Here is a 57,671-nt window from a genome sequence, read left to right as displayed (position 1 = left end):
TATGCGGAGGGCAATCCAGCCATTCCTTTTGTGGTTTTTAAGCCGACAGGATTTGGGCGTTTAGATTTGTATGCAGATGTGCAAGCGGGCAAGGCACTCAATGCCTCAGAGCAAGCCGAATGGGAGCGTATTGTTAAGCGTTTTGAAGAAGTGGGGCAGTTGGCTTATCAGAAAAATGTGGTGGTTATGGTAGATGCAGAAGAATCTTGGATACAAACCGCTGTAGACCAGGTGGTTAATGAATTGAAATCCAGATATAATAAGGAAAAAGCCATCATTTGGAACACCATACAAATGTACCGCACGGGTAGGATAGAATACCTCCAAGAAGACCTTAAAAGAGCCGAAGAGAAAAATTATTTCTTAGGCTACAAATTCGTGCGGGGTGCCTATATGGAAAAAGAACGCCAAAGAGCCGAGGAAATGGGCTATCCATCGCCAATCCAACCGAATAAACAAGCTTCTGATGATAATTATAACGCTGCAATAGTCTTTGTAATGCAGCATTTGGATAGAATATCTGCGTTTTTCGGTACCCATAACGAGGCTTCTACAGCATTGGTAATGGAGAAAATGAAGGAACTCAACCTCGCTCATGATGACCATAGAATTTACTTTGGGCAACTTTATGGAATGAGTGATAATATCACCTATTTTTTAGGAAATCAAAAATACAATGCCAGCAAATATCTGCCATATGGTCCCGTGAAAGATGTGGTACCTTATCTGACAAGAAGAGCACAAGAAAACACCTCGGTTGCAGGGCAAACAGGCAGGGAACTCTCTTTAATAGAGAAGGAGCTCAAGCGCAGAAAAAGCCAGCCTTAATCGCTAAAAATAGAAAAAACGAAAAGCTTGCCCACAAGGTAGGCTTTTTTTATTGCGTGTAATCTCGTATTTTTGTCAGTCTAATGCAGTACGCACAGATTATATTACCGCTCAATTTAAAAGGCGATTTCACTTATCAAATCCCTGCCGAACTACAGTCCCAGCTGGCTGTAGGAATGCGGGTATTGGTACCATTTAGAGGCAAGAAAATATACACAGGCATCGTGGCATCGCTCCATAACGAAGCGCCAGAAGGCTTTTCGCCGAAGGACATCATCAGTATTTTAGATGAGTCGCCAATTTTACCGCAGTCGCAACTTCAGTTTTGGCAATGGTTGTCGGATTATTATTTGATGAATTTAGGCGAAATTTACCGCTTTGCTTTTCCTTCATCATTAAAACTGGAGAGCGAAACCTATCTCAAACTAAAGTCCAATATCACCATCGCTTACGATTTATTAGACCTCAATGAGATCCACCTGATTCAAGCTTTAGAGGTGCAGCAACTGGTCAGCCTTTCCGAAATGGAGGCTTTTATTCCGAAAAAAGAACTCATCAAAACGGTGAACAGCTTGATTGATATGCGCTACATAGAAATTGATGAAAAGGTGTTTGAAAAATACCAAGCCAAGGCGGTTGCTTATGTGAAAATCAAGGAAGAGATTATTTCAGAAAATCGTTTGCCAGAGGTGCTTTCCAGCTTACAAAGGGCTAAAAAACAAAAGGAGCTTTTTTTACTCATTTTAGCCAAGCAAACCGAAAATCCAGATCTTCCGATTAAAAAATCCACTATTTTTGATGAAGGCTCTTTGGCATACCCTCAGCTTAAAGCTTTGGTAGACAAAGGCTTGGTGGAAGAGTATTACCTCGCCGAAGACCGTTTAGAAACTTATGAAGGTGCTCTGGAAGCGGTGGAAGAGCTCACACCAGCGCAACGAACAGCAGCGGAAGCGATAGATGAAGCGTTTGAGAAAAATCAAAATGTTCTCTTGCACGGCGTAACGGCATCGGGGAAAACGCATCTTTACATTCATCAAATAGAACAGGCGATCAGCCAAGGCAAAAATACGCTGTTGCTCTTGCCAGAGATCGCTTTAACAAAACAGATTATCAGTAGGTTAGAGAAAAAATATGGTAGTACCATTGGTTATTATCATCAGAAATTAACCGACTTTGAGCGGGTAGAAGTCTGGCGAAAAATCCGCAATAACGAAATTAAAATTTTAATAGGAACGCGGGCGGCTTTGTTCTTGCCTTTTGTGCATTTGGATTTAATCATCGTTGATGAGGAGCACGATACGGCTTACAAACCGAGGGAAGCCACGCCTTATTTTAATGCCAAAGATGCGGCTCAAATATTGGCTCAATATTATAATGCCCGCGTGATATTGGGTTCTGCCACGCCATCGTTAGAGACTTATTATGCGGCTCAAAAAGGGAAATTGACGTATGTGCCTTTAGTTGAACGCTTTGGCGGTGTGGCATTGCCCACTTTTAGCATCGTTAATCTTAAAGAGGAGCAACAGAATAAAACCCTCCAAGGCTTGTTTTCGCCTCAGTTGATTGAGAAAATTCATCAAAATAAAGCCAATGAAAAACAAGCCATCATCTTGCACAATCGGCGGGGTTATGCTAATGTAATAGAGTGTGAATCATGTGGTTATGTGCAGTATTGTACCAATTGTGATGTGGTGATGACTTACCACAAAACAGCCCACGAGATGAAATGCCACTACTGTGGACAGACTGCCGCGAAGCCGATACAATGCCCAAAATGCCAATCGCAGCAACTTAATACCAAAGGCATCGGCGTGGAGCAAATGTATGAAGAGGTCAAAAAACAGTTTCCAGAAGCCGAAGTGGAGCGTATGGATGTGGACACGATGCGGAAAAAATTCGCGTACGAAAAGCTGTACGAGAAAATAGAAAACCACGAAACGGACATCGTTGTGGGGACCCAAATGGTGGCGAAAGGTTTAGACTTTGGCGATATAGATTTGGTCGCCATTCCTAAGGCTGATGCCTTGCTGTATGTGCAAGATTTCAGGGCAGAAGAGCGGGCTTACCAGTTGATTACCCAAGTGGCAGGGCGTGCGGGGCGAACTTCTGGTGCTGGGCGGGTGTTGATACAAACTTATCAGCCTATGCACCCTGTTTTTAGCTTGATTAAGGAAGAAAATACCGCACAGATTTATCATTATCTGTTGCAAGAGCGCAAGAAATTTTTGTATCCGCCATTCACCAAGTTGATTTTAATAGAGATAAAACACGCCAAGGAGGGCAAAGCGGATAGGGCGTCTCAATTTTTGGGTTCCATTTTGCGGAAATATTTACCAGAAATTTGTGTTTTAGGACCCGAAAAAGCACCAATAGCACGGCTTAAGAATAAGTATCAATTTCAGATTTTGCTCAAATTTCCGAGGAATGAAAAATATGCACTTTTCAAAAAAATGTTGGTGCAATCTATGGCAGAGTTTAGAGAGGTAACCGCCTATCAATCAGTTAAAATAGACCTCTATGTTGATTTTTAACATTTTTTAACAAACTTTAATTTTATTTACTATATACAATCGGCGGTGTGCTGGGTAATAATGTTTAACTTTGTTTCGTTTTAATAGAGCGCAAAAGAGCCGTCCTCTATGCTTAAAAAATAAACCTATGAATTTGATTAGAAAAAGCTTACTTGCCCTTCATTTATCGCTATTTGCTTTTACCTATACTCAGACCACCCAATATCCTACCTATGCGGAATCTCGTACAGAGTCTGTGCAGAGTAGCGCCAAGCAGCAGGTGGATTATACCATAGAACGCTTGTTAGATGATCCTATGCTCCGCAATGCCCAGTGGGGTTTCGTGATTTATGACCCGAAGAAAAAGCAGGTGATCAGCGCTTATAATGAAGATACGCCTTTGGTGCCTGCCTCTACCACTAAGCTCCTAACCACTAACGCAGCGATGAGCATTATGGGGACTAAATTTAGATACAACACCCAGTTGGAATATTCGGGTAACATTAACAATGGGGTTCTGGAAGGCAACCTTTACCTTGTGGGCAGCGGCGATCCGACCATTGGCACAGGATTGGGGGGTTCTTCTAAATATACGCCCATTATTATGGATTACATTTATGCCATTAGAGATGCAGGAATTACCAAAATTACAGGCGATATCTATGTGCAAACGGCAGTTTTTAAAGAAAATAAAATAGACCTACCAGCCAATATCGTATGGTTGGAGCATAACAATTATTACCTTCCAGTAGGCTCTACACAAGGCATCAATCCGAGGAATGAGAAGAGCATCATCAAACAGAAAAATCCGTTCAACCAAGAAAAACGCTTTTTCTACATCTCGCCATATACGAAAAAAACGGTTTATACGGATACTTTTTTAAGTAACGAAATTCAAGGTAAAGTGCCAGATGCGCCGTATTATTTAGCCAATACATTAAGGGCTTCTTTACTTAAAAATGGGATTTCAGTATTAGGAACCGTGCAAGGCAAAAGTATGGATATCAACCCTGAGGAACGCTTTATTTTAACCACTTATAAATCGCCAAAGATGGAGGAAATTGTCTATTTTACCAACCAAACGAGTAACAATAGATTTGCAGAAGCGCTACTCCGCAGTGCTGGATTTTACAAAAATGGCGATGAGTCTTTGGATACGGGCAGATACACTGTGGAGCAGGTGCTCAGAGAGGGCGGTTATGATTTTTATGGACTTAATTTGATGGATGGTAGTGGGCTGTCCAGAAGCAATTTGGTCACGCCGATTTCTCAGGTTAAATTTTTAGCAGGCGTGATGAATGCCGATTATTTCCCAGCTTATTTTGACTCCCTACCGATTGCAGGACAGACGGGAACTCTAAAATCAATGTTTAAATACAATGATGGTTATGGGCAGATTTTCGCCAAAACAGGAACTCTCCGAGCTGTAAAATGCTTAGCAGGCTACATCAAAACCAATACAGGAAAAACGCTGACTTTCTCCTTGTTAATCAATAACTATAGCGGCTCTGTAGCGCAGATTAAATCCAAAATGGAGTATTTACTGCAGCCTGCATTGGGGTTGTAGCCGCAGAAAAAATCCAAAGTCTCTCTTTTAGTAGAGACTTTTTTTATTAAATTAGCCACATTAATTAAAAACCAAACGATATGATTTCTACGCAATATTTAGAAACTTTACAAAACGAACTTCAAAACATTAAAAACGAAGGACTTTACAAAAACGAACGCATTATCACCTCGCAGCAGTCGGCGGAGATTGTTGCCAATGGTAAAAAATTACTGAACTTTTGTGCCAATAATTATTTGGGACTTTCCAACCATCCAGAAGTGATGAAAGCCTCTCAAGAAGCCATTGCTTCGCACGGATATGGGATGTCTTCGGTACGGTTTATTTGCGGCACACAGGACATTCACAAGCAGTTGGAAGCCAAGATTTCCGAGTTTTTAGGGATGGAAGATACCATTCTCTATGCCGCTTGTTTTGATGCCAATGGTGGCGTTTTTGAACCACTTTTTACCGACCAAGATGCCATTATTTCCGATGAACTGAACCACGCTTCTATCATTGATGGGGTAAGGCTTTGCAAGGCGGCAAGATACCGCTACAAAAATAATGATATGGCAGATTTGGAAGCACAACTCCAAGCTGCCAGCGAAAAAAATCACCGTTTTAAAATCATCGTAACCGATGGCGTGTTCTCTATGGACGGCATCGTGGCAGATTTAAAAGGCGTTTGTGATTTAGCCGAAAAATACAACGCTTTGGTAATGGTGGACGACTCCCACGCCACAGGTTTCATCGGGAAAACGGGTAGAGGCACCCACGAAGCCAACGAAGTGATGGGGCGTGTAGACATTATCACTTCCACTTTGGGCAAAGCTTTGGGCGGTGCTTTGGGTGGATTTACTTCCGGGAAAAAGGAAATTATCGATATGCTCAGACAGCGCTCACGCCCTTATTTATTCTCTAATTCTTTGGCACCTGGGATTGTGGGCGCGGCTTTAAAAGTCTTAGAAATGATTTCCGAAAATACCAGCCTTAGGGACAAAGTGATGGACAATGCACAATATTTCCGCACGGAGATGAAAGCCCGCGGTTTTGACATTCCAGATGGAGATGCCGCCATTGTCCCTGTGATGTTATACGATGCGCCACTTTCCCAAAAAATGGCAGAAAAACTGATGGATGAAGGCATTTATGTCATTGGATTTTTCTACCCTGTAGTACCGAAGGGCAAGGCAAGAATTAGAGTACAGCTGTCTGCTGCCCATACGCGAGAGCATTTGGATAAAGCCATTGCCGCTTTTGAGAAGGTAGGCAAGGAGTTAGGCGTAATTTAAATATCCAAGTTTTAAAAATTTAAAAATCAAGTTGATTTTATGTCAAATATTCAATTGATATTAGAGGAGAAAGCCGCCGATATTGGCAATTTTTTAGTCGGGCGGCTTTTGCCCTTTCGCCAGAAGCGAAGCGTGGGACCTTTTGTGTTTATAGACCATATGGGACCTGCGGCACTTAAGGATTATCAGAATTTAGATGTGCCACCACATCCGCATATTGGGCTTTCTACACTGACTTATTTGATAGAAGGTTCCATTTTTCATCGGGATAGTTTGGGTACAGCGGTGGAGATTACCCCAGGGGCAGTCAATTGGATGACGGCAGGGCGTGGGGTGGTCCACTCGGAGCGGACACCTGAATATTTGCGCACCACAGATAAAAAATTGCACGGATTGCAAATTTGGGTGGCTTTGCCCAAAGATTTGGAGCAGATGGCACCAGAGTTTCACCATACCGAAGCCCAAGATTTACCCGTGTGGCAAGACCAAAATGCGACTTTTAAACTGATCGCAGGGGAGGCGTTTGGAAAGGCTTCGCCAGTGCCCGTTTATAGCCCGCTTTATTTCATTGAAATTAAAACCACGCAAGCCCAAGATTTAAATATCGGACACGAACTCTATGGTGAAGTGGCTATGTATATTCTGGAAGGCACGGTAGAGATAGAAGGGCAGAAGTATAGCAACAAGCAGCTTCTCATCGCAAAAAATGCCGAACTATGCACCTTTAAAATGGAAGAAAATACCACGGTTTACCTTTTTGGAGGAACGCCTTTTCCTGAGGAGCGTTTTATATTTTGGAATTTTGTGAGTTCGGATAAAACTGTGCTGGAGCAGGCTAAAGAAAATTGGAAGCTGCAGAACCACGCGGCTTTCCCAAAAGTACCTGGCGAAGGCGATGCCTATGTGCCACTACCAGAAAGGCGATTAGGAACGCAAGCCCAGCAGGCGCGAGATTTATAAAGGGCGACTTCTTATCTTACATCAATGCATAGGGCGGCGGTTATGGGCTATCTTTGCTTCATTAAAAACAATGACTTTAATAGAGTCGCTCAGTGTATTAAATAAGAATAACCCAATTTAAATTAAAATCAAATGAAAACCATTTATCACGCAGCAGAAAGCAGAGGACACGCTAACCACGGTTGGCTCAACTCTTACCATACTTTTAGTTTTGCTAATTATTATAACCCAGAAAGAATACATTTTGGCACGCTCAGAGTGCTTAATGATGATACTGTAGATGGCAATATGGGCTTCGGAAAACACCCGCACAGCAATATGGAAATCATCAGTATTCCATTGGAAGGTGATCTAAAACACGCCGATAGTATGGGCAACCAAGGCATCATCAGCGAAGGAGAAATCCAAGTGATGAGCGCAGGAACAGGCATTATGCACAGTGAAATGAACGCCAATGCAGGAAAACCAGTGAAATTTCTTCAAATTTGGGTTTTTCCAAATCAAGAGAATGTAACGCCTCGCTATGAGCAAAAACGGATAGATGAAGCGATTAAAACCAATGATTTTCAGCAGATTTTATCACCAAATCCAGATGATGAAGGCGTGTGGATACACCAAGATGCTTGGTTCAATATGGCTAACTTCACCGCTGGAAATCAGAAGGAATACCGTCTCCATAAAGAAGGTAACGGCGTTTATATCTTCGTGATTAAAGGTAAAGCCAAGGTAGGAGATCAGATGCTGAATCAGCGCGATGGCTTAGGAATATCGGAAACCGACCACTTCACTTTAGAAGCTTTGGAGGATAGCCAAATCTTATTGATGGAAGTGCCAATGGCGCTGCCAGAATAGAAAATTAACAACAACCAAAAGTCTGAGGTTTTATGTTTCAGGCTTTTGGTTTTTATTTAAAATACAACTTTATGAAACCAGAATTTGAACCTCTTGCGTTAATAAAAAATGATGATGCCCACCGCTTTGAACTCCATATAGAGGGCGCTCAAGCTTTCATCGATTTTGAAGAAACCCCAACGCAAATAGCTTTGGTGCACACCGAGGTAGAACCCGCTTTGGAGGGAAAAGGTGCTGCCACAGCCGTGATAGAGAAAACTTTGCAGTACATTGGGGCGAGCCAAAAAACACTATTGCCTTATTGTCCGCTGGTTTTTGCGTATGTAAAGAAGCACCCAGAGTGGCTTCGCATTGTAGATGAGCATTTTAAATCCAGATTTTAACAAAAAAATAAAAATATAATGAAAATTTTAGCATTCGCAGGAAGTTCTTCCTCGCAGTCCATCAATAAAGCCTTGGTGAAGCAAGTGCTTAAATCTTTCCCAGAGGCGGAAATCAACCTCTTAGACCTTAACGATTTTGAAATGCCGATATTCTCTGTGGATAGAGAGAAGCAAGGTTTTCCGCCGCAGGCACAGCAATTTTTAGATGCTATAGCGGAGGCAGATGCCATTATTTGTTCTATGGCGGAGCACAACCGCAACCTGACCGCAGCGTTTAAAAATATTTTTGATTGGTGTTCCAGAATCAATGTTAAAGTCTTCCAAGATAAGAAAATGTTGCTGATGAGCACCTCACCAGGGGGCTTTGGCGGAGGTAATTCTATGAATATTGCTAAAAATATGTTCCCCGCTTTTGGTGCCGAAATTATTGAAACTTTTTCGCTCCCTAAATTCTACGAAAACTTTGATATGGAAAACGGCATCATCCAACAGGATTTAGCCACAGAACTTCAAGAAAAAATCAAAAAATTCAAATTAGAAATTACACTTTAATGATGAACAAAAGCAGGGCATATGGTTCCTGTTTTTATAATTTATGATGCTTAAAAATGTGGTTTTTATTTAATGAAAATTAGACAGTTAACACCTCCACAAAAAAAAACGGATAGGGTTTAAGGCGCTATCCGTTTTTCTTTATCTATACCCAAAATTTTTGAGGTCGCGTTCATTTTTTCGCCAATCTTTCTTCACTTTTACAAAGAGATTGAGGTGGATTTTCTTATCAAAAAATTTCTCCAAATCTAAGCGGGCTTCTGTGCCTACTTTTTTTATGGCTTCTCCTTTGTGCCCAATGAGGATGCCTTTTTGGCTGTCGCGCTCCACATAGATGATAGAATCAATGAAGATGATGCCTTCTTTTTCCTTAAACAATTCCGTTACCACCTCTACGGAATATGGAATTTCTTTTTCGTAGTTGAGAAGAATTTTCTCGCGGATGGTTTCGTTTACGAAAAAACGCTCAGATTTATCTGTAAACTGGTCTTTGTCATAATACGGTGGATTTTCTGGCAATAGAGATTTAAGTTTTGGCAAGATAATATCCGTGTTAAAGCCCTCTAATGCTGAGATGGGAAGGATTTCTGCCTTCGGAATTTGCTCGTGCCAAAACTGAATGCACGCCTCTAAGCGTTCTTGGTTGGTGCGGTCTATTTTGTTGACTAAAATGAGTACAGGAACAGGGATTTTATTGAGTTTCTCAATCAAAAATTCAGATGGCGGCTCTTGGTCGGTTACATCTACGATGAAGAGGAAGACATCAGCATCTTGTAGCGAGTCTTTCACGAAATCCATCATTTTCTCTTGTAGCCCATATTTAGGGTCTAAAACCCCAGGTGTATCAGAGAATACAATTTGCAAATCGGGTTCGTTATAGATTCCGAAGATGCGGTGTCTGGTGGTTTGGGCTTTTTGAGTCACAATGGCTAATTTCTCGCCCATCAGTTGGTTGAGTAGGGTAGATTTACCAGCGTTGGGTTTCCCCACGATATTGACAAATCCTGCTTTGTGCGTTATCATATTTTACTAATATTTTGACAAATTTACTAAAAGGCTTATAAATAAAAAAATCCCTTTTGGAGCAAAGGGATTTTTGTGTTGAGATAACCAATACTATTTATTAGCAGTGTATGGTTTATCTTTAATTCTTGCTTTCTTACCTCTAAGGTTACGGAAGTAGTAGATTCTTGCTCTTCTTACGCTACCTCTTCTGTCTACGGTAATTTTCTGTAGCGCTGGCATATTGATTGGGAAAACCCTTTCTACACCTACATCGCCACTCATTTTTCTAATGGTAAAGGTCTTAGTAGCGCCTGTACCTCTTAGTTGGATCACCACTCCTTTAAAGAACTGTGTTCTGGTTTTCTGTCCCTCCTTAATTTCGTAGTAAACAGTAATGGTGTCTCCTGCTTTGAATTCTGGGAATTCTTTTTTTGTAATGTACTTGTCTTGTACGTACTTAATTAAATCCATTGTTTTTAATCGATTAAATAAATAAGTTGATGAGCTAAACAACATACACGGCTCTCGTCAGAGGTTGATTAACAGGGTGCAAAAGTATTATTTTTTTTTGGTTCCACCTAATACTTTTTAAAATAATTACAGGTTGAAGCGTATTTTTTTATATAAAGCGAGGAAATGAGAGGGCTAAATCTGTGTTGAAGGAACGTCAAAAACCTCAAAAAGGATAGACGGTCTAAAAAATAATCCGTAATTTTACCCGCTTAAAATTTTAAGTGATATGGATAAAAAAATGCTGAATAATGCAGGGCTGATGTTTGCCATTATTATTCTCTTATTCTTAGCGGTGTACTATTTTTTTATGGATGAGCGCTATTTTACCATCACGATGATGATGAACGCCTTTGTGCTCCCGCTTATTTTCGCTGTGGGCGCCTTTGTTTCGGTGCAATCTTATAAAAAGCAAAAGGGCAGAATAACTTTTAAGGAAGCCTTTCGCAGAGCTTTTGTACCTACATTTAGCGCAGGATTATTGTCCTTAGGCTCTATTTTTTTATTCCTCAATTTTGTAAATCCAGAGACCAAGCAAGTGCTCAATGCCCAGTATATCCAGAGTTTTGAAAATTCTTTAGAAGAAGAATACGCCAAAGCCAAGCAAATGATAAAACCCAACACAGAGGAAGCGCAGGAGCTGGAGCAAAAATACCAAGAAGGCAAGACGCGTATCGCCCATAAAAAGGCAGCGAAAGAAGATATGTTTTCAGCGTATTATTTTTCGTTGGTTTTTGCTGGATATTCCGCATTTTTTATTATCTTGGCAGTGCTTTTTGGCAGCTTTTTCAGAAGCAAAACACATCACTAAATTTTAATTTGTTATCATTATTATATGAATCTTTCCATCGTTATTCCATTGCTCAATGAGGCACCATCTTTAAGAGAGCTCTACCAGCGCATAGACCACACTTGTAAGGAGATAGAGGTCAGCTATGAAATTTGGTTCGTAGATGATGGCAGCACAGATGAGTCTTGGGAAATCATTAACGAGCTAAAGGCGCAAAACCCCAATGTGCACGGCATTCGGTTTTCTAAAAATTATGGTAAATCCCAAGCGCTGCACGCCGCATTCCAAAGAACCAAGGGCGATGTGGTCATCACGATGGATGCTGATTTACAGGACTTTCCTGAAGAAATTCCAGACTTATATTATAAGGTTTTAATTGAAAATTATGATATCGTGAGCGGTTGGAAGAAAAAACGCTTTGATAATGTGATGACTAAAAACCTGCCTTCCAAACTCTTTAATGCTGCAGCACGAAAAGTCTCTGGCGTGAGCCTCCACGATTTTAATTGCGGACTGAAAGCCTACCGAAAGCAAGTGGTCAAATCCATAGATGTCTATGGCGATATGCACCGCTATATTCCTGTGCTGGCGGCCAATGCTGGCTTTAGAAGAATTACCGAAAAACCGGTGCAGCACCAAGCGCGCCCCTATGGTAGCTCTAAGTTCGGTACTGAGCGGTTTATCCGTGGCTTTTTAGACCTGATTACTTTGTGGTTCATCAGCCGTTTTGGCAGCCGTCCGATGCACTTTTTTGGCGCTGGCGGCACGCTGATGTTTATCATCGGTTTTCTATCGGCGGTGGGCATTGGCATTTCTAAGTTGGTTAAAATATCACAAGGTATCTATGGCAATCTCATCACAGATAATCCGTGGTTTTACATTGCCCTTACGATGATGCTGATGGGCACTTTACTCTTTATAGCGGGCTTTTTAGGCGAAATCGTGATCCGCTCTAACCGAGAACATAAGAATTATCATATTGAAGAAATCATATAAAATGGTATAAATTACCGAAATTTGCTGACCTAATGAAGACACCCAAAAGATACCTTATATTATTATCGTGGCTCGCCATCGTTTCTTGTGGTAAAATAGAACCTCAGGGCGATATTAAATCTCAAGACCGAGAGGTGGCGCCATTTTCAGAGCTCCATTTAAAGGGGAAATATAGGCTCTTTTTTGTGCCCAGCCAGAAGAATTTTATCAATATAGAAACCTATGATAACTTAGCCAATAATCTGGAAATCAAAGTAAAAGGTAACGCCTTAAACATCACCGAAAATAGACCTACTGGCGCGGTGGACTTCTACACGGTAACAGTTTATTCTAAAACACCGTTGCAAAAAACCACCATTGCAGATTCTGTGGAGGTGAATGTTTCAGGGAAGATCAAAACTCCAGAATTCAAGTTGAGCCTTCAGGATTACGGCAAATTTATCGGTGCGGTAGATACGCCCAATGCCACGGTGGAAATGCACCAAAAATCTAAGGCTAATTTTTTAGGAAAAACCAAAGAAGCCCATTTAAAAATAGCCGATACAGCGAGCATTGTTGCCCCTTATTGGGCGGTGGATTATCTCAATTTAGAAGCCCAAAACGGAAGCTATACCGAGGTAACGGCTCAAGAGGAAATTTCAGGGAAAATACAAAATACCGCCCAGTTGCTCTATTACGGCAATCCACGGCGAAACCTTAAAATAGAAGACAAAACACAAGTAGAAAATAAACCAAAACCATAAAAAAATAAGTTATGACAACAATAGATAAAGCCAAACTTTGGCTATCAGAAGCTTTTGATGAAGAAACGAGAGAAACCGTAAAAATGATGATAGATTCTAATTCTCCAGAGTTAGAAGATGCTTTTTACAAAAACTTAGAATTCGGTACTGGCGGTATGCGCGGCATTATGGGCGTGGGTACTAATAGATTGAACCGCTACACCTTAGGACAAGCCACACAAGGCTTAGCCAATTATTTGCATCAACAGTTTCCAAATCAAAAAATTAAAGTCGCGATAGCTTATGATGTTAGACACAACTCTAAAGAATTCGGTAAAATGGTGGCTGATGTTTTGACCGCCAATGGCATTAAGGTGTTGTTATTCAAAGAACACCGCCCTACGCCAGAATTATCGTTTATGGTAAGAGATAAAAAATGTAACGCAGGTATCGTGCTCACCGCCTCTCACAACCCACCAGAATACAACGGCTACAAAGTCTATTGGAATGATGGCGCCCAAGTGGTGACGCCTAATGATACCGCCATTATTGAAGAAGTGCTTAAAACCCAATACGAAGACATCAAATTCAACGGAAATGATGATTTAATAGAATGGATTGGCGAGGCACAAGATGAAGTTTATATCCGTGCGTGTATGGATAACTCGCTGTACCAGAAGGACAAAATAGGTTATGACCAGCTCAATATCGTGTTTACTTCTATCCACGGCACCACTTATACCACCATTCCTAAAGCCTTAAAAATGGCAGGCTTCCAAAAAATAGATTTGGTACAAGAACAAATGGTTCCGAGTGGCAATTTCCCAACGGTGGAGAGTCCCAATCCTGAAGAGCCAGCGGCGCTAACGATGGCATTAGATTTGGCAGAAGTAACCCTCGCAGACATTGTGATTGGCACTGATCCAGACGGCGATAGATTAGGAATTGCCGTGAGAAATTTAGAAGGCAAAATGCAGTTACTCAATGGTAACCAAACCAATATGATTCTCACGGATTATATCCTCAGCCAGTGGCAGAAGTTAGGCAAGATTACAGGCAAAGAGTTCATTGGATCTACCATTGTAACCTCCGATGTTTTCTTTGATTTAGCGAAGAAATACGGCGTAGAGTGCAAGGCAGGTTTAACAGGATTCAAGTGGATAGGCAAGATGATTAGAGAAGCCGAAGGCAAGCAAAAATTCATCTGCGGCGGCGAGGAGAGCTTCGGATTTATGACAGGAGATTTCGTCCGAGATAAAGACTCTTGCGGTTCCATTCTTTTAGCCTGCGAAATTGCGGCGTGGTGCAAGGCTCAAGGCAAAACGATGTACCAATATATGATAGAAATTTATCAAAAACTGGGCTTGTATCAGGAAGGATTGGTTAATATCGTGAGAAAAGGCAAAGAAGGGGCAGAGCAAATTAAAAAGATGATGACAGACTTCCGCAACAGCCCAGTGCAAACTTTGGCAGGCTCTCGTGTGGTATTGGTGAAGGATTATCAGGAGCAAACCGCTTGGGATATTTTAAAAAATGAAAAAACCACAATGGACAGCATTCCACAGTCTAATGTGCTGATTTACTACACCGAAGATGGCACCAAAGTCGCGATAAGACCTTCTGGAACAGAGCCGAAAATCAAGTTTTACTTTAGCCTTAAAGACACTTTGGATAGCGAGAAAGATTACGAAGCCAAGGTTGCGGCACTCAATGAAAAAATAGAAGTTATAAAAAAAGATTTAGGCTTATCTTAGCCAGAATTTAACCACCATATAAAAAATAAAAAAATGAAATTATCAGCTTTAGCCGAAAGCCTTGTGGGTTCGGAAATCGTGAAAATAGGCAACGAAGTTAATGATAGAAAAGCCAAAGGCGAAGATATTGCCAACCTGACCATCGGCGATTTAAACGCTCAGATTTATCCCATCCCAGAGGCATTAAAAGATGAAATTAAAATTGCTTATGATGAGCATATGACCAACTATCCGCCTGCCAATGGGCTTTTAGGGCTGAGAGAAAGCATTGCTAAGGATATTAAAAACAGATACCATTTAGATTACAGCACAGATGAAATCTTGGTGGCTGGGGGCTCACGACCGCTCATTTATACCGCTTATATGAGCATTGTGGATCAAGGTGATAAAGTGATTTACCCTATTCCATCGTGGAATAATAACCACTATTCTTACCTTACTTCCGCACAAAAAGTGGAGGTAGAAACCAAGTTAGAGAATAATTTTTTGCCAACAGCAGAAGACATCAAGCCGCATTTAGAAGGCGCTGTGCTATTGGCATTATGCTCGCCATCTAACCCCACAGGGACTATGTTTTCTGCCGACCAATTGAAAGAAATTTGCGAGTTGGTGGTAGCGGAGAATAAAAGGAGAAAAGAAGGAGAGAAGCCGCTTTACATCATTTACGATCAAATTTATGCCTTGCTCAACTTCGGCGAAACCCATGTGAACCCTGTGAGTTTGGTACCAGAGGTTAGAGATTATACCATTTTTATCGATGGCGCTTCTAAATGCTTTGCGGCAACGGGTATTCGTGTGGGTTGGGGCTTTGCACCAACGCTGATTATCAATAAGATGAAGGCTTTTGCAATGCATATGGGCGCGTGGTCGCCTAAGCCAGAGCAACAAGCGATGTCTAAATTTTTGGTAGATACGCCAGCGGTGGAGGCTTTTATTCAAGATTTTAAAGGCAAAATACAGCACAGTCTCAACACCCTTCACGAAGGAATTCAGAATTTGAAAGTTAATGGTTTTCAGGTAGATAGCATTAAGCCGATGGGGGCGCTTTATCTGACCATTCAGTTGGATTATATCGGAAAAACCACGCCTGAGGGCAAAAAAATAGAAGACAGTTCAGATTTGGTGTTCTACCTTATCGACAAGGCGGGGATGGCGTTGGTGCCGTTTTCAGCGTTTGGTAATTCCAGAACGATGCCGTGGTTTAGAGCTTCGGTGGGCGGTTGCTCGTTAGAAGATATTCAAAAAATGTTGCCGAAATTAGAGAAAGCTTTAACGGCTTTACAATAAATAAAATGGTGGACTAAAAATAGAGCCGAGAAATAAAAGGCTCTATTTTTTTAATTGAAAAAAGCAAAGGCAATGAAGAAACTGAAAATCATAGCGGTGATTCCTGCACGCTACGAAGCCAGCCGATTTCCAGGGAAATTGATGCAGATTTTGGGCGATCAAACCGTCATTGCGACCACTTATCAGAATGTGGTGGCTACGCAGTTGTTTGATGAGGTTTTTGTGGCGACAGATTCGGTTTTGATTTTTGATGAAATCATCCGTATAGGCGGCAAAGCCGTTCGCACAGGGCAACACGAAACGGGGAGCGACAGAATAGCGGAAGCCGTTCGGGATATAGATTGCGACATTGTGGTGAATGTGCAAGGCGATGAACCTTTTCTAAAAAAAGAACCGCTTCAAGATTTGACTTCGGTGTTTCATAACGATCCAGAACAGGAAATTTCCTTGGCATCGCTTAAGATAAAAATCACTGAGCCCACCGAGATTGAAAACCCTAATAATGTGAAAGTCATCACGGATTTGAACGGATTTGCCCTTTATTTTAGCCGTTCGGTAATTCCTTTTCAGCGGGAAATGAATGCCGAAGCAAAATATTTTAGGCACATTGGCGTTTATGCATTTAGAAAACAGGCGTTGCTCACTTTTGCGAGCTTAGAAATGTCGCCATTGGAAACATTGGAAAAGATAGAATGCATCCGTTATTTAGAGAACGGAATGAAAATCAAGATGATAGAAACTGATTTCGTGGGTGTGGGCATTGATGTTCCAGAGGATTTAGAGAAAGCCAAGCGCCTTCTTCATCTAAAATAAGTACAGAAAAAATGAAAAAAATATTGGTTATTACCACAATGGTTGTCGGTTCGCTTTGGTCGGCACAAACGGCTAAAGAGGTGATTGATAAGAATATAGAAGCCACCGGCGGACTTTCTAAATGGAAATTGCTGAACTCTATTGTTCTACAAGGTCAAGTGATTTTAGGGCTGAAAGAAGAGTATCCCATTAAAATTTATCAACAGCGTCCTAATTTGACCAAAACGACCATCATCATTGATAAAAAGGAAAATGTGATAGAGGCTTATGATGGCAAAAAAGGCTATGCGATGAACTATGCGAACAATAAATTGCAGGAGTTTAGCGATTATCAACCTCAGAGTTTTGACACCGATTTTATCGATTTTGAAGCCAAAGGTTTCACGGCGACTATCCTTGGTAAGGACAAAATAGATGACCGTTTATGCTACAAGGTAGAGCTGACTAAAAATGTAAATAAAATCATCTATTACTTTGATACAGAGACTTATATGTTGCTCAAAGAAACTAAAAAAGATGAAACTTTAATCTATTCTGATTTCAAAAAAGTAGGAGCGCTGGTTATGCCGTTTAGAATAGATTTTTCCACGCCAAAAAAAGAAGGCGATTATACGATGATTTTCAATAAAATAGAAACCAACAAGGTGTTCCCAGAGAATACTTTTAAAATTAAATAAGATGAAAAAAATATTCATTTTTCTACTTTCCGTAGTGGCGCTATTGCAATGCACAAGCCATAAAAAAGCAACCCAACAAGATGAAAAGCCTTTGCCAAAGAGCATTTACGACTACAAGGTGGAAAGCTTAGATGGCGGCGAAATCAACTTTGCGGATTTTAAAGGAAAGAAAATTTTAATTGTCAATACCGCATCAGAATGTGGCTTTACACCGCAGTATGAAGATTTAGAAAAACTATACCAAAAGTATCAAAATCAATTGGTTATCGTTGGTTTTCCAGCGAATAATTTTGGAGGGCAAGAGCCTGGAACCAATGCAGAAATCAAAAATTTTTGCCAGTTGAACTATGGCGTTACCTTTCCTATGGCTGCCAAAGTTTCTGTAAAAGGGGAAGATTCGACACCTATTTTTAGATTTTTGACCGAAAAAGAACTTAATGGGGTTAAAAATACCACGATTCTTTGGAATTTCACAAAATTCCTCATCGATGAAGATGGAAAATTGATAGACAGCTTTTTGAGCACAACCAAACCCGACAGTGAAAAAATCACTCAATATTTAAAATAAGAATTTAAATCAACAGCCTTTAGAAAGGCTGTTTTTTTGTGGCTATCTTCAAATTTAAAAAATGAATATCGTTTTTTTATGAAGATTGCTTATCTTTGTAAAAAACAAAATAATGCTTGTAATCGGTATTGCTGGTGGTACAGGTTCTGGAAAAACCACCGTGGTGAATAAAATTCTTAAAAATCTGAATGTAGAAGGGGTTAATGTGTTATCACAAGATAACTATTATCATGATAATCAGAATCTTACAATGGCAGAGAGGGAAGGCCTCAACTATGATCACCCCAAATCCATAGATTTTGAATTGTTGCGAAAGCATGTGCGTGCGCTTAAAAATAACGAAAGCATAGAACAGCCCATTTACTCATTTGTAACCCATTCAAGAACAGGGGATTTCGTAACGGTAGAGCCTAAAAGAGTGCTTATTGTGGAGGGGATTTTGGTGCTTACAGATAAGGAATTATTAAAGGAATTTGATGTTAAGTTATTCGTACATGCCGATTCTGATGAGCGTCTGATTCGCAGAATAAAAAGAGACACCCAAGAGCGTGGGCGAGATTTGGAGGAGGTACTATACCGCTACCAAACTACACTGAAACCTATGCATCAGGAATTTATAGAACCTTCTAAAAATCAGGCAGATATCATTATTCCTAATATGAAGCAGAACCCTGTAGCGATAGATTTCCTTACCACTGTTATCAATAACTCTTTGAAAAAACACAAAGATTAAGCCATTTGTTTATGAAAAATCTAATTAAAGATATAGAGAAAAAACAACCCAAATTCAAGTGGCTTAGGACTTATGTACTGAACCGCTATGTGGTTACGATATTGTGTTTTTTTGTGTGGATGATCTTTTTTGATAACAATTCCTTTTTGGTGATTAACGAACTTAATCAGGAAATCAGTCAGTATGAGGAGCAATTGGAATATTATAAACAAGAGTACAAAAAAAACGATGCTTTCTACAAAAAACTGATGTATGACAGAGGCGAAAAAGAAAAATTTGCTCGAGAAAACTACTTTATGAAAAGACCAAACGAAGAAATTTTTATCTTAGTGGTGGATAGTACCAACGCTAAAAAATAAAAACGCTATGAAGGGGAACACCACAATGGCAGACTGGGAGGCGCTGGTTAAACAGCAACTGAAAACCGAAGATATTGACACCATTCTCCGCAGAGAGAATTTGGAAGATATTGAGGTGAAGCCTTATTATCACGCGTCTCATCGGGATTTTAACCTTTTACCCAAAGTAGAAGAAAGCCCGCATTTGGTGGCGCTATATCAAGAAAATTTGGAAGAAGATGCTTATGCTTTTCTCATTAAAGGTCCCATTGTTACGGCAGATAAAACCCTATTTTTTGAGGATTATAGCACCTTTGAAGCGATGTCGGCGACAACGGAAAATAAGCTGATGTCTTTGGTTGATATTTTTGATGAAAAAGGCAATATGAATCTCAATTGGGGCGAAAATTTATTGAAATCTCCAATACCGAGAGCTTTGGGAGTTGATGTGGCCCTTTACCAGAATGCAGGTGCCAGCATCATCCAACAGTTGGCAATAGCTTTAGCCAAGGCGAAAGATTTAATAGAAATTTTTGGTGCCTCGGTGCTGGAACGGCTGATTTTTAAAGTAGCGGTAGGACGGCAGTACTTTTTTGAAATTGCTAAAATAAGAGCGCTTAAATTGTTATTTAATCAATTGTCAAGGGCGTATCAACAGAACAACATTCCTTATATTTTTGCAGAAACTTCCTTGCGAAATAAAACAAAAGCCGACCCAGAAAACAACCTTATTCGCTCTACATTGGAGCTTTCCGCTGGGATGATTGGCGGTGCTGATGCTGTTTTTGCAAGAGATTTTAAAGTTGAAAATTCCACGCCTTGGTCACAAGAAATAGCCTTTAAACAAAGCATCGTTTTGGCTTATGAAAGCATCATCAATGTGTTTGAAGACGCAGCATATGGCAGTTATTTCGTGGAAGATATGACCCAACAATTGGCGACTAAAGCTTGGCAATTGTTTATCGAGATAGAAGAAAAAGGCAGTTATCAAGCGATGTACCGAGCGGGAGAAATCCAGAAAATGGTTTATCAGCACGCTGTAAAAGAGCAATCTTGGATAGAGCAAGGAAAAATTAAATTGGTGGGCGCCAACCTTTATCCGAGTTTAGACATCACCAAAGATAAAGCGCATTTATACCGAGAAGACCGCTTAGTGCCAGTGAGATTATCAGAAATTTACGAGTGATTTATGGAAGTTTTTAAAGGGCTAATTACCAAATCTACAGGGAGTTGGTATCAAGTAAAAGAGGCGGTCACAGGAGAAATTTATGAGGCGCGCATCCGTGGCAAGTTTAAATTACAGAAAAACCGACTGACCAATCCTTTGGCGGTGGGAGATTGGGTAGAATTTCAGCTGGAAGCCGACCAAGTGGCGTGGATTACCAAAATAGAACCACGCAAAAATTACCTGATCAGAAAATCGGTGAACCTTTCCAAAGAGGCGCACATCATAGCTTCTAACATAGATTTGGCTTGTTTTCTCTATACGCTTAAAAATCCAGAAACTTCACTGGGGTTTTTAGATCGCTTTTTGGCTTGCTGCGAGGCATACAACATCCAACCTCTTATTTTATTTAACAAAACCGATTTGCTCACAGATGAAGAGCTCACTTATATAGAGGCTTTATCCGAAATTTATCAAAATATAGGCTACAAAACGATGATGATTTCTGCCTATTCAGGGTTAAACTTAGAGGATTTAAAACTAGAACTTCAAGACAAAATTTCGGTATTTTTTGGACATTCAGGAAGCGGAAAATCCACTTTGGTTAATGCCTTGCAACCAGGGCTAAACCTCCGCACTGGCAAAGTTTCCGAAGTTCACCTTAAAGGAAAGCATACCACCACTTTTGCTCAAATGCATTTTTGGAATTTTGGCGGTAGTGTAATAGATACCCCTGGTGTGCGAGAATTCGCGATGATAGACATTCAGAAAGAAGAGGTGCAACATTATTTCCCAGAGATTTTTCAGATAGGGCAACATTGTAAATTCCATAACTGTCTGCACCTCAATGAGCCTAAATGCGCGGTAATCAAGGCAATAGAGGAAGATGATATTTTAGAAAGCCGCTACGCCACCTACCTAAAACTAATGGAGGAAACGGAGGGGTAATAATTGGATTTAATCCTCTATTTGATGATGTATTTTAAGCCTAAAAAGGTTCTAATGCCTGTCATTGGGGCATAGCCATAGGCAGTATCAAAAGTATAACCCATCGGATTGTTAACAGGATCATTTATATTTTGATCAAAAGGATCATCGGGACGCATCAACGGATTTTTAGGAGTAAAGTTGAAAATGTTTTTCACCCCAGCATAAAGCTCTAAACCTATATCCGAAAACTCTTTTTTCAATTGTAAATTGGCTAAAGTGTACCACGGCGAATATTCAGGTCTAAAATCGTTGGGAAGGATAGGAAGCCGCATAGGACCATAGAAAATCCCCGTAAAATCTAAAGTCCATTTTTTAGGAAAATGATAAGTAAGGGCATAAGTGCCAGACCATTTGGGCGCGAATAACTGAGGTATTTTAGTTTTTACACCATTTTTATCATCTTCCTTATAAACTTCCATATAGGTCAGCCCCAATTGTAAACTTAGAGGAATTTCAAATTTAAACTCTGTATTGAGAGAAGCCCCAGCGCTGATGGATTTTCCAGTTAAGTTGTAGTATAAAATTTGGTTGGGATTGGTATCAAAATCGCCAATGATTTTATTGGTAAAATAGGAATAAAAACCTAATAAATCAAGGTTGATGTATCCTGAATTTAAATAAGTACGGTGGGTGAGGTTTAGGTTGGCATTATAAGACCTTTCAGGATTGAGTTGTTCGCTAATGACCACTTGTCGAGATCCCGTAAGGGCAGCGTGCTCTTCTGTGAAGAGGTTGACCACTCTAAATCCAGTACCAAAACTCGTTCTAAGTTGAGTGCTTGGAGTTAGATTTCGTTTATAGGCTATCCTCGGCGAGTGGATCCAACCGTGGATTTTGGATAAATCTAAACGGTAGCCCAATAGCAAAATTTGTTGGTCGTTAATCTGCCACTGATTTTGTATAAAAGCGCCAGGGATCCAGTCATTCTGCGGGCGATTGGTGATGCCATCTGCCTCCAATGTTCCCAGAGTGTTATCATCGTAATAGGTATTTTTAACCGCAATACCTAATAGTAAATTAGAAGCGCCCAAAGTTTTATCCCAAAACATTTGTCCGAAAAATGTGGATTGCTTAGCAAGGAAGGGCGTATCCCCATAGAATGAATCTTGATGATGATAATTATACGACCATTGCGTTATTATTTTTTCCTCAATGGGAAGTTCATAAGCGGCAATAGCCTCCACTCTGTTGGTAAAAATACTTTCGCCATAGACTTGGTTGCTGCCACGGTCCTTGTATTTATCCCAATCCATTACGCCACCAGCACGGTCTTCGTAGAGGTATCTTAGTGCAAAACTGGCAACTTTATCCTGAGGACGATTAAAATTCCATTTATTAAATATTGAAATTCGATCTTGGAGCGCGGCATCCATAAAATGGTCTCTATTCAGGTCCATTCTTTGCTGAAAATTATAATAATTGAGGCTTAACAAAGAGCCAATACGATCTCCGAGTTTAAAAGCTGTCCCCAAGTCCGTATTATATTCTCCCCAAGATGAAGCCGTTGTATGGGCATTTAGTTTTGGGGCTTTCAGCGCATTTTTAGTAATAACATTGATGATTCCGCCCATCGCTTCAGAACCGTAGATAGAGGAGGCAGGACCTTTAACCACCTCCACGCGGTCTATCAAACTGTTGGGGATACCACTCAAACCATATACAGTAGATAGAGAGCTAACAATGGGCATTCCATCAATGAGGATCATAGTGTAAGGACCTTCCAAGCCATTGATGTGGATATCTCCAGTGTTACAAACCGAACAATTGAGCTGTGGTCTTACGCCATTGATCATTTCCACCGATTCTAAAAGGCAAGAACTTTGTTTTTTTTCAAAAAATTGAGAGGAAAAAACCTCTACGGGTACAGGGCTTTTATCCCTGCTAACAGGTTTTAGCGTGCCTGTCATCACCACTTCTTCTATGGCAGTGTTGATAGAATCCTTTTGCGCATAGAGGAGTGTATTAGAAAGCATTAAAATGCTTAAAATTGTTTTTTTCATCGATATTAGTATTTATGATCAAGACAGAAGTAGACAAAAATATGAAAAACTATATTTTTTTGAGGATAAATGCTACTTTTTTTACTAAATTTATGATTAAAATCATAAAATAAATCATAACTGTAACTCATACAAATTTTGACCACCTCCACCTTCATCGTAAAAAAGCATTAGGTTGAGTTTAAAAGTTGTATCTTTGCAAAAAATAAGAATATGAGCAGAGAACGCAACAATTTTTCATCAGGAAGAGGTAAATCTGGGTCTAATAGAAATAGAACCGGAAATTCTCGTGGCTCAAAATTGAATGGTAAAAACTTTGACGCTCGTGATAAGTATGTCAAAGGAGACCGCAGAGAAGGGGGGCGCGGTAGCCAAGCTTCGGCGGAAGATAGAGCAAGAAATTTTGTGCAGAAGAGAAGAATAAACAAGTTGGTACAGCAGCCTAAAGAAACTATTAGGCTAAATAAATATATCGCCAATTCTGGAATATGCAGCAGGAGAGAGGCCGATGAGTTGATACAACAAGGCTTGGTAGAAGTGAATGGCAAAGTGGTGACCGAGATGGGCTACCAAGTGCAAAAAACGGATAAAGTCAGCTTTGATGGGCAAAATCTAACGCCTGAAAAGCCCGTGTATGTGCTCCTTAACAAGCCGAAAGGCTACATTTCTACAACGAAAGATGAGAAAGCCAGAAAAACGGTGATGGAGCTGACAGCCAATGCATCGCCGTACCGTATTTTCCCTGTGGGGCGCTTAGACCGACAGACTACGGGCGTTATTTTACTGACTAATGATGGGCATTTAACCAAAAAATTAACGCATCCGTCTTTTAATATTAAGAAAATTTACCATGTCACTTTGGACAGAAAATTATCTCGCGAGGATATGAACACCATTGCAGAGGGCATTCGTTTGGAGGAAGGCGTGGCAGAGGTAGACCACATTTCTTATATTGAAGGTAAGCCGAAAAATGAAATCGGTATTGAGATTCATATTGGATGGAATAGGGTGATTCGCCGTATTTTCCAAAGATTGGGCTACGAGGTAGAAGCGCTGGATAGAGTGATGTTTGCAGGGCTGACCAAGAAGAATATCAAGCGTGGTCATTGGCGCATCTTAACCGATTTAGAGGTGAATAACCTCAAAATGTTATAATAAAAAACAGTTCAGGCATTAAAATCTGAACTGTTTTTTTCGTTTCAATTGGGGTTAAAATTTCATCTCAGGAATATCGCCTTCTATGATGAGTTTCCCTACTGTTGCAGCCTTGATGTCTTCTATGCTCACCCCTGGCGCGCGTTCTAATAATTTGAAGCCACCTTCTGGCACCACATCATAAACCCCGAGTTCGGTAACAATTTTTTTAATGCATTTTACCCCTGTGAGTGGCAGTGTACATTGTGGTAACAGCTTGCTATCACCGTGTTTATTAACCTGTTGCATCGCTACGATGATGTTTTTTGCAGAAGCCACCAAGTCCATCGCGCCGCCCATACCTTTCACCATTTTACCAGGGATTTTCCAGTTGGCAATATCGCCTTGTTCGGAAACCTCCATCGCCCCTAAGATGGTGAGGTCTACTTTCTGGGCTCTAATCATACCAAAACTCATCGCCGAATCAAAAATAACAGAACCTGAGAGCGTGGTAATGGTTTGTTTACCAGCGTTAATGAGGTCTGCATCTTCCTCGTCTTTAAAAGGAAAAGGTCCCATACCGAGGAGTCCATTTTCGGATTGCAGCACCACATTGATGCCTTCGGGGATATAGTTGGCGACCAGCGTAGGAATACCGATGCCTAAATTGACATAAGAGTTGTGTTTTATTTCTTTCGCTATGCGCTGTGCTATTTGCTCTTTCGTTAATGCCATAATTGCTTTTTTTAATACTTGTGTGAGGTTATTTTGTTCTTACCGTTCTTTGCTCTATGCGTTTTTCGTACTTCTCGCCTTGGAAGATACGATGCACATAAATCCCAGGGGTATGGATTTGGTCAGGATCTAAAGCCCCAGCAGGTACCAATTCTTCCACTTCCGCAATGGTGATTTTCCCTGCCATGGCCATTGGAGGGTTAAAATTTCTGGCGGTAGAGCGATAGATCAGATTGCCTGCCGTGTCGCCTTTCCACGCTTTTACGATGGCAAAATCAGCATCAAAAGCGTATTCTAAAAGGTAATCTTTACCATTGAAATTTCTTACTTCTTTACCTTCTGCCACCTCTGTGCCTACGCCAGCTGGCGTGTAGATTGCGGGCATACCATAACCTGCTGCTAAACATCTTGTGGCTAAAGTCCCTTGCGGAATGAGCTCCACCTCTAACTCGCCGTGGAGGAGTTGGCGCTCAAATTCAGCGTTTTCTCCTACATAAGAGGCTATCATTTTTTTAATTTGCTTTTTTTGAAGGAGTAACCCCAAACCAAAATCATCTACGCCAGCGTTATTGGAGATGCAAGTGAGGTCTTTTACGCCTTTTCTAACCAACTCTGCAATGCTGTTTTCAGGAATACCACAGAGCCCAAAGCCACCCAGCATAATGGTCATACCATCTTGAATGCCTTCGCAAGCTTCTTGTACATTTTTTACGGTTTTATCTATCATGGTTTTATTTCTTTAAACTATTATTGTTTTTTATTGTCTTGATTAAGAATTTGATTATAACGGTTTTCGTACCTTCTAAAGCCTACAAAATAATAGTAGACCGAAAGCAAAAGCGATGCGCCCAACCAAATGAATGAGTTTTTTGCAATGAAAACTTTCCAATCATCAGGTTGTGTGAGAAAATAATTGATGGGCGTTACAATTAAAATAAATATAAACGCAATCACAAAACCTTGCTTTAATGAAAATTGAAGCCTACTTTTTCTCAAATTTTGCCAAAGTGCTACAAATCGTTTATCTTTTTCTGTCATAACTTTTAATATTGAAATTGAAGTCTATGCAAAAGCGTTAATTCCTGTAATATCCATCCCTGTGATGAGCAAGTGGATGTCGTGCGTGCCTTCGTAGGTTATCACCGATTCTAAATTGGCGGCGTGTCTCATCATTGGGAACTCGCCCATAATGCCCATTCCGCCTAACATCTGCCGACTTTCTCTCGCGATGTCAATCGCCATTTTTACATTATTCCGCTTCGCCATAGAGATTTGTGCTGGCATGGCTTGGTGTTCGTTTTTAAGCGTACCCAATCGCCAAGAGAGCAACTGTGCTTTGGTAATTTCGGTTAAAAATTCGGCTAATTTCTTCTGTTGAAGTTGGAAGCTGGCAATAGGTTTTCCAAACTGTGTGCGTTCCTGCGTGTACTGAACAGCGGTGCAATAGCAATCTATAGCCGCTCCAATAACGCCCCAAGAAATCCCGTAACGAGCGGAGTTTAAGCAAGAAAGTGGTCCTTTTAACCCTTTGATGTTTGGTAATAAATTTTCTTTCGGCACTTTAACATCTCTAAAAACCAATTCTCCAGTTTTAGAAGCGCGTAGACTCCATTTATTAAGCGTTTCTGGCGTGCTAAAGCCTTCCATACCGCGTTCTACAATCATTCCTCTAACTACGCCATCTTCGCCTTTAGCCCAAACGATGGCAATATCACAAAGCGGCGCATTGGTAATCCACATTTTTGCCCCATTGAGGAGGAGGTGATCGCCCATATCTTTAAAGTGGGTTTCCATCCCTGCGGGGTTAGAGCCGTGGTTGGGCTCCGTTAATCCGAAAGCGCCAATCATCTCCCCAGAAGCCAATTGCGGCAAATATTTTCTTTTTTGTTCTTCAGAGCCGAACTCAAAAATAGGGAACATCACCAATGAAGATTGTACAGATGCTGCCGAGCGCACCGCCGAATCACCGCGTTCTAACTCTTGCATAATCAGTCCATAAGAAATTTGATCTAAGCCTGCACCGCCGTATTCTTCGGGGATATAAGGACCTAAAGCCCCTATTTTTCCTAATTCTTTCATCAGATTAGGGATTTCTTTGTGGTGCTGTGCTGCCTCGTCTATTTGTGGCATAATGAAAGATTCTACCCAGTCTCTAACGGCATTTCTTACCAATAAATGTTCTTCCGTAAGGAGGGCATCTAACATATAATAATCTGGAATTTGGCTTAATGGATAATAAGACATATAGTTTTACTTTTTTATAAATTAGACTTAAAATTGATGCCACTAATATAAAGCTTTTTTTATTATCTTTGGGAAAAAAAACAATAGAATTGATAAGAATTTATGAGTCTTCGTATCTTTATGAAATAGAAATTATCAAAACAAAACTGGCATCAGAGGGGATAGAGAGCTATATTCAGAATGAATATGTGAATAATGTTGCAGTAATGCCCATTAAAATTATATTTTATTCGTGGCAGAGCAAGATGCCGAGCGCGCTCAAAGCATTATAGATTAGCACGATTCCGCTGATGATGAGGCATAAAAACAGTAACAACCATAGCAAGTCGGTCTTTTTTTGAGAGATGCGATGCAGCGATTAGCATTATCCTTAAATATTTCCTATTTTTGTGGCTTTAATTGAGATAGCACAATCAACTTATGAAACCGACTTTAGCCAAAGGAACACGAGATTTTACTGCAGAGGAAATCTATCGCAGAAGATACATTATCAGTAAGTTACAAAATAATTTTGAACTCTTTGGATTTTCACCACTGGAAACCCCAAGTTTTGAAAACCTCTCTACGCTGACAGGTAAATATGGCGAGGAAGGCGACCGCTTGATTTTTAAAATCCTCAATTCTGGGGAATATCTCAACAAGGTTTCCGATGAAATGTGGCAAGAAAAAAACTATCCACAGCTGACTTCTAAAATTTCGGATAAAGCCCTTCGGTATGATTTAACGGTGCCTTTTGCGAGGTTTGTAGCAATGAACCAAGGACAGCTGACTTTCCCTTATAAACGCTATCAAATTCAACCAGTGTGGCGCGCAGATAGACCACAGAAAGGGCGTTTCAGAGAATTTTACCAATGTGATGCCGATGTGGTAGGCAGCGAGAGCCTTTGGCAGGAAGTAGATTTGGTGCAACTTTATGTTAAATCGTTTGCAGATTTGGGCATAAAAGCGGTGGTTCACATCAACAATAGAAAAATACTGACTGGGCTGGCTATTTATGCTGGCATTGAGGCACAGCTGATTGACTTTACCGTGGCGCTGGATAAGCTGGATAAGATTGGAAGAGAGGGCGTTATCAAAGAACTAAAAGAAAAAAACATCTCTGATGGAGCCATTGAAAAGTTAGAATTTTTATTCCATCCAGCGGAAAATCCGCTATCTCAGCTCCAAGATCTTAAAAGCCGTTTCCAAGGCATAGAGGAGGGGCTTAAAGGCATAGAGGAATTAGAATTTGTCATAGAGCAATCGTTAGAATTGGGCGTGGATAAGGAGAGTTTAGCGTTTGACATTACCTTAGCGCGCGGTTTGGATTATTATACAGGGGCTATTTTTGAAGTTAAAGCCCACGGCGTGCAGATGGGCTCTATTGGCGGCGGCGGTAGATATAACAATCTAACCGAAGTTTTTGGCGTTAAGAATATCCCTGGAATTGGCATTTCCTTTGGCTTAGACCGCATTTATTTGGTTATGGAAGAGTTGGGCTTGTTCCCAGAGGATACCCAAGAAAATACCAAATTTCTTTTTGCCAACTACGGCGACAAAGAGGCGGCTCACGCTATGAAAATCATCACGAAACTTAGAGCCAAAGGCATTTCATCAGAACTTTATCCTGAGGCTGCAAAATTGAAAAAACAGTTTACTTACGCAGAGAAAAAGCAAATTCCGAACTTGGTATTTATCGGTGAAGAGGAGATGGCGAACCAAACAGTAACGGTAAAAAATATCATCACAGGGCAGCAAGAGACTTTAACCCAAAAGGAATTTCTTGAAGCCTAAGATGGTTATTTGATGCCTTAAACCAGCTCTATCACGGTAATTTCTGGGTTGATGCCGACCCTGCCAGGATAGCCAATAACGCCAAAACCACGGTTAACATAGAGGTATTTGCCTAAACTCTCGTATAAATCTGCCCATTTGGCGTAGCGGTATTGCACTGGTGACCAGCGTACATTTTTCAAATCTATCCCAAATTGCATCCCGTGTGTGTGCCCTGACAAGGTCAGTTGTATGTCTTTGGGGTGATGTTTCACCACATAATCAAAGTGGGTAGGGTCGTGGCTCATCAGAATTTTTGTAGCTTCGGTGGGTACGCCTTGGGTGGCTTTATCCAAATCACCATATTGAGGAAATGGCTTTTCACCCCAGTTTTCTACGCCTATAATGTAGAGCTTCTGTTGGTTTCTTTCAATAATACGGTGTTCATTTCTGAGCATTTCAAAGCCCGCTTTCGCTTGCAGTTGGATTAAGTTTGGAATGTTCTGTGCTTTTTCCTCTGTGGAATTCCACTGCCCATAATCGCCGTAGTCGTGGTTACCTAAAACCGAAAATTTACCATCTTTGGCTTTAATTTGTGCAAATAAATCCACGAAAGGCTCAAATTCTTCTGCATAATTATTGACCATATCGCCTGTAAAAAGCGCTAAATCAGGCTTCTGTTGGTTGATTAGGTCTATGGCGCTTTGTAACTTTTCAGGGTGGGCAAAACTCCCACTATGGATATCGGAAATTTGTACAATTCTATAACCTTTAAAGGCTTCAGGGAGGTTTTTGAGTTTCAACTTTACGCGTCTGGCTCGGTGTCTGTATTTACCGAAAATAATTCCATCGGTAACGGCTAAAGAGAGGAGCCCAGCTAAGCCAATACCCAATGCAGAAATGAAAGTCCGCCGCTCTGGGAGGTGCGTGGTGCTGCCCGTAGCATAACGAGCGCCCCATTCTACCAACCGAATGCTATCATTGATGAGTAAAGAGATTAGAATGAGGATTTTAGGCAAAAGGAAAATTAAAAACACGCTGAGGATGATCTGTAATCGCCGTGTGGAGCGGTCGGCAGCGTTGAAGCTCAGCATTTCGTAGGCTAAAAGCCCATAAACACTGAGGGTAAGCACCCAATAGAGGGTTTTTAAAATTGGGCTGGTGGTCAGATTTTTAACCGCTTGAAAGATATAAAATTCAAAAATGAAAAATACAGCTATAATGAAAATGAAATTCTTTATCATAAATATAATCGGTTTTTAGAATAAAAAAACACTCATAGAGTGTTTATAGTTGATTTTTGTATGTTATTTTTATTCAAATTTAAGGATAAACATAAAACTTCTGCCTTGGATGGTGTTCAGCGCAGAAGCCCAATAAGGCGGCGTACCCTTATTATCACTGACCAGTTCGTTATTCATCGTGAAAGTCCCTCGGAAGGCAGGGGTGAGTTTAAAGCGACCAAAATAAAACTGGATGCCTATTTCCGCAGAATAGCCAAAATTATGGGTGGTGCTTCGGAAGGTGCCATTGGCATTATCCTCTTCCACGCCAGCATTAGATTGTAAATTAACCAACCAATTGACCCCAGCCGCGGCATAAGGTCGGGAGTTGTACCAGCGGTCTATATGAAATTCCAAAAGGAGCGGAATGTCTATGGTGGTGGCTTTTATTTTTCTTACTTTGTCCTCTTCGGTGAGGGGTTTTGGTGTAAAAGGTGGCTGTGCTGTGGTCGCAAAATGATCATTCACTTGGGTATCAAAATACAAATCCCTCTCGATAAATTGCATCCCAGGCTCTAACCTCAAATCAAAATTAGGGTTGATTCTCATCCGCCCAATGAGCCCTGCCCCAAAGCTATAAGTGGGTTTAGAGGTGACCAAATTTTTATTTTGATCGGTTCCGTATTGAGGGTTGAGCACCATTTTGTAATCATTCTGGCTCGCATTGAGAAAAAAGCCATAGCTGAAGGTTCTCTCATCAGCGCCTTCCAAATGGTCCACGCGGTCTTTGGTTCTAAACTGTGCCGAAGCCAAAAGGGCGATATTGAGTGCTAAAAAAGCGAGTGTCTTTTTCATCAGGATTGATATTTATAATGATATAACAGAATTTTTGCTCATTTATTTTGTGGCTTTGTAGATGGTGGCAATGCCCAAACTTTGTTTTTTGTATTCTACGGTTTTAAAGCCTACATTGAGCAATATATTCTTCATTTTTTCGCCGTAAGGGAAGGCGTTTACAGAGTCTGGAAGGTAGGTATAAGCACGGCTGTCTTTAGAAACCAGTTTGCCAATCTGTGGCAAAATATATTTGAAATAAAACATATAGAGCGGTCCCAAAATGCCTTCAACTTTAGAAAATTCCAAAATATACACCGAATGGTTTTCCTTAACCACACGCCTCAATTCTGACAATCCTTTTTCTAAATTCTCAAAATTTCTTACCCCAAAAGCCGAGGTAACGGCATCAAAACGGTTGCCCTCAAAAGGGAGGTTTTCCGCATCGCCTTTGATCATTTTAATTTGCTCAGAGAGGTTGAGTTTTTTCACTTTTTCTATCCCTACATTCAGCATTTGTTGAGAAAGGTCTAAGCCTACAATATGGGCTTTGGTACCTTTTTCTATCGCAATAGCGAGGTCTCCCGTGCCTGTGGCAACATCTAAAATGGTCTGAGGTTGGTCTTTTTTAAGCCAATTGACCAAGTTTTTTCGCCAAATGAGGTCTATTTTTAAGGAAAGCACGCGATTGAGAAAATCATATTTAGGAGCAATGTTATCAAACATATCCTCTACTTCGGTTTTCTTATTAGCGCCTGTATTATAAGGTTTTACTTCTGTTTTCAAAAGAAAAGGGTTTAAAAATGTTAAAATTGATAATAATTCTGATGATAATTGATGAAATCTTGTTTTCTAAAAATTTTAGTCCGAGATTCTACTTTTTGGATGTTTTTCACCACCGCATCATAATCTTCATCAAGGTTGTAATAAAAATCATCAATGAAAAGTTGGTTTCGTTTGGTCACATCACCCCAGTAGGCTTTACCATCAATAATAGTTTTACCGTGGGAGAGCAAGAGCGAGTCTTTGTTCGGAATATAGCCGTAGTACTGTCTGTTGATGTAATAATCCTGATGGGCAATATTGAGCAAACCTCTACTTTTATTCACTTGGAAAGTGGAGTCGTAGAGGGGGGTTTTATTGGCATCAAATACCGCAATATCATTTTTCCCTTGGTTCAGATTGACCTTAACAGACTGTCCGCCAGCGATAATTTGCTCCTCGCCTTGGTTAATTTTAAAATAATAAGTTTGTGGCGTAGGGTTGTCCACCAAATAGGTATTTTTTTTGGCTAAAAATAAATAATATACAGCGAATGCCAAGATGACGGCAAGCACGGAAAAAATAAATCCTTTAACGGGGGCAGAAACTTTCATCAATGAAAAAATTATAAATGCAAAGGTAAGATAAAACCGTGAGTTGGGCAATATCCAGCGCTATGCTTTCGGGCGAGTGTATTCCTTGAAACAAAAGAGCCACTTTGGCGATGCAAAATGACTCTTCTTTTCAAATGAAAAAATGGTATTGCCTTATTTTACAGGCTTTATAGAAATAGCATAGCCACCGCTTCTCACTAATTTCACAGGGATTTTAGATTGGCTATTGACTGTTTTTTTGTAAATATGATACGCTTGCGGATTGTTGATATAATCGGCATCTTTGGCATCTTCATAGATGGTGGCTTCATATTTTTTCCCTTTAGGGAGGAAGGATAAATCTACGGTAAACTCACGAGGGTTTTCATCAGTAATCCCGCCAACATACCACTCGTCTTTGCCTTTGGCTTTTCTTGCCGTGTGGATATAGTCGCCAGGTTCTGCCGCCAAGATTTTGGTATCATCCCAATCTGCCGCCACATCTTTAATGAATTGGAAGGCATCTAAGTGTTTTTCGTAATTTTCAGGTAAATCTGCCGCCATTTGCAGTGGAGAATACATCACCACATAAAGCGCCAATTGCTTGGCAAGGGTGGTTTTTACAAAACGCTTATCCCCAGGGAAGTAGTAATCTATTTTGGTCTGGAAAATCCCTGGCGTATAGTCCATAGGCCCTCCCATAAACCTTGTGAATGGCAGAATGGTCTGGTGTTCAGGAGTGTTGCCACCAAAAACTTCGTATTCCGTGCCTCGGGCAGCTTCGGCAGCAATCCAGTTTGGGTAAGTTCTGTTAAGCCCAGAAGGTCTCACTGATTCGTGGGAGTTAACCATCACTTTGTATTTTTCTGCTTTTTCAGCAATGCGGGTGTAGTGGTTGATCATCCATTGGCTATAATGGTGCTCTCCACGCGGAATAATATTCCCCACATAGCCTGTTTTCACCGATGGGTAACCATATTGATTCATCAATTTGAAGGCTTGATCTGCCCAGTTTTCATAATTAACGGCAGAGCCAGAGGTCTCGTGGTGCATCATCAGATTGATGCCTTTTTTGTGGGCATAATCGTTGAGCATTTTAAGGTCAAAATCTGGATAAGGCGTAATGAAATCAAAAACGAATTCTTTAGATTTTCCGAACCAATCTTCCCAACCGATATTCCAGCCCTCGATAAGAACAGCATCAAAACCGTGTTTGGCGGCAAAGTCAATATACTGTTTTACTTTTTCGTTATTGGCAGCGTGTTTGCCGTTAGGGGTGAGTTTAGAAAAGTCGGTTTCCCCAATTTTCACATTGTCCGCGGTAGAGTATGCCCACTGCGATTTTCCGATAATCATTTCCCACCATACGCCCATATATTTGGTGGGTTTAATCCAAGAAGTGTCTTTGTATTGGGTGGGCTCATTGAGGTTGAAAATCATCTTAGAGTCCAAAACTTCTTCTGCTTTTGGCGAGATAATCAAAGTACGCCATGGGCTCACGGCAGAGGTTTGGATGTAACCTTTAGCACCCTGAGCATCTGGGGTAAGGTGGATGGTAAATTTGTATTTCTGAGCATCTACATCTAAATTAGAGGCAGGGTAGTCTATTACGGCAGCTTCTGCAATGTTGATGTAGAGCGGTTTTTTGTTTTCCCTTTTGAGCATCAGCGGCGATTGTACTGCATTTTTAATAGGCGTTTGGGACACATTTTGCTCCACGGCATTTGCCCATTTGGCAGGGATTTCCGAAACTTTGGTGGTTTGGTAGAGGTATTCCTCGGTGTCATAATCACCAGCGATCCACCACGCTTTCATATCGGTAGGGAAGTCAAACTCGGTGAGCTCTTCTTTGATGATGAAATAATTGAGGTCTTTCTGCTGCGGAAACTCGTATCTAAAGCCTAAACCATCATTAAATAAACGAAATTTAACAACGATATTTCTGTTCTGTGCTTGGTTGTTTAGGGTAACGGCTAACTCGTTATAATGGTTGTTGTATTGTTTTTTTTCACCTAAAACGGGTGTCCAATTTTCGTTTTTAGAATCCCTTTTTTCATCTACTTTGGTAAAGCCAGAGCTGAGGTCTAAGCTCTCTTGGTTGGTGATATCCTTAAGGTTATAGGTGGTTTCTTTATAAATTTGGAAACCTAATTTGGAGTCTTCTAAAACCTTTTCGCCATTATAACTAAGGTTGTAATAAGGTACGCCATTTTTGAGGGAAAACTGCATTTCAAACTTTCCGTCTGGCGATTTTAAAGTTTGCGCAGATAGGTACCCCATTGATAATGAGAGTAGTGCTGCGGCTATATTTTTTTTAGTCATCATAAAATTAAATTTTTATGGGTTAAAAATAATAAAAGTGTCGCTAAGCCATAACACTTTTATATGAAAGTCGGCTATTTTTAGTAGCCAGGATTTTGAATTAAATTAGGGTTGGCAATCAAGTCTTTAGAAGGAATAGGGTAGAGCGTTCTAAAGTTTTCTACGGCTTTTCCATCTTTTACGCCCCCTTTCCAAGGCCATACATAATTGTCAGAAGTGAATTGACCAAAACGAATTAAATCTGTTCTACGGCTGCCTTCCCACGCCAATTCTCTGGCTCTTTCATCTAAGATGAAGTTTAAAGTAAGCGCCGAGGCTTGGATGTTCCCAGAGGTATTGCCATAGGCTCTTTCTCTAAGTTTATTCACATAGCCAAGGGCTTCTGTAAGGTTACCATTACCACCTCTAAGAACGGCTTCGGCGTACATTAAATACGCATCTGCCAAGCGGAATAGAGGGAAGTCGGTATCTACAAAGTTAAGCGATGGATCTTTACCCGCTACGCCCGCTCGGGTTACATTTTTGAATTTGATGAGTGGATAGCCATCGGTGAAATTGGAAATATTATCAATTTCATAGCTCTGTCCATTGGTGAAGAAACGTCCTCTGATGTCTTGGTTACCGTGAGCATCTGGGAATTTTTGTACCAAATTTTTAGTGGTTCTAAGACCGCCCCAGCCACCATTAACCCCGAAGTCTGCAGCGGGCATACTGCCGCCAATAGCCGCGTGGATGATGTAAGTGGTGCCGCCCCAAGTTTGGGAGTGGAGTCCATCAAAGTTGATAGAGAAAATTACCTCGTTATTGTCTAAATTATTGTCCGCTAAGAAGAGCTCTTCGTATTTTGGTTTGAGGCTATAGCCTGCATCAATTACTTTTTTGGCATAATCTGCCGCTTCGGTATAGTGTGCTTGTCCTGTATAAACTTCGGCATTAAGGTAAAGTTTGGCGAGGAGCATCCAAACGGCAGCGCGGTCAGCTCTACCATATTCATTAGTACGAGGGGCTTTGAGCTGATTTTCTAAATCTTTAAGCTCTTTTTCTAAAAAGGTAAATAAATCTTTTCTTTCTATTCTTGGCGGCGGCGTAATGCCTACGGGAGAGTTTTCATCTAAAAACGGCACATTCCCGAACATATCTATAGCGTGGTAATAGCTCAACGCTCTAAGGAAGCGGGCTTCACTTCTATATTCTCGGGCTTCTTCGGCTTGGGCGCCAGTGATGTTCCGAGAGGCTAATTTCTCATCTGTTGTTTCTCTAATAAACTCGTTGGCTATACCTACTTGGTATAAAATACGATAGTACATCGCCATGGTGAATGGGTTGTCCGCACCCCAAGTCATATTGTGGAGGTCAGGGAGGTTGGCATCGCCCCAAGCAATGATGGCCTCATCGGTTGGTAATTCTTGAAGCTGGAAATATTGTCTTAAGTAGTTGAAGGTACCACCATCACCACCACCGATATCCGCATTGCCATCACCACCTTCTTGTCCAGAGAGGGCTAAGCCAGCGTAACATTTGGCTAAAATGCCTTTATAATTGCTGAAATCTTGATAAATCACCACAGAGGAAGTGTTGCTACTGTGGACTTCGCTGAGGTCTCTTTCGCAAGAGGTTAAGCCCATTTGGAGGGCAAGGGCTGCAATGCCTATTTTTAAATATTTAGAATTCATAATTGTTTAAAGTTTAAAGATTAGAACTGAACATTAAATCCTACGGAATAAACGCGTGGTCTTTGGTAGAAATTACTATCTATACCGTTAAACACTTCTGGGTCTATACCGCTGTATTTGGTAATCACAAACACATTGCTCACAGAAGCGTTGACTCTCAATCTGGCATTGCCAATAAACTGAGGGAAGTTATAACCTATATTGATGTTGTCCATTCTCAAGAATGAAGCATCTTCTACATAATAATCCGAAAAATACTGGTTTTTCTCAAATTTAGAATCGAGGTAGCTCTTCGTTAGGTTGGTATTAAAGCCATTTGGGTTTTTCATTTCAGCAAGGGCACCATATTGTGAGTTCATATTATTATAAACATAGTTCCCCACGCTGGCTCTTAGTGCAAAGCCCATATCCCAGTTTTTATAAGTCATTCTGGAAGATAGCCCAAATAGCGCTTTTGGCATCGGCGAGTGGTATTGATATAAATCTTGCTCGTTGATATTGCCATCTCCGTTTCTATCCACATACTGACCTTCTAACGGATTGCCAGCAGCATCATATTTTTGTTCCAAAACATAGAAGGAGTTAGGCGCATAGCCGATGGACTGTACTTGGACATTTCCACCTGTGATCCCTTGGATGCCACCTGTTAATACCAGCTGATTAGGATTTTGGGTTACAGAAAGCACTGTGATTTTCGCATCTTGCCAAGTGGCATTAGCGGTAATATCCCAAGTAAAGTTTTCACGGTTGAAAGCCTTAATGGTAGCCCCTACTTCTAAACCTTTGGATTCCATATCGCCCACATTGGTCAGGAGCAAGTTGGTGTAATTAGATCCCGCAGGCACTGGCACCACGCTTAACAAATCTGAAGTTTTACGCTTATAAGCATCTATGGTAAAGAGTATTTTGTCTTTTAATAAACCGAAATCTAAACCAATATTAGAGGTTGTAGTGGTTTCCCAGCGGATGTCGCCATCATAGCCATTAGGACGGAGCAGCGTGTAGAAAGAGTTTCCAAATTGGTACATCGCCCCACTGTTAGACGCGTTATACACGGCTAAATAAGGGTAATTGTTGGTGCCTAAATCTTGCTGACCTGTTTTACCCCAGCCTCCTCTCAGCTTTAAGGTAGAGATAGAAGCGTCTCCTTTTAAGAAATCTTCTTGATCTATTCTCCACGCTAAGGAAACAGATGGGAAGTAGCCCCAACGGTTGTTTTCGCTGAAACGAGAAGAGCCATCTCTACGGATAGAAGCGGTTAATAAATATCGGTTTTTGAATGTGTAGTTGAGTCTTCCATAGTAAGAAAGAAGAATATTTTGAGTGTAAAAATCTACTCCTGACGCTGGCGAAGCAATGCCAAGACCGTTAATGACTGGAGAAAATGGCGAACTTTCATTCCATTTTTGGTAAGAATACCCAGCCATAATATCAAAATTAGAATCTATGCTCGGTAGTTTTTTAGCATAGCTGAGGTAGAACTCTAAAAGCTGATTCTTTTTCTCTTGGGTGTAGTGTTTATAATTTCCTTTTTCGGTATAATTCTGTGCTAATGTTGGCAAGTTGGTCACACTACCGTTAGAGTCGGCGTAGTCTAAACCTAAATTTAAGTTGGCTCTCAACTCTGGTAAGAAGTGGAATTTATAATCAAACTGAACATTTCCTAAAACCCTTCTCACATAAGAAATATCTTTGCGTTGGTAGAGCGTAGATACTGGGTTTTGTGGCGCTATAGTATTCGGTTGGTTTGAAGCGTCCAGCCATTCCCAATAACCACCAAATCGGGTATCATTAGGGTTATAGATAGGTTGCGTAGGGTCAAAGGCTACAGCATCTCCAATGGCTTCACTATTAGCAAAACGATTTTCTACATAAGTCCCTTTTACATTAAAGTTGATATCCAAATGGTTATTGAATAATTTAGGGTTGAGGTTGAGCCCAACGGTGCTTCTTTCAATATGGTTGGTTTTCAGGATACCATCTTGGTTGAGGTACCCCAAAGAAAGTCTAAAAGGCACTTTCCCTAAACCTCCAGAGAGTGAAAGGTTGTTATCAAAGCCTGGCGCCAGTTGATAGATGGCCTCTTGCCAATTAGTGTTGCTTTGTCCTAAAAGATGGGTATCGTTAGGGAATTTTTCGGTGAAGAGTTGGCGGTATTCTTTGGCATCAAGCACATTAACCGTTCCAAATTTTTCAGAAACCGAAGTGGTGGCATTATAGCCCACTTTTAATCGCCCTTTAGTCCCTTTTTTAGTGGTGATGATGATCACCCCGTTGCTGGCTCTATTCCCGTAGATTGCCGTTGCAGAGGCATCTTTTAAGATGTTAAAAGACTCTATATCATTAGGGTTGATGAGTGCTAAAGGATTAGCCGCACCATTAATGCCGCCGTTGTCCAAAGGCATTCCATCAATCACGATAAGAGGGTCGTTAGAGGCATTGAGGGAAGCCGCACCTCTAATTCTGATCACAGAACCGCTTCCTGGCGCACCACCATTGGTCGTAATCTGCACCCCTGCCGCTTTACCTTGTATCAGTTGTTCTGGTGAAGACACCACACCTCCGTTAAAATTTTTGGCAGAAATAGCGGTAACAGACCCTGTAAGGTCAGATTTCTTTTTGCTACCGTAACCTACCAATACCACTTGCTCAATGTCTTTTACTCTGTTGGTAGAGTCTTTTTGTTGAGCTTGCATCATCGCACCCGCCAAAAGAAATGCAGGTGCCACCTTAATAATACTATAACTTTTCACAAAAATTGATTTTATTAAATTAAGTTAAAATGAGGGGGGCTAAATTACAATTTTTTTTTAAAACCTCACCATATTATAATCATACCGAGGTTTGATTGTCAAATTCTAAGTGTGGCAGCAGGATGGCACGCCTTGGAGAAAGGCTTTTTTTGAGGCTTTTTAATTTTGGGTAGTCGTAAAGAAATGCTTAATTTTGTGAGCCATAATCCAAATAGCGAGAAATATTGAAAAAATTAAGGCAGAAACTAAGCCCCAAAGATTGGCGTAGAGAGAATCTCAGTCGGTCTTTATCGGAATCTTTTTCAAGTGTGAATGTCCCAGAGCGCGCTGGCTTTTGGCGGAAATTATTCGCCTATGTAGGTCCTGGGCTTATGGTGGCGGTGGGCTATATGGACCCTGGTAATTGGGCAACGGGCATCGCAGGGGGCGCTCAGTTTGGCTATGTGCTCCTTTCGGTGATTTTAATTTCTAACCTTTTTGCGATGCTCCTTCAGCATTTAGCGCTTAAGTTGGGCATCGTAGCTGAGCGAGATTTAGCGCAAGCCTGCCGAGACAGTTACTCTGCGCCTGTCGGATTTTTGCTGTGGGTAATGGCGGAGGTGGCTATAGCCGCCACGGATTTAGCCGAAGTCATAGGCTCTGCGGTGGCGCTCAATTTATTGTTTGGTATCCCTTTGCCGTGGGGCATTGCGATCACTACGGTAGATGTATTCATTATATTATTGCTTCAATCCCGAGGTTTTAGGTGGTTAGAAGCCGTGGTTGGCGGTTTAATATTCCTTATTTTTGGTTGCTTTTTTTATGAAATTATCATCAGCCACCCTGCGTGGTTCCCTATATTAGAAGGATTGGTGCCGCGGAAAGACATCATTTCTAACCCGAATATGCTGTATATCGCCATTGGGATTTTGGGCGCTACGGTGATGCCTCATAACCTGTATTTGCATAGTAGCATTGTGCAAACCAGAAATTATAAAAGAACGGAAGAAGGCAAACGCGAAGCGATAAAATTTGCCACCATTGACAGTAATTTATCTTTGATGATTGCGTTTTTTATCAATGCAGCCATTTTAATAGTAGCGGCAGCCACTTTCCACCATACGGGTTATCAAGATGTGGCAGATATTACCGATGCTTACCGCTTGCTAACGCCTATTTTGGGCACCAGTTTAGCGAGCATTGTATTCGCGATTGCGCTCTTGGCATCGGGGCAAAACTCTACGCTAACAGGCACATTATCAGGACAAATAGTGATGGAAGGTTTTTTAAATATCAAACTGAAACCTTGGCTCAGAAGACTGATTACAAGGCTGATAGCGGTAGTTCCTGCCATGGTGGTTGCCATAATGTATGGCGAGCATGGCGTCGCTGATTTGTTGATTATCAGCCAAGTGATTTTATCATTACAGCTGAGTTTTGCTGTGGTGCCGTTGGTGGTCTTTACAAACAATAAACTGAAAATGGGAACCTTCGTGAACCGTGGATTGATCCGCTATGCGGCTATTTTAATCACGGTAATTATTGTAGCGCTCAATGGCTATTTGGTAGTGATAGAATGGTTTTAGAAGCCTATTTTTAAGAAATAAAAAATTCCGTATTTTTGCAGGGTGCAAATTACCAAAGACAGTTTAGAAGAATTAGAATTTCCGCAGTTGTTAGCGGAGATTTCGCCTTATGCCTACTCCACGAAAATAGCGGAGCACATAGCCCTCATCAAACCTTTAGAAAAAGAAGAAGCCGAACTTTCATTAAAAAAAGTCTCCGAATTTCTTTCAAGTTTTGAGAGTGAAAACGCCATCCCCTTCAACGAGTATGAGGATATAGAGCTGGAACTCAAACTGATGAAAATTGAAAACTACCGTTTAGACAGTGCTTCTTTCATCAAAATAAAGCAAATAACGGAGCAAATAGGGCGCTTGCAGAAGTTTTTCCCACAATATTCGGACTTGTTTCCAGAGCTGTTATCGGCGGTACAAGCCTTAACTTTTCATAAAGAAATTATAGAAAAAATAGATGCCGTTTTCAATCGGTTTGGGGAGGTCAAGTCTGATGCTTCGGCAGTGTTAAAAGAACTTCGTGCCGAAATCCAAAAATCACGGAGAGCCATAGATGAGAATTTCAACCGTGCTCTTAGCCAATATGCCCAGAGCGATTTTTTAGATGAAATTAGGGAAACGATTATTGATGACCAAAGGGTTTTAGCGGTAAAATCTGGCTTTAAAAAGCGTGTGCAGGGGCGTACTTTGGGCGTTTCTAAAACAGGTTCTATCACTTATATACAACCCGAAACGGTGGTAAAGCACTATTTTAAACTCAGAGAAAATACCGAGGAAGAGAAGAAAGAAATAGACCGTATTTTAAGAAAACTCACTTTGGAAATTGCTGAATATCAGCCCCATTTAAAAACCTACCAAACTTATATTTTTGATTTAGACCTCACGCGTGCCAAAGCCAAATTTGCGGAGAAAATCCACGGTGTGTTGCCAAAAATCAATCCGCACCAAACGCTGCGCCTTAGGGAGGCTTATCACCCTTTGCTGTGGCTACAAAATACGGCAGAAAATAAGAAGATTTTCCCTCAAAATCTGACCCTTACGGAGCACAATCGGATTATTTGTATTTCGGGGCCCAATGCGGGTGGGAAATCCATTACGTTAAAAACCGTGGGGCTACTGCAAGTGATGCTTCAATCAGGGATTTTAGTGCCTGTGCATCCCAAGTCGGAGATGTTTTTCTTTGAACGCATAATGACGGATATTGGTGATAATCAATCTATTGAAAATCACCTTTCTACCTACTCTTCTCGCTTGAAAAAAATGTCGCACATCATTAAAGAAGCCAATGCACAAACTTTACTTTTAATCGATGAATTTGGGACAGGTTCAGATCCAGAATTGGGCGGTGCTTTGGCGGAGAGCTTTTTGGAGTTTTTTTATGATAAAAAATCGTTTGCCATTATCACCACGCATTATACCAATATCAAACTGGTGGTGGAGCAACTGCCGAGTGCCACCAATGCCGCTATGCTTTTTGATGAAAATTCCTTAGAGCCGTTGTATAAATTAGAAGTGGGGCAGGCGGGGAGTTCGTTTACTTTTGAGGTGGCGGAGAAGAATAAAATCCCTCGGTTTATCATTAAAAATGCAAGGCAAAAGGTAGAAAAAGATGTGGTGAATTTGGATAAAACGATAGTGAAACTTCAGCAAGAAAAATTTGAAGTGGAAAAATTAAAATCCAACCTCACAGAGCAACGAGAATCGGTGGAGGACAAGCGCGAAAACCTCCAAAAATTGAATGAACAATTGGAACAAAAACTATTTAATTTCCAGAAATTATACGAGGAAGAGCACCGCAAATTGCAGTTTGGGAATAAGATAGAGCATTTCATCAACTCCTATGTGAATGGGCGTTCAAGAAAGGATTTGGTGCGAGAGTTTGTGAAAATTTTAGAGCAAGAAAAGTACAGAAAATTAGGTGCCGATAAAGATGAATCCAAGCGCCTGCAAGTGATTCGTAGAAAAGTCAATCAGCAACTTAAAAAGCAAGAAGTCAAGGAAAAAATAGCCGAAACCAACGAAAAATTAGAGGAAAAAAGACAAAAAGAAAGAGCCGTTTGGCTTAAAGAAGGTCAGCGCGTGCGGATTATGGGCAGCACCAGCGTGGGTACCATAGAGTCTATTTCCAAAAATAAGGTAACGGTGAATTATGGTTTGTTCAAAACTCAAATTTCCCCTGATGAATTAGAGCGTGTATAAAGCGTTGATAACTACTGTTTTATAATCTGAGTTACCTTTTGAGTATTATCACTTAGGGTATATTTGAGGAGGTATTTACCTGGTTTTAAGCGATCTAACCTCACTTCGGAATAAGAAGCGTTGAGGTTTACGCCCATCACTTCCACACCAATAATGGAGTAAAAAGTCACTGCTTTAATTTTAATTTGTGGATTTTTGGTTTTCAAAATGATAAAATCCTTCGCAGGGTTAGGGTAAGCGACCAACACACCATCATCAGATTTTTGCTGAAATCCATTCGCATTTGTATAAGATTGTGCTTTCATAGAACCGCCCATCAGAAAGGAAAAACCCATGATTATCAAGAATAAAAATGCTCTCATACACTTACAATATTTACCAATACACAAAAGTATTAAAAATAAAATCATTATACAATACTTTTTTATCTTAAAGTCTTGTTAAATTTGCAGTCTAAAAATCAATTTAAAACCAACCTATGCTAATATATTCCAGAAACCGAAGATTAAGAACCACCGAAAGTGTTAGAAGATTAGTGCGTGAGAGCCACCTGAGCACCGCAGATTTCGTGATGCCGATGTTCGTTATGGCAGGAGAAAATAAGGAGGAAGCCATCGCTTCTATGCCTGGAATCTACCGCAGAAGCATTGATTTAACGGTTGCCGAGTGTCAAGAATTATTTGATTTAGGCGTGAAAGCCGTTAATATTTATATGAAAGTTCCTGAAAATCTTAAAGATAACAAAGGAACAGAAGCGTGGAATCCAGATGGGCTGATGCAGCAAACCATTAGAGCGATTAAATCGGCAGTGCCAGAGATGGTCGTGATGCCAGATGTAGCGCTGGATCCTTACTCTATCTACGGTCACGACGGCATTATCACCAATGGACAAGTGGATAATGATGCCACGGTGGAGGCGTTGGTCAAGATGTCTATTTCTCAAGCCGAAGCGGGTGCCGATATCCTCGCTCCGAGTGATATGATGGATGGGAGAGTTCTCGCCATTAGAGAAGGTTTGGAGGAAAACGGCTTTTATAATGTCGGGATTTTATCTTATGCGGCTAAATATGCGAGTGCTTTCTATGGTCCTTTTAGAAGTGCTTTAGACAGCGCGCCCAAGGCTCAAAACGATATTCCTAAGGATAAAAAAACTTATCAAATGGACTTTCACAACAGCCGAGAAGCCATCAACGAAGTGTTAAAAGATGTAGAAGAAGGCGCGGATATTATTATGATAAAGCCAGGGATGCCGTATTTAGACATTGTGTCAAAAATTAGGAATTTGATTGATTTGCCTATTGCGGTGTATCAGGTGAGCGGCGAGTATGCAATGCTCAAAGCTGCGGCTCAGAACGGTTGGTTAGACAATGACCAAGTGCTGTTGGAGAGCTTAACTTGTTTTAAAAGGGCAGGGGCAGATATGATATTCACCTATGCTGCCAAAGAAGTTGCCATATTACTCAATCAATAAAATAAACTTTAATACATCTAAATGCTGAATTTTTAAAAATTCAGCATTTTTTATAGCTCATAACTTTCAAATTTTCCATTTTCAAAAAATATAATCACCCGTTTAATCTTTTTGTTACGGTCTTGATTTTGAAAATTAACAGGAAAATTCTCTAATGGCTGAGAAGGCGTTATTTCGTTTGCTTCTTGATTCTCGGTCGGTATAAACGATTCTCGCGGATTATGATTTTCTGAGGTCGGTTTGGTGGGCGCCGCTTCTTCGTGAGGCAAACTAAACAAATCTAATAGGGGAGAAGAAGATGGTTCTTCCGTTTCTGTGGTTGATTCTTCCGTTTTTGTATCGGTATTTTGAGAAATCAGCATTTCACCTTCGCCATTGATGAGCCAATCCCAAGCAATTTCAGGAAATCTATTTTTGATTTTAACGATAAAATCTAAAGAGGGCTTATTCCGCCCCGAAGTAATATGAGAAATGCTGGAACGCTGCACATCTATTTCATCAGCAAAATCAGAGGCGGTCAGTTCTGAGTATTTGATGATTTCCGAAATTCTATCATTAAGATTCATCGCTATGAGATTTTACAAATGTTATATTCTATGGGTTACAAAAGTAAAACAAAAAAAGCAATCAAAGAAATACAAATGTAAAAACTAAGCGATTTGAAAAAGTTACCAATGTAAAATTAAAACTTAACCTAACTGATTACCAATATAATATAATATTTTTAATATTGTGAAAATTAGTTTTGTGAGCGTGATTTTTTTCTGTTTTTAACCACTGGTGCCAATAAAGAAGCTAAGATACTCACCGCCAAAATACTCACAATAATAATAAGGGAATAAGTGGTGGAGAAACCTATTTCTTCCAACTGATGATGGAATAGCATTTTAGCTCCGATAAAGGTCAGGAGCACCGCCAATCCTGTTTTAAGGTATTTAAATTTATCGATAACACCTGCCAATAGGAAGAACATAGAACGCAAGCCTATAATCGCGAAAATGTTAGAGAAAAAGACAATATAAGGGTCTTTGGTGACCGAAAATATCGCAGGAATGCTATCTACAGCAAAAATAAGGTCTGTGGCTTCTATAATAATCAACACTAAAAAGAGCGGAGTCATTTTCCGAACGCCATTGATGGTCACAAAAAAACGATTTCCAACAAACTGATTATGAACTTTAAAATAACGGTTCGCTAATTTCACAATTGTATGATTTTCAGGATCTATGGTTTCATCTTCTTCTTTATTCACAAACATTCTAATACCTGTAAATACCAAGAAAGCCCCGAAAATATACATAATCCAATCAAACTTTTCAATCAACGCTGCACCGATGAAAATAAACAGAAAACGCATGACCACAGCGCCTAATATTCCCCAGAATAACACCCGATGATAATTCTTTTTTTCTACTCCAAAAGCACTGAATATCAATACGATGACAAAAATATTATCCACCGAAAGTGCGTACTCTACCACATAACCTGTAAGGTACTCCAAGCCTAAGTTTTGATTATAGAGTAAGATACTGTTTTCTAAATCGTTAGGGATTATTTTTATGGGATGATGGTGCTTATCAATCACGGATTGCAGCTTTTCCATACTATCAATCCCATGTAAATAATGTCCAAAAGTGAGGAGGATAAAATAAAATACCATGGAAAGGCAAACCACAAAAAAACTCATCAAGGTGGCTTGTTTCAAAGAAATGGTATTGCTGTTTTTTTTCTTATTGATTAGTCCTAAATCTAAAGCCAATATAAAGCCTATAAATACTAAAAAACTGATTAAAAATAGGGTCTCGTTTGTCATATCGCAAAGATACAAAATTATTTTTTCTAACACTTTACAATTGTTATAGTCCACATATTTTAGCGTTTTCCACAAGGGTTTTATGTTTAATGAATTTGTGTACAGATGGGGAAAATACAAGGATTTAATACTTAAAGTATATTTTAATAATTACTTTATTTAAAATTTATAAAATGTTGTTTTTCATATAATTATGATTTTAATTTGAATTAAATTTAATCCACAATTTTATTAACAGACATTTTGTCATTTTGTGTGTTTAATGGTTTTTACAAAAGTGAAACATTATTTTTGAAAAAATAGCATTATCTTTGTCAAGTAATTTTTAGACTTAAAAAGATGGAATTTCCGTATGTTAGAAATGTAAACTTCCCCAATCGCTATATTTCTCCTCAAAAATTGTTTGATTTTCTACAGGAGCGCTACGCTTCTATAATAACACCGATTGGAACGTCAGTTTTAGGTCAGCCGATTTATCAATTATCCATTGGAACTGGCGCGATAAAAGTGGCAGCATGGAGCCAAATGCACGGCAACGAATCAACTGCCACTCTCGCCATGTTGGACTTATTGGCTACCATGGAGGCTTCTCCTGATTTGGGAGAGCTTTTGTGGAAAAAAATAAGTTTGGATTTTATCCTGATGCTCAACCCTGATGGGGCTTTAGTTTGGGAGCGTAGAAATGCTGTTGGCATAGATGTTAATAGAGATTTTCTTAAAAAATCGTCTCAAGAAATGAGAATATTGCAAGAATTTATTCAAAAAAAGCCATATGATTATGCTTTAAATCTTCACGATCAAAGGACTATTTTTACCACCGATGGCAATACGCCCGCCACTTTATCTTTCTTAGCGCCTTCCGAAAATGAAGAGCGAGAAATGACAGAGAATAGAAAGAAGAGTATGGCAGTTATTACCATGATTTATAAGGGTTTAGAGTATGAAATTCCGCACCATATAGGGCGTTATACGGATGAATTTTATCCAACAGCTGTGGGGGATAATTTGATGAAATTAGGTATTCCGACTATTCTTTTTGAAGGCGGACATTTTCCTGATGATTACTATCGCCAGCAAACGCGGCAATATTATACCCAAGCGCTTTATTCTGCACTTTTAGCAATGGCTAAGCTCAAAGGTGGTACGGCATCATATGAGGCTTATTTTAATATTCCAATGAACCAAACCACACACTACGACCTGATTTACAGGAATCTATCAATCAATACCCAAGAGCCTTGCATGGTGGATATTGCTGTGCAGTATAAGGAAAAATATAATGGTGGCGAGGAGATTGATTTTATCCCTTATATTGTAGAAATAGGCGACTGTAGTGCTAAAAAAGCTTGGAAAGAAATTGATGCTACAGGGCTATTCTACATTGGAAAACATTATCCTAAAATAGATGAAATAGCGGAGTTTGAAATCGGAGAGATATAATTTAATATTCTGATTATTAAATAGTTATTTTAGAAATTTACATTTGTAAAATATATGAAATTACTCCCAAAACGCTTGCGGATAGACTACCGTACCGCTGACTTCTTGGAGGCTGTTGGGGATAAGTTCTATCGCCATGGCATTTTCATCAGGGACTTCAAAGGGGAGTTGGATACCGAATTTTGAGGCTTTTTGGTATCCGAATTTGGGGTAATAATCGGCGTGTCCTAATAAGATGATTGCGCTAAAACCCAATTCCTTCGCTCGATGGTGGGCAAACTGTATCAACTGACTGCCAATGCCTTTTCCTTGCTCGCTGGGCAATACAGCAATGGGGGCTAAGGCTAAGGCTTCCGTGGTGTTTTTTTGGGATTGAATTTGGATTTTGGTCAGTAAAATATAGCCGACGATGTGTCCGTTTTCCTCTGCCACAATAGATAATTCTGGAACGAATGCCGTTGATTTTCGCAATCTTTCTACTAAAAATTGCTCACGATGGTCGCTATGAGGTTCGTGCTGAAAGGCAGCTTCAATCAACTGAAATACAGTGGAATGGTCTTGAGGTTGTTCGGTGCGGAAGTATATGGATTTCATAATTCAAAATTTCGCCCAAAGGGCATTTAAAATTCCAAATTTAAGATTTAAAAATTAAAAGATTTAATGATTTAAAACCCACCCCGCCCTTCGGACACCCCTCCGAATGGAGGGGAATTTTCCCTCTGCTTCTTTCAAAGGGTAATTATTGCCTGCGAGACTCTCCGAATGGAGAGGAATTATGCGTGAAGTTGTAAATAATTCCCCTCTTTTTTAAAGAGGGGTGGCATGAAGTGACGGGGTGTTTGCCTGTAGGATACTATATCGTTTATCATATCATTATTTTATCATATCATTATTTTATCATACTCTTAAGTATAGAAAAAGTTTTTAGGAATGGGGGTGGGGGGCAATAATATACAACGAGTTTATACTTTATTTATGGCTTTTTCGTAAATTTCTTGCAACTGTTTTATATATTTTTTCCTGTTAGGAGATCTAATTTTATTTAAATATTTGTCTAATGAATTTATATCGTTTTTTGATAAAAAGTAATATTCAATCAAGAAACCTATTAAGGATATTATTGATAGAGTTTCTACTTCTCTGTCCTCCTGAGTTTCCTCAATTTCTTCTCCTGTGGGATATTCCTCCTCTAATTCGATGTTTTTAAATGTATTTAATATTTCTACTGAATAATTTAAAATATGTTCTTTTTCAGATAATAGTAGTTCCGACAACATCTCTGGGGGTAATGCAGATGAATTAACTTTCTTTTGAGCAATGTTTATTATTTGAGTATTGATATACGTTTCTAACTCAATATTTGCTCTATATGAAATTTCTTTTAAGAGATTTCTATAATCACTGTTTTCAATTATTTTATTTATTTCATTAGCCATATCTTCTTATTATCGCCAAGAGCTTTCTTTTTTTATATTTATTTGGCGTTTTTCCAACCCTCAATTTTCCCTAAAAAGAAATGCTTTACAAATGTATAGAAAAAACTTCACTTTCTCGTCAATCAATCCAAAATCAAGGCTTTTTTCGTTGGTTTTTAATCAAAAATGACCAAAGATGGTAAAAAAATACTTCTCATCATCGCCTCAATCCTTCTTTAATGATAAAAAAATATAGACAGACTGGTCTGTTTGTTAAAAAATGTTTTATATTTGCCCAAAATACCGAATATGAAACCCAAGGAACGGATACTCGATGTTGCCACCGCATTATTTCATCAGCAAGGCTATAATGCCACGGGAATCAACGAAATCATAGCAAAAGCCAAAGTGGCAAAAGCCAGTTTTTATCAGCATTTTAATCCCCACTAAGCTCTACGGTGCCACCATCAGCGCACTGCTTGCACAGCACCCCATCAACGGGATTGCACATATCACAGGTGGTGGATTAATTGAAAATGTACCGAGAATTTTGCCTAAAGGTTTAGGCGTAGAAATTCAAAAATCAAGCATTAAGGTGCCTGCCATCATGCAAGAATTACAAAAGAGAGCCAACATCGCAGAAGACGAAATGTTTGGAACCTTCAACATGGGTGTGGGAATGGTACTTGCCGTTTCGCCAGACCAAGCCGAAGCCGTTATCAAAACCTTGAAATCTTTGGGCGAAGAAGCTTACGAAATTGGTAAAGTGGTAAAAAGTAACCAACCTATCGTGTTGTTATAAACTTGTAAAAAACACGCTTGAAAATCATTTTGAGCGTGTTTTTTTTAATTGTAAATTGGTCATTTATGAAGAACACAGAACACAGAACACAGAACACAGAACACAAAACACAAGGCTCTATAACCTAGATTATTTAAGAGGCCTATGTGCCTTTGGCATTATGCTGTATCACTACTTATCTTGGACTAAGGGTGATTTAAGCGCAACAACTTTTATGGGCAGGCTAGGCATTTATGGTGTAGGCATTTTTTATGTACTCAGTGGCTTAACGCTATTTTATGTCTATTATGATAAAATGAATTTTAAAAAGGAGGATTTAATTTCATTTTTCAAAAAGCGAGTCTTCAGAATCTTTCCGCTACTATGGTTTGTAACCATCTGCTCAATTATCCTCTCTCGCAAAATCCCAAATTTATTTGATTTATTTTTAAACCTTTCAGGGCTTTTTGGCTTTGTTAAATGGACGGCCTACTTCTCTGCCGGCGTTTGGTCTATCGGAAATGAATTAGTTTTTTATGCCTTTTTTCCATTCTTTATTTTATTCTCCAAAAAATACAAATGGCTAATGGGGCTACTCTCTCTCACGCTCCTAGCATTATTCCTATATTTTGCCTTTGTGGGGCTAGATGCTCATCAGGATTTAGGCTCACAATGGGCTATCTATATAAATCCGCTGAATCAAGTTTTACTATTCCTAGCGGGATTCTTCATAGGCCTATTATTTAGAAAGGTGGAAATGAAAAACGCTCTCACCCTCTTGCTCCTTGGGGTCTCAGTTGCTTTATTCATCTTTTACCCAACAACCGAAGCCGATAAAATCAGCATCGTAACTGGTGAAAATAGACTTATTTTCTCACTAATAAGCATTATAATTTGCCTATGCTTCTTCAAGCTTAGAATTAAGCTCCCTGGCATCTTCCACAACCCACTAAAATTATTGGGCGAAGCAAGCTATTCCGTATACCTATTACACCCCTTAGTTTGGGCTTTTTATGGCGGCATCAGCAATCATCTGTTCAAAATGAGTGTCCCTTTAAGGCTCTCCCTATGCATACTAAGTACGCTATTTATCAGCTATATTGTTTACACCTATTTTGAAAAATATTTTATTCGCCTAGGTAGAAATTTTCAATTTAAAAATCTAATGAAACGCTAATCTCAAAAACCTAAAAAAGGGGCTTTCCACGAGGGGAGTCCCTTTTTTCTTATGCTTAGCCTAAGTTATGTTGCAAGCTATGGGGAGTAAATTTAAGCCATCATTTATCTAAAACCCTCACTTCATCTATGTTTTGAACCACTATCATATACGTTCTAAACCACTATCATATACGTTCTAAACCACTATCATATACGTTCTAAAACACTATCATATACGTTCTAAACCACTATCATATACGTTCTGAACCACTTATACGTTCTAAACCACTATCATATACGTTCTGAACCACTATGATATACGTTCTAAACCACTATGATATACGTTCCGAACCTACTGCAATAGGTTATACAACCGCCTACAACACGTTCCGAACCACCTGTAATAGGTTATACAACCACCTGCAACACGTTCCGAACCTACTGCAAGCCCCTTGCATAAAGGTATTAGCTCGTATTTAAATAACCCCGTTGTGCATTTAGCACAAATTCACTTTAATTTTGTTCAAATCTCTCTTGAATACGAAAAAATTGAGATACTGAATCATGGTAAAAGAAGTGATTTTTGACAGTATTCTTGTAATGAATCCCTGAAAAGTTTTGGCTAAGTTGATGCCCATTAAAAACTGTCCGCACAGCTGGGAAAAATTCGTCTCAATACGTTTTCTAATTCTTGATTTGACTTTTGGAAACGCTACAAAATCATGCTGGTTTTTCCGCATCGGAACGGATAAATTGATGTTAGAACAGTTAAATAAATCCAGTTGAATTTCCTTGCTGATATAGCCTCTATCCCCGATTAACTCACAGTTTTTAAAGTCTTCTTTGATGTCTTTCAGGTAGTTGATATCATGGACATTAGCAGGTGTAAAATCAAAGGAATGAAAGATGTCATTTTTGTCGCAAACCGCATGAAGTTTGTACCCAAAATACTTTGATTTTTTGGCAGCACAATACCCAAATGAGGGGTGTATTTCATCGGTGGAGCAGATGGCGGAACGATGGGCTCTACTCACTTTACAAATTTCAATAGGGGTTGAATCTACGATAAAAACATCGGTAAAATCTGAGAATTTTTCACTTAGGGTCTTCCTTATTTTTTCGATGTATGAAAAAAGTTTTCGTTTTCTTTTGTTGTAAACGCTTCTTTCTATTTTGCTGTCTAATTCTGTTCCAGCGATGCATCTAAATAGCTGAAGTTCAGAGTTTATTGACATATATTCCGCGGTAATATTCAGTGCCACTAATTCCATATCAGACAACTTCGGTTTTCGGATTTGCTTTTTAGTAGGAATATTTTTGCAAGTTTCTTTCAGTTCTTTCAAAATAATTTTGTAGTTTTGTATAAGATTGTTCATGTATTTAATCAATTGATAACTAATTAAATATACGACTTTTTAGTCGAATGAACAATCTTTTTTTATTTTTTTTCCTAAATGCACAAGGGGCTATATATAATAATTTTATAAAAAGGAGATATAAATATACATTCTAGCAAATTCATCATTAGAAGGCAAGTACCTACTAAAGAAATAACAGATAAAAAAATATATATAATTCTAAGCTTTATCATATATTACATTATTGAATAAATAGCATAAGCAGCACTAACTTGAGACATTACAAATGCTCCTGCAGTCATAAGGAAACTTCCTCCCATTGTTACTGGAGCAAGTAATAATCCAGATGCCATTGCTCCGTAAATAAAACCTTCTTTATCTGAACATTTTAGCATTCCTTTTAATTTCTCCATTTCTTTTAACTCTAACGATTTCATAATAAAGATAATTTTAAATAAAATAAGATAGATTTTTTATAAAATTAGTTTATTTTTTCCAAAAGATCAACCAATTGCTTTGTAAGGTTTTTCCTTGAAAATTGCTGAATTTGTCGCTGTTGGGTTGGCATACTTTGAGATTTCCACTGTTGGTATATTTGTAGAATATAACTTTTCACTTTGGAGGCCTCAGCGTAAGTGAAATGCTTGCCTGTATGGGTTTCGTGGAGAATTTTTTTCACATCTGCACTTGGCGGACCAAAAGAAAGAATAGGTTGTCCCGAAGCAAGATATTCAAATAATTTCCCTGGAATAATCCCTTGAGATTGAGGGTTCGGAAAGTTGGTTATAAGAAGAACATCGGCATTTTTCATTTCCGTAACAGCATCATTATGAGAGAGGTAGCCTAAAATTTCTATTTTGGATTGTAGTGGTGTGCCTTGCCATTCTTGGATGATTTGAGGGTCTATTTTCCCCACCAATTTCAACTTAAAATCTTGACTGAAAGAAGGTTCTTCTTTTAAAATTTCATTTAAAACAGTCCATAAAACTTTCGGATTTCGCAACTGTTCCAAAACGCCAATATAACTCATCACAAAGCCTTGATGCTCAAGTGTTTCTGATGAATTTTCTGTTTCTTTATCAAAGCCATTGGTAATGCAGAACGCATTGGCACCTTGGGCTTTAAAATGTGCCGCATCCGTGTAGCTGGTGGCTAAAACGAGGTCTGCATTTTGGAAAACTTCTTGCTCTAAATGCCGATGTTTGCGGTCGGCAAAGGGCGTTAATTTAAGATGTTGGTAATAAGAAATTTCTGTCCAGGGGTCTCGAAAATCCGCCACCCATCTCAGGTTCGGGAATATTTTTTTGAGCCGAAGCCCTATCAAATGCATAGAATGCGGCGGTCCCGTGGTCACCAAAACCTCTGTGGGATTTTGCTCTAAATACCGCTTTAGGAACTTGACCGATGGCTTCACCCAAAACACGCGAGCATCAGGGATGAAAAAATTCCCACGAATCCAGATTGAAAGTTTGGATTTCCATGATTGATTTTTGCCGACATCAAACTGCCCAGATTTGAATTTTTTATTCTGTCGATTGAGCTTTTCTGCGATGGCATAAGGCTCCCAAATTTTCGTTTTTATGATTTTGGTCTGTGGGGAAGCTTCTGCGTTGAGGGTTTCATCAATCAGAGGATAACTCGGATTTTCAGGAGTATAGACCGTTGGAGTCCAACCAAAATCGGGGAGGTATTTTACAAATTTAAGCCAACGCTGTACCCCTGGACCGCCTGCAGGTGGCCAGTAATAAGAGATAATAAGAATGTTTTTAGGCTTTGGCATTTCGTTTTTTAGCAATATAAAAAATTCCTAATATACTCAATATCAAAAATATACCGAAAGCCAACATTGAAACGATTTTCCCTTTTGATAAAACTTCGGGTTCAAAAACCATTTTAATCGTGTGTTGTCCCTGAGGCACATACGCTGCACGCAATAAATAATTGGCTTTGATGTACGGTTGCTCTTGACCATCGATAAAGAATTTCCAACCATAAGGGTAAAAAATCTCCGAAAATACTGCCAATTGAGGCGTTTTAGAAGTGGTTTTATAAATCAATTCGTTGGGCTGATAAGAACTAAGATGGATAAACGCTTCGGCATCTGGCTGCAGGTTTTTCCCCTTTAAATAAGGCTTATCATCGGTGCTGATGACTACCGTTGTTTTAGAATTGATTTCTCCAATTTTGGCTAATTCCTCGTTTGGCGTATTCGCCCATTCTATATTAGACACCAGCCACGCATTGCCATTGGCTTCTATATTAGAAATGACTTCTTGTTGCTCAGAATTGCCCACCACAAAATATTTCGCATTCAGCATATTGAGTATTTTAGGCATTTTAATGGTGTCTTGCTGCACAAAATAGGCATTGATTAAATCATCATAACGGCGCAATTTAGCCGCACTATAGCCTCCAATAGAAGATTTAAAATAGGAAGTATTGGTCTCGTTAAAGGTGCCCAAAGTGGTGTTGAAGATCCGATAATGTGTGGTGTCTTTCTCTGCCAAAGTCGCCAAAGTTTTGTTGATGTGCACTTGGGAGAGTAGGTTTTGAATATAAGGATTGTTGCCCGCTTTATTGGCAAGATACTCGTTATTTTCGGTTTGGAAAGGGTTTTCTGCAAAGGTTTTATCTACAAAGTTGGAACTGTTAAGGTAGCGCTGATTAACGGTCACTAAATCAAACAAACTCAATGCCCCAATGAGCAACAATGCGATATAGGGTTGCAGTTTTTTCTTCAAACTTAAGAATAAAATTCCAGCCGTTAAGAGCACATAAAGCAAAGCTTTTAGGGTGTCCACGCGGAACATTCTATATCGTTCGTTTTTTATCAATTCTAAAAGGGTATCTGGCAAGGCTTGTTGCTCTTCGGGTCTATAAAAATCCAAGAAAGAACGCCCACCGAGCCATAATATCAGCAAAAATCCGCCCACAACAGCAGTGGTGTAGAGTAATTTTTTTTGTCTTTCCTCAGTAGATAGCTTTGGGTTGGTAAAAAATTGATACAATCCTAAAATAGCAATCAACGGAAATAACAGCTCTACCACGACTAAAATGGAAGAAGGCGCTCTAAATTTATTATAGAACGGCACAAAATCTATAAACCAATCGGTTAGTGACATCAGGTGATGTCCCCACGCCAACATAATACTCAAAATAGTAGCGCCTAAAATCCAATATTTGTATTTTTTTTGAGCAAAGACAAAGCCTAAAATTGCTAAAAAACAAACGATAGCCCCTTGGTAGGCAGGTCCAGAAGTGCCAGGTTGGTCGCCCCAATATTTTGGCACTTGGTTAATCATCACCTCGTAGATGTAGTCGCGTTGTTGAGGATCGTCGGTTTCGTTTTCTAAGGTTTGCCTTACATTTTTCTTGAATTCATCGGAGCTTTCCTCTTGGCTACCGCCGCCGTAGAGCCTCGGAATCATTAAGTTAAGGGTTTCCAATTTGCCATAACTCCACATAGTGATGCTCTCTTTGTCCATACCCGAAGATTCGGCTTGGGTGTGATCTTTAAGGATTTTTTTACCTCTTACAGTTTCTTTTACATATTCGGCATTGGCCATCATCCTTTGGGCATTCATCCCGATACCGAGTGCTACGGCCAGCGCCAGAAGTCCTGTGGCTTTACCAAAATGAAGCCAAGTGCTCTGTCCTCTGAAAGCTCTAATGGCTTCGGAGAGGATTAAAAACCCTATGGCGATGAACAGATAATAAGTCATCTGGATATGGTTGGCTGCCATCTGTAAGCCCATAAACAAAGCGGTTACAATGAAGCCTGCCACATATTTTTTTCGCATATAAAGCAAGAGAATGCCTGCCAACAATGGCGCAAAATAAGCAATGGTGTGGACTTTTCCATTATGCCCCGCAGCAATGATGATGTAATAATAGGTAGAGCAACCGAAAAATGTAGCGCCCAATAGGGCATACCGCCAGTTTTTAACGACCACCATTCCTAATAAAAAGAAACCTGCAAAAAGTAAAAATAGATAATTGGCAGGCTTCGGCAGGAAATTGAGCGCTTTGTCCACTTGTTTAATCAGATCGCCACGGAACTGCGCACCAGTTTGATAAGTGGGCATACCGCCGAACATCGCATCACTCCAATAGGTTTCTTCGTGGTGCTGCGCGCGGTAGTCCAAGAGTTCTTTGGCGCCACCTTTATAATGGACAATGTCGGGCTGAATCAGTTGCTTTCCCGAGAAAATAGGGTAGGCATAAAACAAGGCAAAAAGGAGAAACAGCCCCAAACAGCCTACAATATAAACGATGTTTTTTTTAGATTTCAGCATAAAATATCAGCGGTTAGATGAATCTTTTACCTCCTCGTAGTCTACAGTTTCGGCATCCCAATTGAGGTTTGAAGTTTTATTTTTTTCGCCTTTTTGCTGAGGATGATTGGTTTTATTTTGATTCTTCTGATGCGGAAAATATTGATAAAACTGATTGAAAAATAGGCGTTTAAGAATATTCCACACGAAAAAAATCACAATGGTGGTCAGAATAAGCTCCAAAATATACTTCATCATTAAGTGGTTTTAAGGGTTAAGGGTTACACTGGAATTGGTGGTTTGCGTCATCGTTTGGCTTTGCTTACCATCGGAAAGGCTTTCTTTCTGCGTGGTGGTCATGGTTTGTTTAGAAGTGAGCACCCAGCCAGAGTGAGCATCTAAGACAATTTTTCCGCTTTGGTTGCCTTCTATGCTGATGCTATGCGTGATGCCTTCTTGCTTTTTACTCTCCGATTTTTTAGGAATACCACCTTTAATGTTGATTTCCGCCTGATCTCCAGTGACATTAGACAAAGTATAAGTAGTGGTCAGTTTGAGTTTGCCATCAGGGGTTAGATTTTCGGTTTCTGTCCAAGATTGCCCAATCTTAGCGCCTTTTTTAGGGAGAATGTTGAGGCTTTTGGTAAATTGCTCTTTAAACATTTTTTCATTAAAACCTTGTTTAAAGCCTTCTATAAACTCTTTTCTTTGTTTGGCATCTTTGATTAAGCTGGCGGTCTGTTGTTCTATTTTTTTATAGATGGCATCAAAACCAGCAATGGATAGCACCTCGCCAGATTCGTTCATTTTGAGCTGAAGTTGGTTGCCAGAAAGGGCTTTGTTGACCGTCCACATCGCTTTGAGTTGTTCTTCCTTAGGGGCGGCTTTTTTGGTGTCTACCACCACA

54 protein-coding genes and 1 pseudogene (2 of these 55 only partly in view) are annotated in these 57,671 nt (G+C 39.9%); 30 read left to right on the top strand and 25 right to left on the bottom strand.

Translation table 11 applies throughout. The annotated features are described in order from the left end of the window. The 8 genes from NYR17_RS06585 to NYR17_RS06550 form a co-directional block, all read left to right on the top strand. Nucleotides 1-828: the 3' portion of a proline dehydrogenase family protein gene (locus NYR17_RS06585; RefSeq protein ID WP_302504930.1), read on the top strand. The gene continues 345 nt to the left of window position 1, outside the view; only the last 828 of its 1,173 coding nucleotides appear in the window; the start codon falls outside the window, past its left edge; the stop codon is at nucleotides 826-828. A gap of 83 nt (nucleotides 829-911) precedes the next feature. Further along, a complete protein-coding gene (gene priA / locus NYR17_RS06580; RefSeq protein WP_302504929.1) occupies nucleotides 912-3,359 on the top strand; it encodes a replication restart helicase PriA in 2,448 nt (815 codons plus the stop codon). A gap of 127 nt (nucleotides 3,360-3,486) precedes the next feature. After that, complete coding sequence (gene dacB / locus NYR17_RS06575; protein ID WP_302504928.1) at nucleotides 3,487-4,905, top strand: D-alanyl-D-alanine carboxypeptidase/D-alanyl-D-alanine endopeptidase; 1,419 nt, start codon at nucleotides 3,487-3,489, stop codon at nucleotides 4,903-4,905. Between the two features lie 80 nt (nucleotides 4,906-4,985). After that, complete coding sequence (kbl, locus tag NYR17_RS06570; protein WP_302504927.1) at nucleotides 4,986-6,179, top strand: glycine C-acetyltransferase; 1,194 nt, start codon at nucleotides 4,986-4,988, stop codon at nucleotides 6,177-6,179. 39 nt (nucleotides 6,180-6,218) lie between these two features. Then, entirely contained in the window at nucleotides 6,219-7,139 is a 921-nt protein-coding gene (locus NYR17_RS06565; protein ID WP_302504926.1) for a pirin family protein, read from the top strand. Between the two features lie 132 nt (nucleotides 7,140-7,271). Beyond that, nucleotides 7,272-7,991, top strand: a complete 720-nt coding sequence (locus tag NYR17_RS06560; RefSeq protein WP_302504925.1) for a pirin family protein — start codon at nucleotides 7,272-7,274, stop codon at nucleotides 7,989-7,991. Nucleotides 7,992-8,062: 71 nt separating this feature from the next. After that, on the top strand, nucleotides 8,063-8,374 hold the full coding sequence (locus NYR17_RS06555; RefSeq protein WP_302504924.1) for a GNAT family N-acetyltransferase: 312 nt from the start codon (nucleotides 8,063-8,065) through the stop codon (nucleotides 8,372-8,374). A gap of 18 nt (nucleotides 8,375-8,392) precedes the next feature. After that, nucleotides 8,393-8,926 (top strand): NADPH-dependent FMN reductase, encoded by a 534-nt coding sequence (locus NYR17_RS06550; protein ID WP_128501691.1) that lies wholly within the window; start codon nucleotides 8,393-8,395, stop codon nucleotides 8,924-8,926. A 141-nt stretch (nucleotides 8,927-9,067) separates the two neighbouring features. On the opposite strand, the gene era is transcribed toward NYR17_RS06550, so the two are convergent. Next, on the bottom strand, nucleotides 9,068-9,949 hold the full coding sequence (gene era, locus NYR17_RS06545) for a GTPase Era (protein WP_302504923.1): 882 nt from the start codon (nucleotides 9,947-9,949) through the stop codon (nucleotides 9,068-9,070). A gap of 93 nt (nucleotides 9,950-10,042) precedes the next feature. Beyond that, nucleotides 10,043-10,402 carry a 50S ribosomal protein L19 gene (rplS, locus tag NYR17_RS06540; protein WP_302504922.1) on the bottom strand — a complete coding sequence of 120 codons (360 nt, stop codon included), beginning with the start codon at nucleotides 10,400-10,402 and terminating at the stop codon, nucleotides 10,043-10,045. A gap of 268 nt (nucleotides 10,403-10,670) precedes the next feature. On the opposite strand from rplS, the gene NYR17_RS06535 reads away from it, so the two are divergent. The 12 genes from NYR17_RS06535 to rsgA all read left to right on the top strand — a co-directional run bounded on the left by NYR17_RS06535 (nucleotide 10,671) and on the right by rsgA (nucleotide 21,232). After that, complete coding sequence (locus tag NYR17_RS06535; RefSeq protein WP_302504921.1) at nucleotides 10,671-11,252, top strand: DUF4199 domain-containing protein; 582 nt, start codon at nucleotides 10,671-10,673, stop codon at nucleotides 11,250-11,252. Nucleotides 11,253-11,276: 24 nt separating this feature from the next. Next, on the top strand, nucleotides 11,277-12,227 hold the full coding sequence (locus NYR17_RS06530; RefSeq protein WP_302504920.1) for a glycosyltransferase family 2 protein: 951 nt from the start codon (nucleotides 11,277-11,279) through the stop codon (nucleotides 12,225-12,227). Between the two features lie 32 nt (nucleotides 12,228-12,259). Further along, nucleotides 12,260-12,970, top strand: a complete 711-nt coding sequence (locus NYR17_RS06525) for a GIN domain-containing protein (RefSeq protein WP_302504919.1) — start codon at nucleotides 12,260-12,262, stop codon at nucleotides 12,968-12,970. 11 nt (nucleotides 12,971-12,981) lie between these two features. Continuing rightward, entirely contained in the window at nucleotides 12,982-14,703 is a 1,722-nt protein-coding gene (locus tag NYR17_RS06520) for a phospho-sugar mutase (protein WP_302504918.1), read from the top strand. Between the two features lie 33 nt (nucleotides 14,704-14,736). Then, on the top strand, nucleotides 14,737-15,990 hold the full coding sequence (locus tag NYR17_RS06515; RefSeq protein ID WP_302504917.1) for a pyridoxal phosphate-dependent aminotransferase: 1,254 nt from the start codon (nucleotides 14,737-14,739) through the stop codon (nucleotides 15,988-15,990). Nucleotides 15,991-16,062: 72 nt separating this feature from the next. Beyond that, the gene (gene kdsB, locus NYR17_RS06510; RefSeq protein ID WP_302504916.1) at nucleotides 16,063-16,803 is read left to right on the top strand and encodes a 3-deoxy-manno-octulosonate cytidylyltransferase; all 741 of its coding nucleotides are present in this window, start codon (nucleotides 16,063-16,065) and stop codon (nucleotides 16,801-16,803) included. A gap of 11 nt (nucleotides 16,804-16,814) precedes the next feature. Beyond that, nucleotides 16,815-17,480, top strand: coding sequence for a histidine kinase (locus NYR17_RS06505; protein ID WP_302504915.1), 666 nt, complete (start codon nucleotides 16,815-16,817; stop codon nucleotides 17,478-17,480). Nucleotide 17,481: 1 nt separating this feature from the next. After that, entirely contained in the window at nucleotides 17,482-18,048 is a 567-nt protein-coding gene (locus NYR17_RS06500) for a glutathione peroxidase (RefSeq protein ID WP_302504914.1), read from the top strand. A gap of 112 nt (nucleotides 18,049-18,160) precedes the next feature. Further along, entirely contained in the window at nucleotides 18,161-18,781 is a 621-nt protein-coding gene (gene udk / locus NYR17_RS06495; RefSeq protein ID WP_302504913.1) for a uridine kinase, read from the top strand. Nucleotides 18,782-18,792: 11 nt separating this feature from the next. Further along, complete coding sequence (locus NYR17_RS06490) at nucleotides 18,793-19,140, top strand: FtsB family cell division protein (RefSeq protein ID WP_302504912.1); 348 nt, start codon at nucleotides 18,793-18,795, stop codon at nucleotides 19,138-19,140. 7 nt (nucleotides 19,141-19,147) lie between these two features. Then, nucleotides 19,148-20,305, top strand: coding sequence for a methylmalonyl-CoA mutase family protein (locus NYR17_RS06485; RefSeq protein ID WP_302504911.1), 1,158 nt, complete (start codon nucleotides 19,148-19,150; stop codon nucleotides 20,303-20,305). A gap of 3 nt (nucleotides 20,306-20,308) precedes the next feature. Beyond that, nucleotides 20,309-21,232, top strand: a complete 924-nt coding sequence (gene rsgA, locus NYR17_RS06480) for a ribosome small subunit-dependent GTPase A (RefSeq protein WP_302504910.1) — start codon at nucleotides 20,309-20,311, stop codon at nucleotides 21,230-21,232. Nucleotides 21,233-21,249: 17 nt separating this feature from the next. Here rsgA and NYR17_RS06475 read toward each other — a convergent pair whose 3' ends face one another. Beyond that, nucleotides 21,250-23,274, bottom strand: coding sequence for a TonB-dependent receptor plug domain-containing protein (locus NYR17_RS06475; RefSeq protein ID WP_302504909.1), 2,025 nt, complete (start codon nucleotides 23,272-23,274; stop codon nucleotides 21,250-21,252). Nucleotides 23,275-23,487: 213 nt separating this feature from the next. On the opposite strand from NYR17_RS06475, the gene NYR17_RS06470 reads away from it, so the two are divergent. Then, a complete protein-coding gene (locus NYR17_RS06470) occupies nucleotides 23,488-24,429 on the top strand; it encodes a pseudouridine synthase (protein WP_302504908.1) in 942 nt (313 codons plus the stop codon). Between the two features lie 54 nt (nucleotides 24,430-24,483). Here NYR17_RS06470 and NYR17_RS06465 read toward each other — a convergent pair whose 3' ends face one another. The 4 genes from NYR17_RS06465 to NYR17_RS06450 are packed head-to-tail and all read right to left on the bottom strand — an operon-like array spanning nucleotide 24,484 to nucleotide 27,387. Then, entirely contained in the window at nucleotides 24,484-25,143 is a 660-nt protein-coding gene (locus NYR17_RS06465; protein ID WP_302504907.1) for a 3-oxoacid CoA-transferase subunit B, read from the bottom strand. 28 nt (nucleotides 25,144-25,171) lie between these two features. Beyond that, complete coding sequence (locus NYR17_RS06460) at nucleotides 25,172-25,870, bottom strand: CoA transferase subunit A (protein WP_302504906.1); 699 nt, start codon at nucleotides 25,868-25,870, stop codon at nucleotides 25,172-25,174. A gap of 20 nt (nucleotides 25,871-25,890) precedes the next feature. Then, nucleotides 25,891-26,181 carry a hypothetical protein gene (locus NYR17_RS06455; RefSeq protein WP_302504905.1) on the bottom strand — a complete coding sequence of 97 codons (291 nt, stop codon included), beginning with the start codon at nucleotides 26,179-26,181 and terminating at the stop codon, nucleotides 25,891-25,893. Between the two features lie 24 nt (nucleotides 26,182-26,205). Beyond that, nucleotides 26,206-27,387 carry an acyl-CoA dehydrogenase family protein gene (locus tag NYR17_RS06450; protein WP_302504904.1) on the bottom strand — a complete coding sequence of 394 codons (1,182 nt, stop codon included), beginning with the start codon at nucleotides 27,385-27,387 and terminating at the stop codon, nucleotides 26,206-26,208. Nucleotides 27,388-27,476: 89 nt separating this feature from the next. Here NYR17_RS06450 and NYR17_RS06445 point away from each other — a divergent pair, with 89 nt between their 5' ends. Together NYR17_RS06445 and hisS are read left to right on the top strand one after the other, a co-directional pair. After that, nucleotides 27,477-27,659, top strand: coding sequence for a hypothetical protein (locus NYR17_RS06445; RefSeq protein WP_367997944.1), 183 nt, complete (start codon nucleotides 27,477-27,479; stop codon nucleotides 27,657-27,659). 148 nt (nucleotides 27,660-27,807) lie between these two features. Further along, entirely contained in the window at nucleotides 27,808-29,160 is a 1,353-nt protein-coding gene (hisS, locus tag NYR17_RS06440) for a histidine--tRNA ligase (protein WP_302504903.1), read from the top strand. 17 nt (nucleotides 29,161-29,177) lie between these two features. Here the strand turns inward: hisS and NYR17_RS06435 are convergent, their stop codons facing one another. The 7 genes from NYR17_RS06435 to NYR17_RS06405 form a co-directional block, all read right to left on the bottom strand. Continuing rightward, a complete protein-coding gene (locus NYR17_RS06435) occupies nucleotides 29,178-30,383 on the bottom strand; it encodes a metallophosphoesterase (protein ID WP_302504902.1) in 1,206 nt (401 codons plus the stop codon). Nucleotides 30,384-30,452: 69 nt separating this feature from the next. After that, nucleotides 30,453-31,217 (bottom strand): porin family protein, encoded by a 765-nt coding sequence (locus NYR17_RS06430; RefSeq protein WP_302504901.1) that lies wholly within the window; start codon nucleotides 31,215-31,217, stop codon nucleotides 30,453-30,455. Between the two features lie 42 nt (nucleotides 31,218-31,259). Beyond that, nucleotides 31,260-31,982, bottom strand: coding sequence for a bifunctional demethylmenaquinone methyltransferase/2-methoxy-6-polyprenyl-1,4-benzoquinol methylase UbiE (ubiE, locus tag NYR17_RS06425; protein ID WP_302504900.1), 723 nt, complete (start codon nucleotides 31,980-31,982; stop codon nucleotides 31,260-31,262). 20 nt (nucleotides 31,983-32,002) lie between these two features. After that, on the bottom strand, nucleotides 32,003-32,572 hold the full coding sequence (locus tag NYR17_RS06420; RefSeq protein WP_302504899.1) for a hypothetical protein: 570 nt from the start codon (nucleotides 32,570-32,572) through the stop codon (nucleotides 32,003-32,005). A 153-nt stretch (nucleotides 32,573-32,725) separates the two neighbouring features. Continuing rightward, entirely contained in the window at nucleotides 32,726-34,873 is a 2,148-nt protein-coding gene (locus NYR17_RS06415; RefSeq protein WP_302507029.1) for a glycoside hydrolase family 97 protein, read from the bottom strand. 80 nt (nucleotides 34,874-34,953) lie between these two features. Continuing rightward, entirely contained in the window at nucleotides 34,954-36,546 is a 1,593-nt protein-coding gene (locus tag NYR17_RS06410) for a RagB/SusD family nutrient uptake outer membrane protein (RefSeq protein WP_302504898.1), read from the bottom strand. A gap of 20 nt (nucleotides 36,547-36,566) precedes the next feature. Continuing rightward, nucleotides 36,567-39,299 (bottom strand): SusC/RagA family TonB-linked outer membrane protein, encoded by a 2,733-nt coding sequence (locus tag NYR17_RS06405; protein WP_302504897.1) that lies wholly within the window; start codon nucleotides 39,297-39,299, stop codon nucleotides 36,567-36,569. Between the two features lie 224 nt (nucleotides 39,300-39,523). Here NYR17_RS06405 and NYR17_RS06400 point away from each other — a divergent pair, with 224 nt between their 5' ends. Continuing rightward, complete coding sequence (locus tag NYR17_RS06400) at nucleotides 39,524-40,864, top strand: Nramp family divalent metal transporter (RefSeq protein ID WP_302504896.1); 1,341 nt, start codon at nucleotides 39,524-39,526, stop codon at nucleotides 40,862-40,864. Between the two features lie 42 nt (nucleotides 40,865-40,906). After that, nucleotides 40,907-43,054, top strand: a complete 2,148-nt coding sequence (locus tag NYR17_RS06395; RefSeq protein WP_302504895.1) for an endonuclease MutS2 — start codon at nucleotides 40,907-40,909, stop codon at nucleotides 43,052-43,054. 11 nt (nucleotides 43,055-43,065) lie between these two features. On the opposite strand, the gene NYR17_RS06390 is transcribed toward NYR17_RS06395, so the two are convergent. Further along, nucleotides 43,066-43,416 carry a T9SS type A sorting domain-containing protein gene (locus NYR17_RS06390; protein WP_302504894.1) on the bottom strand — a complete coding sequence of 117 codons (351 nt, stop codon included), beginning with the start codon at nucleotides 43,414-43,416 and terminating at the stop codon, nucleotides 43,066-43,068. Nucleotides 43,417-43,532: 116 nt separating this feature from the next. On the opposite strand from NYR17_RS06390, the gene hemB reads away from it, so the two are divergent. Further along, nucleotides 43,533-44,525 carry a porphobilinogen synthase gene (gene hemB / locus NYR17_RS06385; RefSeq protein ID WP_302504893.1) on the top strand — a complete coding sequence of 331 codons (993 nt, stop codon included), beginning with the start codon at nucleotides 43,533-43,535 and terminating at the stop codon, nucleotides 44,523-44,525. Between the two features lie 50 nt (nucleotides 44,526-44,575). Here hemB and NYR17_RS06380 read toward each other — a convergent pair whose 3' ends face one another. Next, nucleotides 44,576-45,091: a helix-turn-helix domain-containing protein gene (locus NYR17_RS06380; RefSeq protein WP_302504892.1), complete on the bottom strand. Its 516-nt coding sequence runs from the start codon at nucleotides 45,089-45,091 to the stop codon at nucleotides 44,576-44,578. A 173-nt stretch (nucleotides 45,092-45,264) separates the two neighbouring features. Continuing rightward, on the bottom strand, nucleotides 45,265-46,338 hold the full coding sequence (locus tag NYR17_RS06375) for a TerC/Alx family metal homeostasis membrane protein (protein ID WP_302504891.1): 1,074 nt from the start codon (nucleotides 46,336-46,338) through the stop codon (nucleotides 45,265-45,267). Nucleotides 46,339-46,677: 339 nt separating this feature from the next. Between NYR17_RS06375 and NYR17_RS06370 the strand changes: the two genes are divergently transcribed. After that, a complete protein-coding gene (locus NYR17_RS06370) occupies nucleotides 46,678-47,778 on the top strand; it encodes a M14 family zinc carboxypeptidase (protein WP_302504890.1) in 1,101 nt (366 codons plus the stop codon). A 60-nt stretch (nucleotides 47,779-47,838) separates the two neighbouring features. Here NYR17_RS06370 and NYR17_RS06365 read toward each other — a convergent pair whose 3' ends face one another. Together NYR17_RS06365 and NYR17_RS06360 are read right to left on the bottom strand one after the other, a co-directional pair. Further along, complete coding sequence (locus NYR17_RS06365) at nucleotides 47,839-48,372, bottom strand: GNAT family N-acetyltransferase (protein ID WP_302504889.1); 534 nt, start codon at nucleotides 48,370-48,372, stop codon at nucleotides 47,839-47,841. A 368-nt stretch (nucleotides 48,373-48,740) separates the two neighbouring features. Then, the gene (locus NYR17_RS06360; RefSeq protein WP_302504888.1) at nucleotides 48,741-49,214 is read right to left on the bottom strand and encodes a hypothetical protein; all 474 of its coding nucleotides are present in this window, start codon (nucleotides 49,212-49,214) and stop codon (nucleotides 48,741-48,743) included. 288 nt (nucleotides 49,215-49,502) lie between these two features. Here NYR17_RS06360 and NYR17_RS06355 point away from each other — a divergent pair. From NYR17_RS06355 to NYR17_RS06345, 3 genes and pseudogenes are all read left to right on the top strand, one after another. Further along, nucleotides 49,503-49,631 (top strand): annotated as a pseudogene (locus tag NYR17_RS06355) (TetR/AcrR family transcriptional regulator); the annotation flags it as partial. After that, nucleotides 49,621-49,995, top strand: coding sequence for an AIR synthase-related protein (locus tag NYR17_RS06350; protein ID WP_367997968.1), 375 nt, complete (start codon nucleotides 49,621-49,623; stop codon nucleotides 49,993-49,995). The pseudogene NYR17_RS06355 and the gene NYR17_RS06350, both read left to right, overlap by 11 nt. Nucleotides 49,996-50,050: 55 nt before the next feature. Continuing rightward, on the top strand, nucleotides 50,051-51,151 hold the full coding sequence (locus tag NYR17_RS06345; RefSeq protein WP_302504887.1) for an acyltransferase family protein: 1,101 nt from the start codon (nucleotides 50,051-50,053) through the stop codon (nucleotides 51,149-51,151). Between the two features lie 478 nt (nucleotides 51,152-51,629). On the opposite strand, the gene NYR17_RS06340 is transcribed toward NYR17_RS06345, so the two are convergent. From NYR17_RS06340 to NYR17_RS06315, 6 genes are all read right to left on the bottom strand, one after another. Beyond that, nucleotides 51,630-52,508 carry an IS982 family transposase gene (locus tag NYR17_RS06340; protein ID WP_302504886.1) on the bottom strand — a complete coding sequence of 293 codons (879 nt, stop codon included), beginning with the start codon at nucleotides 52,506-52,508 and terminating at the stop codon, nucleotides 51,630-51,632. Nucleotides 52,509-52,726: 218 nt separating this feature from the next. After that, nucleotides 52,727-52,927, bottom strand: coding sequence for a hypothetical protein (locus tag NYR17_RS06335; protein WP_302504885.1), 201 nt, complete (start codon nucleotides 52,925-52,927; stop codon nucleotides 52,727-52,729). A gap of 44 nt (nucleotides 52,928-52,971) precedes the next feature. Continuing rightward, on the bottom strand, nucleotides 52,972-54,270 hold the full coding sequence (locus NYR17_RS06330; protein WP_302504884.1) for a glycosyltransferase: 1,299 nt from the start codon (nucleotides 54,268-54,270) through the stop codon (nucleotides 52,972-52,974). Beyond that, complete coding sequence (locus NYR17_RS06325; RefSeq protein ID WP_302504883.1) at nucleotides 54,257-56,785, bottom strand: hypothetical protein; 2,529 nt, start codon at nucleotides 56,783-56,785, stop codon at nucleotides 54,257-54,259. The genes NYR17_RS06330 and NYR17_RS06325 overlap by 14 nt, the downstream gene beginning before the upstream one ends. Before the next feature lie 6 nt (nucleotides 56,786-56,791). Next, nucleotides 56,792-57,019: a hypothetical protein gene (locus NYR17_RS06320; RefSeq protein WP_302507027.1), complete on the bottom strand. Its 228-nt coding sequence runs from the start codon at nucleotides 57,017-57,019 to the stop codon at nucleotides 56,792-56,794. A gap of 12 nt (nucleotides 57,020-57,031) precedes the next feature. Then, a protein-coding gene (locus NYR17_RS06315) for a DUF6263 family protein (protein ID WP_302504882.1) crosses the window boundary here: on the bottom strand, nucleotides 57,032-57,671 show its 3' portion. It continues 410 nt past the right edge of the window; the window shows 640 of its 1,050 coding nt (coding positions 411-1,050); its start codon lies off the right edge, out of view; it ends in the stop codon at nucleotides 57,032-57,034.

Origin of the sequence: Riemerella columbina, assembly GCF_030517065.1 — a bacterium.
GTDB classification, from domain to species: domain Bacteria; phylum Bacteroidota; class Bacteroidia; order Flavobacteriales; family Weeksellaceae; genus Riemerella; species Riemerella columbina_A.
The sequence above is the reverse complement of the archived record's forward strand: the minus strand, read 5'-3'. Positions and strand labels throughout refer to the sequence as shown.

Bases quoted from the DNA above. Each gene is read 5' to 3' on its own strand.
- priA (WP_302504929.1), top strand. From the start codon at position 912: ATGCAGTACGCACAGATTATATTACCGCTCAATTTAAAAGGCGATTTC.
- dacB (WP_302504928.1), top strand. From the start codon at position 3,487: ATGAATTTGATTAGAAAAAGCTTACTTGCCCTTCATTTATCGCTATTT.
- kbl (WP_302504927.1), top strand. From the start codon at position 4,986: ATGATTTCTACGCAATATTTAGAAACTTTACAAAACGAACTTCAAAAC.
- NYR17_RS06565 (WP_302504926.1), top strand. From the start codon at position 6,219: ATGTCAAATATTCAATTGATATTAGAGGAGAAAGCCGCCGATATTGGC.
- NYR17_RS06560 (WP_302504925.1), top strand. From the start codon at position 7,272: ATGAAAACCATTTATCACGCAGCAGAAAGCAGAGGACACGCTAACCAC.
- NYR17_RS06555 (WP_302504924.1), top strand. From the start codon at position 8,063: ATGAAACCAGAATTTGAACCTCTTGCGTTAATAAAAAATGATGATGCC.
- NYR17_RS06550 (WP_128501691.1), top strand. From the start codon at position 8,393: ATGAAAATTTTAGCATTCGCAGGAAGTTCTTCCTCGCAGTCCATCAAT.
- era (WP_302504923.1), bottom strand. From the start codon at position 9,949: ATGATAACGCACAAAGCAGGATTTGTCAATATCGTGGGGAAACCCAAC.
- rplS (WP_302504922.1), bottom strand. From the start codon at position 10,402: ATGGATTTAATTAAGTACGTACAAGACAAGTACATTACAAAAAAAGAA.
- NYR17_RS06535 (WP_302504921.1), top strand. From the start codon at position 10,671: ATGGATAAAAAAATGCTGAATAATGCAGGGCTGATGTTTGCCATTATT.
- NYR17_RS06530 (WP_302504920.1), top strand. From the start codon at position 11,277: ATGAATCTTTCCATCGTTATTCCATTGCTCAATGAGGCACCATCTTTA.
- NYR17_RS06525 (WP_302504919.1), top strand. From the start codon at position 12,260: ATGAAGACACCCAAAAGATACCTTATATTATTATCGTGGCTCGCCATC.
- NYR17_RS06520 (WP_302504918.1), top strand. From the start codon at position 12,982: ATGACAACAATAGATAAAGCCAAACTTTGGCTATCAGAAGCTTTTGAT.
- NYR17_RS06515 (WP_302504917.1), top strand. From the start codon at position 14,737: ATGAAATTATCAGCTTTAGCCGAAAGCCTTGTGGGTTCGGAAATCGTG.
- kdsB (WP_302504916.1), top strand. From the start codon at position 16,063: ATGAAGAAACTGAAAATCATAGCGGTGATTCCTGCACGCTACGAAGCC.
- NYR17_RS06505 (WP_302504915.1), top strand. From the start codon at position 16,815: ATGAAAAAAATATTGGTTATTACCACAATGGTTGTCGGTTCGCTTTGG.
- NYR17_RS06500 (WP_302504914.1), top strand. From the start codon at position 17,482: ATGAAAAAAATATTCATTTTTCTACTTTCCGTAGTGGCGCTATTGCAA.
- udk (WP_302504913.1), top strand. From the start codon at position 18,161: ATGCTTGTAATCGGTATTGCTGGTGGTACAGGTTCTGGAAAAACCACC.
- NYR17_RS06490 (WP_302504912.1), top strand. From the start codon at position 18,793: ATGAAAAATCTAATTAAAGATATAGAGAAAAAACAACCCAAATTCAAG.
- NYR17_RS06485 (WP_302504911.1), top strand. From the start codon at position 19,148: ATGAAGGGGAACACCACAATGGCAGACTGGGAGGCGCTGGTTAAACAG.
- rsgA (WP_302504910.1), top strand. From the start codon at position 20,309: ATGGAAGTTTTTAAAGGGCTAATTACCAAATCTACAGGGAGTTGGTAT.
- NYR17_RS06475 (WP_302504909.1), bottom strand. From the start codon at position 23,274: ATGAAAAAAACAATTTTAAGCATTTTAATGCTTTCTAATACACTCCTC.
- NYR17_RS06470 (WP_302504908.1), top strand. From the start codon at position 23,488: ATGAGCAGAGAACGCAACAATTTTTCATCAGGAAGAGGTAAATCTGGG.
- NYR17_RS06465 (WP_302504907.1), bottom strand. From the start codon at position 25,143: ATGGCATTAACGAAAGAGCAAATAGCACAGCGCATAGCGAAAGAAATA.
- NYR17_RS06460 (WP_302504906.1), bottom strand. From the start codon at position 25,870: ATGATAGATAAAACCGTAAAAAATGTACAAGAAGCTTGCGAAGGCATT.
- NYR17_RS06455 (WP_302504905.1), bottom strand. From the start codon at position 26,181: ATGACAGAAAAAGATAAACGATTTGTAGCACTTTGGCAAAATTTGAGA.
- NYR17_RS06450 (WP_302504904.1), bottom strand. From the start codon at position 27,387: ATGTCTTATTATCCATTAAGCCAAATTCCAGATTATTATATGTTAGAT.
- hisS (WP_302504903.1), top strand. From the start codon at position 27,808: ATGAAACCGACTTTAGCCAAAGGAACACGAGATTTTACTGCAGAGGAA.
- NYR17_RS06435 (WP_302504902.1), bottom strand. From the start codon at position 30,383: ATGATAAAGAATTTCATTTTCATTATAGCTGTATTTTTCATTTTTGAA.
- NYR17_RS06430 (WP_302504901.1), bottom strand. From the start codon at position 31,217: ATGAAAAAGACACTCGCTTTTTTAGCACTCAATATCGCCCTTTTGGCT.
- NYR17_RS06420 (WP_302504899.1), bottom strand. From the start codon at position 32,572: ATGAAAGTTTCTGCCCCCGTTAAAGGATTTATTTTTTCCGTGCTTGCC.
- NYR17_RS06415 (WP_302507029.1), bottom strand. From the start codon at position 34,873: ATGACTAAAAAAAATATAGCCGCAGCACTACTCTCATTATCAATGGGG.
- NYR17_RS06410 (WP_302504898.1), bottom strand. From the start codon at position 36,546: ATGAATTCTAAATATTTAAAAATAGGCATTGCAGCCCTTGCCCTCCAA.
- NYR17_RS06390 (WP_302504894.1), bottom strand. From the start codon at position 43,416: ATGAGAGCATTTTTATTCTTGATAATCATGGGTTTTTCCTTTCTGATG.
- hemB (WP_302504893.1), top strand. From the start codon at position 43,533: ATGCTAATATATTCCAGAAACCGAAGATTAAGAACCACCGAAAGTGTT.
- NYR17_RS06380 (WP_302504892.1), bottom strand. From the start codon at position 45,091: ATGAATCTTAATGATAGAATTTCGGAAATCATCAAATACTCAGAACTG.
- NYR17_RS06375 (WP_302504891.1), bottom strand. From the start codon at position 46,338: ATGACAAACGAGACCCTATTTTTAATCAGTTTTTTAGTATTTATAGGC.
- NYR17_RS06370 (WP_302504890.1), top strand. From the start codon at position 46,678: ATGGAATTTCCGTATGTTAGAAATGTAAACTTCCCCAATCGCTATATT.
- NYR17_RS06365 (WP_302504889.1), bottom strand. From the start codon at position 48,372: ATGAAATCCATATACTTCCGCACCGAACAACCTCAAGACCATTCCACT.
- NYR17_RS06360 (WP_302504888.1), bottom strand. From the start codon at position 49,214: ATGGCTAATGAAATAAATAAAATAATTGAAAACAGTGATTATAGAAAT.
- NYR17_RS06340 (WP_302504886.1), bottom strand. From the start codon at position 52,508: ATGAACAATCTTATACAAAACTACAAAATTATTTTGAAAGAACTGAAA.
- NYR17_RS06335 (WP_302504885.1), bottom strand. From the start codon at position 52,927: ATGAAATCGTTAGAGTTAAAAGAAATGGAGAAATTAAAAGGAATGCTA.
- NYR17_RS06330 (WP_302504884.1), bottom strand. From the start codon at position 54,270: ATGCCAAAGCCTAAAAACATTCTTATTATCTCTTATTACTGGCCACCT.
- NYR17_RS06325 (WP_302504883.1), bottom strand. From the start codon at position 56,785: ATGCTGAAATCTAAAAAAAACATCGTTTATATTGTAGGCTGTTTGGGG.
- NYR17_RS06320 (WP_302507027.1), bottom strand. From the start codon at position 57,019: ATGAAGTATATTTTGGAGCTTATTCTGACCACCATTGTGATTTTTTTC.